General features: G+C 62.6%; 64 protein-coding genes (2 of these 64 only partly in view). 30 read left to right on the plus strand and 34 right to left on the minus strand.

Going from position 1 to position 54,003, the window contains the following annotated elements; all coding sequences use genetic code 11:
• The 3 genes from PYR64_RS03745 to PYR64_RS03755 form a co-directional block, all read left to right on the plus strand.
• Positions 1–172, plus strand: partial view of an adenosine deaminase gene (locus tag PYR64_RS03745; protein WP_064722035.1) — the 3' portion only. It extends 860 nt beyond the left edge of the window; the window shows 172 of its 1,032 coding nt (coding positions 861–1,032); its start codon lies beyond the left edge, outside the window; its stop codon occupies positions 170–172.
• A gap of 145 nt (positions 173–317) precedes the next feature.
• Positions 318–1,226, plus strand: a complete 909-nt coding sequence (locus PYR64_RS03750; protein ID WP_039240145.1) for a glycosidase — start codon at positions 318–320, stop codon at positions 1,224–1,226.
• Positions 1,227–1,318: 92 nt separating this feature from the next.
• Complete coding sequence (locus tag PYR64_RS03755) at positions 1,319–1,603, plus strand: acylphosphatase (RefSeq protein ID WP_055974464.1); 285 nt, start codon at positions 1,319–1,321, stop codon at positions 1,601–1,603.
• 6 nt (positions 1,604–1,609) lie between these two features.
• Here the strand turns inward: PYR64_RS03755 and PYR64_RS03760 are convergent, their stop codons facing one another.
• Entirely contained in the window at positions 1,610–2,002 is a 393-nt protein-coding gene (locus PYR64_RS03760) for a type II toxin-antitoxin system VapC family toxin (protein WP_018777139.1), read from the minus strand.
• Positions 1,999–2,265, minus strand: a complete 267-nt coding sequence (locus PYR64_RS03765) for a type II toxin-antitoxin system prevent-host-death family antitoxin (RefSeq protein ID WP_039240147.1) — start codon at positions 2,263–2,265, stop codon at positions 1,999–2,001. The genes PYR64_RS03760 and PYR64_RS03765 overlap by 4 nt, the downstream gene beginning before the upstream one ends.
• Before the next feature lie 78 nt (positions 2,266–2,343).
• Between PYR64_RS03765 and PYR64_RS03770 the strand changes: the two genes are divergently transcribed.
• Together PYR64_RS03770 and PYR64_RS03775 are read left to right on the plus strand one after the other, a co-directional pair.
• Positions 2,344–2,946 carry a TetR/AcrR family transcriptional regulator gene (locus PYR64_RS03770; RefSeq protein ID WP_055974467.1) on the plus strand — a complete coding sequence of 201 codons (603 nt, stop codon included), beginning with the start codon at positions 2,344–2,346 and terminating at the stop codon, positions 2,944–2,946.
• Positions 2,943–4,004 (plus strand): SDR family oxidoreductase, encoded by a 1,062-nt coding sequence (locus tag PYR64_RS03775; protein ID WP_275778439.1) that lies wholly within the window; start codon positions 2,943–2,945, stop codon positions 4,002–4,004. Before PYR64_RS03770 ends, PYR64_RS03775 begins: the two co-directional genes overlap by 4 nt.
• Here the strand turns inward: PYR64_RS03775 and PYR64_RS03780 are convergent.
• Both PYR64_RS03780 and PYR64_RS03785 read right to left on the minus strand, forming a co-directional pair.
• On the minus strand, positions 3,950–4,858 hold the full coding sequence (locus tag PYR64_RS03780) for a ribokinase (protein ID WP_275778441.1): 909 nt from the start codon (positions 4,856–4,858) through the stop codon (positions 3,950–3,952). The genes PYR64_RS03775 and PYR64_RS03780 overlap by 55 nt on opposite strands.
• 33 nt (positions 4,859–4,891) lie before the next feature.
• Positions 4,892–5,665 (minus strand): GntR family transcriptional regulator, encoded by a 774-nt coding sequence (locus PYR64_RS03785; protein ID WP_055974472.1) that lies wholly within the window; start codon positions 5,663–5,665, stop codon positions 4,892–4,894.
• 136 nt (positions 5,666–5,801) lie between these two features.
• Here PYR64_RS03785 and PYR64_RS03790 point away from each other — a divergent pair, with 136 nt between their 5' ends.
• Positions 5,802–7,262: an MFS transporter gene (locus tag PYR64_RS03790; protein ID WP_275778443.1), complete on the plus strand. Its 1,461-nt coding sequence runs from the start codon at positions 5,802–5,804 to the stop codon at positions 7,260–7,262.
• A gap of 78 nt (positions 7,263–7,340) precedes the next feature.
• Positions 7,341–8,333, plus strand: a complete 993-nt coding sequence (locus PYR64_RS03795; RefSeq protein ID WP_275778446.1) for a nucleoside hydrolase — start codon at positions 7,341–7,343, stop codon at positions 8,331–8,333.
• Between the two features lie 70 nt (positions 8,334–8,403).
• On the opposite strand, the gene PYR64_RS03800 is transcribed toward PYR64_RS03795, so the two are convergent.
• The 4 genes from PYR64_RS03800 to PYR64_RS03815 all read right to left on the minus strand — a co-directional run bounded on the left by PYR64_RS03800 (position 8,404) and on the right by PYR64_RS03815 (position 10,942).
• The gene (locus PYR64_RS03800) at positions 8,404–9,156 is read right to left on the minus strand and encodes a metalloregulator ArsR/SmtB family transcription factor (protein ID WP_275778448.1); all 753 of its coding nucleotides are present in this window, start codon (positions 9,154–9,156) and stop codon (positions 8,404–8,406) included.
• 69 nt (positions 9,157–9,225) lie between these two features.
• The gene (locus PYR64_RS03805) at positions 9,226–9,723 is read right to left on the minus strand and encodes a DinB family protein (RefSeq protein WP_110505839.1); all 498 of its coding nucleotides are present in this window, start codon (positions 9,721–9,723) and stop codon (positions 9,226–9,228) included.
• Positions 9,720–10,151 (minus strand): VOC family protein, encoded by a 432-nt coding sequence (locus PYR64_RS03810; RefSeq protein ID WP_275778450.1) that lies wholly within the window; start codon positions 10,149–10,151, stop codon positions 9,720–9,722. The genes PYR64_RS03805 and PYR64_RS03810 overlap by 4 nt, the downstream gene beginning before the upstream one ends.
• Positions 10,152–10,186: 35 nt before the next feature.
• Entirely contained in the window at positions 10,187–10,942 is a 756-nt protein-coding gene (locus tag PYR64_RS03815; RefSeq protein WP_275778452.1) for an SDR family oxidoreductase, read from the minus strand.
• A gap of 257 nt (positions 10,943–11,199) precedes the next feature.
• On the opposite strand from PYR64_RS03815, the gene PYR64_RS03820 reads away from it, so the two are divergent.
• Positions 11,200–11,889: a hypothetical protein gene (locus tag PYR64_RS03820; protein ID WP_275778454.1), complete on the plus strand. Its 690-nt coding sequence runs from the start codon at positions 11,200–11,202 to the stop codon at positions 11,887–11,889.
• Between the two features lie 14 nt (positions 11,890–11,903).
• Here PYR64_RS03820 and PYR64_RS03825 read toward each other — a convergent pair whose 3' ends face one another.
• A complete protein-coding gene (locus tag PYR64_RS03825) occupies positions 11,904–12,404 on the minus strand; it encodes a GNAT family N-acetyltransferase (protein ID WP_275778456.1) in 501 nt (166 codons plus the stop codon).
• Positions 12,405–12,591: 187 nt separating this feature from the next.
• Positions 12,592–13,470: a LysR family transcriptional regulator gene (locus PYR64_RS03830; RefSeq protein WP_275778457.1), complete on the minus strand. Its 879-nt coding sequence runs from the start codon at positions 13,468–13,470 to the stop codon at positions 12,592–12,594.
• A gap of 110 nt (positions 13,471–13,580) precedes the next feature.
• Here PYR64_RS03830 and PYR64_RS03835 point away from each other — a divergent pair, with 110 nt between their 5' ends.
• From PYR64_RS03835 to PYR64_RS03845, 3 genes are all read left to right on the plus strand, one after another.
• On the plus strand, positions 13,581–14,558 hold the full coding sequence (locus tag PYR64_RS03835) for a nitrilase family protein (RefSeq protein WP_275778458.1): 978 nt from the start codon (positions 13,581–13,583) through the stop codon (positions 14,556–14,558).
• Positions 14,559–14,781: 223 nt separating this feature from the next.
• Complete coding sequence (locus PYR64_RS03840) at positions 14,782–15,519, plus strand: GAF and ANTAR domain-containing protein (RefSeq protein ID WP_039240170.1); 738 nt, start codon at positions 14,782–14,784, stop codon at positions 15,517–15,519.
• A gap of 167 nt (positions 15,520–15,686) precedes the next feature.
• Positions 15,687–17,054 (plus strand): MFS transporter, encoded by a 1,368-nt coding sequence (locus tag PYR64_RS03845; RefSeq protein ID WP_275778461.1) that lies wholly within the window; start codon positions 15,687–15,689, stop codon positions 17,052–17,054.
• 135 nt (positions 17,055–17,189) lie between these two features.
• Here PYR64_RS03845 and PYR64_RS03850 read toward each other — a convergent pair whose 3' ends face one another.
• Entirely contained in the window at positions 17,190–18,377 is a 1,188-nt protein-coding gene (locus PYR64_RS03850) for a TerC/Alx family metal homeostasis membrane protein (protein ID WP_018777168.1), read from the minus strand.
• Between the two features lie 180 nt (positions 18,378–18,557).
• On the opposite strand from PYR64_RS03850, the gene PYR64_RS03855 reads away from it, so the two are divergent.
• The gene (locus PYR64_RS03855) at positions 18,558–19,001 is read left to right on the plus strand and encodes a hypothetical protein (RefSeq protein WP_018777169.1); all 444 of its coding nucleotides are present in this window, start codon (positions 18,558–18,560) and stop codon (positions 18,999–19,001) included.
• Entirely contained in the window at positions 18,998–19,303 is a 306-nt protein-coding gene (locus PYR64_RS03860; RefSeq protein WP_055974529.1) for a transcriptional regulator, read from the plus strand. The genes PYR64_RS03855 and PYR64_RS03860 overlap by 4 nt, the downstream gene beginning before the upstream one ends.
• 88 nt (positions 19,304–19,391) lie before the next feature.
• Here the strand turns inward: PYR64_RS03860 and PYR64_RS03865 are convergent, their stop codons facing one another.
• Genes PYR64_RS03865 through PYR64_RS03880 form a run of 4 tightly spaced genes read right to left on the minus strand, consistent with a single transcriptional unit; the run spans position 19,392 to position 21,025 of the window.
• Complete coding sequence (locus tag PYR64_RS03865) at positions 19,392–19,631, minus strand: PLD nuclease N-terminal domain-containing protein (protein ID WP_064722006.1); 240 nt, start codon at positions 19,629–19,631, stop codon at positions 19,392–19,394.
• 46 nt (positions 19,632–19,677) lie between these two features.
• Complete coding sequence (locus PYR64_RS03870) at positions 19,678–20,250, minus strand: hypothetical protein (RefSeq protein ID WP_179128331.1); 573 nt, start codon at positions 20,248–20,250, stop codon at positions 19,678–19,680.
• A gap of 57 nt (positions 20,251–20,307) precedes the next feature.
• On the minus strand, positions 20,308–20,715 hold the full coding sequence (locus PYR64_RS03875; protein WP_079581142.1) for an SRPBCC domain-containing protein: 408 nt from the start codon (positions 20,713–20,715) through the stop codon (positions 20,308–20,310).
• The gene (locus PYR64_RS03880) at positions 20,708–21,025 is read right to left on the minus strand and encodes a metalloregulator ArsR/SmtB family transcription factor (protein WP_018777176.1); all 318 of its coding nucleotides are present in this window, start codon (positions 21,023–21,025) and stop codon (positions 20,708–20,710) included. Before PYR64_RS03880 ends, PYR64_RS03875 begins: the two co-directional genes overlap by 8 nt.
• 120 nt (positions 21,026–21,145) lie before the next feature.
• Between PYR64_RS03880 and PYR64_RS03885 the strand changes: the two genes are divergently transcribed.
• On the plus strand, positions 21,146–21,340 hold the full coding sequence (locus PYR64_RS03885) for a hypothetical protein (protein ID WP_275778467.1): 195 nt from the start codon (positions 21,146–21,148) through the stop codon (positions 21,338–21,340).
• Between the two features lie 28 nt (positions 21,341–21,368).
• On the opposite strand, the gene PYR64_RS03890 is transcribed toward PYR64_RS03885, so the two are convergent.
• Positions 21,369–21,602, minus strand: coding sequence for a hypothetical protein (locus PYR64_RS03890; protein ID WP_275778469.1), 234 nt, complete (start codon positions 21,600–21,602; stop codon positions 21,369–21,371).
• Between the two features lie 386 nt (positions 21,603–21,988).
• Entirely contained in the window at positions 21,989–22,492 is a 504-nt protein-coding gene (locus PYR64_RS03895) for a MarR family transcriptional regulator (protein WP_275778471.1), read from the minus strand.
• A 96-nt stretch (positions 22,493–22,588) separates the two neighbouring features.
• On the opposite strand from PYR64_RS03895, the gene PYR64_RS03900 reads away from it, so the two are divergent.
• Complete coding sequence (locus PYR64_RS03900; RefSeq protein WP_275778473.1) at positions 22,589–23,479, plus strand: EamA family transporter; 891 nt, start codon at positions 22,589–22,591, stop codon at positions 23,477–23,479.
• A gap of 195 nt (positions 23,480–23,674) precedes the next feature.
• The gene (locus PYR64_RS03905) at positions 23,675–24,886 is read left to right on the plus strand and encodes a serine hydrolase domain-containing protein (RefSeq protein ID WP_275778475.1); all 1,212 of its coding nucleotides are present in this window, start codon (positions 23,675–23,677) and stop codon (positions 24,884–24,886) included.
• Positions 24,887–24,957: 71 nt separating this feature from the next.
• Here the strand turns inward: PYR64_RS03905 and PYR64_RS03910 are convergent, their stop codons facing one another.
• Complete coding sequence (locus PYR64_RS03910) at positions 24,958–26,079, minus strand: HNH endonuclease (protein ID WP_275778477.1); 1,122 nt, start codon at positions 26,077–26,079, stop codon at positions 24,958–24,960.
• 93 nt (positions 26,080–26,172) lie between these two features.
• On the opposite strand from PYR64_RS03910, the gene PYR64_RS03915 reads away from it, so the two are divergent.
• Complete coding sequence (locus tag PYR64_RS03915; protein ID WP_079581136.1) at positions 26,173–26,373, plus strand: hypothetical protein; 201 nt, start codon at positions 26,173–26,175, stop codon at positions 26,371–26,373.
• 167 nt (positions 26,374–26,540) lie between these two features.
• A complete protein-coding gene (locus PYR64_RS03920) occupies positions 26,541–27,161 on the plus strand; it encodes a dihydrofolate reductase family protein (RefSeq protein WP_275778479.1) in 621 nt (206 codons plus the stop codon).
• 37 nt (positions 27,162–27,198) lie between these two features.
• On the opposite strand, the gene PYR64_RS21725 is transcribed toward PYR64_RS03920, so the two are convergent.
• Genes PYR64_RS21725 through PYR64_RS03935 form a run of 3 tightly spaced genes read right to left on the minus strand, consistent with a single transcriptional unit; the run spans position 27,199 to position 29,431 of the window.
• Positions 27,199–27,792, minus strand: a complete 594-nt coding sequence (locus PYR64_RS21725; protein ID WP_345799341.1) for an HNH endonuclease signature motif containing protein — start codon at positions 27,790–27,792, stop codon at positions 27,199–27,201.
• 52 nt (positions 27,793–27,844) lie between these two features.
• On the minus strand, positions 27,845–29,089 hold the full coding sequence (locus tag PYR64_RS03930; RefSeq protein WP_275778481.1) for an NAD(P)/FAD-dependent oxidoreductase: 1,245 nt from the start codon (positions 29,087–29,089) through the stop codon (positions 27,845–27,847).
• 9 nt (positions 29,090–29,098) lie between these two features.
• On the minus strand, positions 29,099–29,431 hold the full coding sequence (locus PYR64_RS03935) for a hypothetical protein (RefSeq protein WP_275778483.1): 333 nt from the start codon (positions 29,429–29,431) through the stop codon (positions 29,099–29,101).
• Between the two features lie 176 nt (positions 29,432–29,607).
• Between PYR64_RS03935 and PYR64_RS03940 the strand changes: the two genes are divergently transcribed.
• Both PYR64_RS03940 and PYR64_RS03945 read left to right on the plus strand, forming a co-directional pair.
• Entirely contained in the window at positions 29,608–30,162 is a 555-nt protein-coding gene (locus tag PYR64_RS03940) for a hypothetical protein (RefSeq protein WP_275778485.1), read from the plus strand.
• Positions 30,163–30,395: 233 nt separating this feature from the next.
• Positions 30,396–30,599 carry a cold-shock protein gene (locus tag PYR64_RS03945; RefSeq protein ID WP_011773907.1) on the plus strand — a complete coding sequence of 68 codons (204 nt, stop codon included), beginning with the start codon at positions 30,396–30,398 and terminating at the stop codon, positions 30,597–30,599.
• A 70-nt stretch (positions 30,600–30,669) separates the two neighbouring features.
• On the opposite strand, the gene PYR64_RS03950 is transcribed toward PYR64_RS03945, so the two are convergent.
• Positions 30,670–31,611, minus strand: a complete 942-nt coding sequence (locus PYR64_RS03950; RefSeq protein WP_275778493.1) for a hypothetical protein — start codon at positions 31,609–31,611, stop codon at positions 30,670–30,672.
• A gap of 692 nt (positions 31,612–32,303) precedes the next feature.
• Positions 32,304–32,621, minus strand: a complete 318-nt coding sequence (locus PYR64_RS03955; protein ID WP_275778495.1) for a hypothetical protein — start codon at positions 32,619–32,621, stop codon at positions 32,304–32,306.
• A 794-nt stretch (positions 32,622–33,415) separates the two neighbouring features.
• Between PYR64_RS03955 and PYR64_RS03960 the strand changes: the two genes are divergently transcribed.
• Together PYR64_RS03960 and PYR64_RS03965 are read left to right on the plus strand one after the other, a co-directional pair.
• Positions 33,416–35,962 (plus strand): LuxR C-terminal-related transcriptional regulator, encoded by a 2,547-nt coding sequence (locus PYR64_RS03960; RefSeq protein WP_275778497.1) that lies wholly within the window; start codon positions 33,416–33,418, stop codon positions 35,960–35,962.
• A gap of 72 nt (positions 35,963–36,034) precedes the next feature.
• Positions 36,035–37,291, plus strand: coding sequence for an APC family permease (locus PYR64_RS03965; RefSeq protein ID WP_275779888.1), 1,257 nt, complete (start codon positions 36,035–36,037; stop codon positions 37,289–37,291).
• Between the two features lie 242 nt (positions 37,292–37,533).
• Here the strand turns inward: PYR64_RS03965 and PYR64_RS03970 are convergent, their stop codons facing one another.
• From PYR64_RS03970 to PYR64_RS03985, 4 genes are all read right to left on the minus strand, one after another.
• Positions 37,534–37,947, minus strand: a complete 414-nt coding sequence (locus tag PYR64_RS03970) for a hypothetical protein (protein ID WP_275778499.1) — start codon at positions 37,945–37,947, stop codon at positions 37,534–37,536.
• An 86-nt stretch (positions 37,948–38,033) separates the two neighbouring features.
• The gene (locus PYR64_RS03975; protein ID WP_275778501.1) at positions 38,034–38,462 is read right to left on the minus strand and encodes a MarR family winged helix-turn-helix transcriptional regulator; all 429 of its coding nucleotides are present in this window, start codon (positions 38,460–38,462) and stop codon (positions 38,034–38,036) included.
• Entirely contained in the window at positions 38,462–38,878 is a 417-nt protein-coding gene (locus tag PYR64_RS03980) for an SRPBCC family protein (protein ID WP_064721972.1), read from the minus strand. The genes PYR64_RS03975 and PYR64_RS03980 overlap by 1 nt, the downstream gene beginning before the upstream one ends.
• 75 nt (positions 38,879–38,953) lie before the next feature.
• On the minus strand, positions 38,954–39,523 hold the full coding sequence (locus PYR64_RS03985; protein ID WP_345799342.1) for a hypothetical protein: 570 nt from the start codon (positions 39,521–39,523) through the stop codon (positions 38,954–38,956).
• 270 nt (positions 39,524–39,793) lie between these two features.
• On the opposite strand from PYR64_RS03985, the gene PYR64_RS03990 reads away from it, so the two are divergent.
• Positions 39,794–40,489, plus strand: a complete 696-nt coding sequence (locus tag PYR64_RS03990; RefSeq protein WP_275778507.1) for a uridine kinase — start codon at positions 39,794–39,796, stop codon at positions 40,487–40,489.
• A gap of 8 nt (positions 40,490–40,497) precedes the next feature.
• Here PYR64_RS03990 and PYR64_RS03995 read toward each other — a convergent pair whose 3' ends face one another.
• The 3 genes from PYR64_RS03995 to PYR64_RS04005 form a co-directional block, all read right to left on the minus strand.
• Complete coding sequence (locus tag PYR64_RS03995) at positions 40,498–41,883, minus strand: UDP-glucose/GDP-mannose dehydrogenase family protein (protein WP_275778509.1); 1,386 nt, start codon at positions 41,881–41,883, stop codon at positions 40,498–40,500.
• Complete coding sequence (locus PYR64_RS04000) at positions 41,880–43,049, minus strand: glycosyltransferase family 1 protein (protein WP_275778511.1); 1,170 nt, start codon at positions 43,047–43,049, stop codon at positions 41,880–41,882. The genes PYR64_RS03995 and PYR64_RS04000 overlap by 4 nt, the downstream gene beginning before the upstream one ends.
• Before the next feature lie 162 nt (positions 43,050–43,211).
• Positions 43,212–43,655: a MerR family transcriptional regulator gene (locus PYR64_RS04005; RefSeq protein ID WP_209783727.1), complete on the minus strand. Its 444-nt coding sequence runs from the start codon at positions 43,653–43,655 to the stop codon at positions 43,212–43,214.
• A 141-nt stretch (positions 43,656–43,796) separates the two neighbouring features.
• Between PYR64_RS04005 and PYR64_RS04010 the strand changes: the two genes are divergently transcribed.
• The 4 genes from PYR64_RS04010 to PYR64_RS04025 all read left to right on the plus strand — a co-directional run bounded on the left by PYR64_RS04010 (position 43,797) and on the right by PYR64_RS04025 (position 47,513).
• Entirely contained in the window at positions 43,797–44,219 is a 423-nt protein-coding gene (locus PYR64_RS04010; protein ID WP_018777201.1) for an HSP20 family small heat-shock protein, read from the plus strand.
• Between the two features lie 227 nt (positions 44,220–44,446).
• Positions 44,447–44,845 carry a J domain-containing protein gene (locus PYR64_RS04015; protein WP_275778514.1) on the plus strand — a complete coding sequence of 133 codons (399 nt, stop codon included), beginning with the start codon at positions 44,447–44,449 and terminating at the stop codon, positions 44,843–44,845.
• Positions 44,842–45,219, plus strand: coding sequence for a hypothetical protein (locus PYR64_RS04020; RefSeq protein WP_018777203.1), 378 nt, complete (start codon positions 44,842–44,844; stop codon positions 45,217–45,219). The genes PYR64_RS04015 and PYR64_RS04020 overlap by 4 nt, the downstream gene beginning before the upstream one ends.
• Before the next feature lie 959 nt (positions 45,220–46,178).
• Entirely contained in the window at positions 46,179–47,513 is a 1,335-nt protein-coding gene (locus PYR64_RS04025; RefSeq protein WP_039240236.1) for a DUF6350 family protein, read from the plus strand.
• 24 nt (positions 47,514–47,537) lie between these two features.
• On the opposite strand, the gene PYR64_RS04030 is transcribed toward PYR64_RS04025, so the two are convergent.
• A complete protein-coding gene (locus PYR64_RS04030) occupies positions 47,538–47,987 on the minus strand; it encodes a hypothetical protein (protein WP_026267087.1) in 450 nt (149 codons plus the stop codon).
• Between the two features lie 11 nt (positions 47,988–47,998).
• Between PYR64_RS04030 and purN the strand changes: the two genes are divergently transcribed.
• The gene (gene purN / locus PYR64_RS04035) at positions 47,999–48,568 is read left to right on the plus strand and encodes a phosphoribosylglycinamide formyltransferase (RefSeq protein ID WP_189075936.1); all 570 of its coding nucleotides are present in this window, start codon (positions 47,999–48,001) and stop codon (positions 48,566–48,568) included.
• 55 nt (positions 48,569–48,623) lie between these two features.
• On the opposite strand, the gene PYR64_RS04040 is transcribed toward purN, so the two are convergent.
• The 3 genes from PYR64_RS04040 to PYR64_RS04050 are packed head-to-tail and all read right to left on the minus strand — an operon-like array spanning position 48,624 to position 51,889.
• A complete protein-coding gene (locus tag PYR64_RS04040) occupies positions 48,624–49,976 on the minus strand; it encodes an MFS transporter (RefSeq protein WP_275778518.1) in 1,353 nt (450 codons plus the stop codon).
• Between the two features lie 40 nt (positions 49,977–50,016).
• On the minus strand, positions 50,017–50,967 hold the full coding sequence (gene murQ / locus PYR64_RS04045; protein ID WP_018777208.1) for an N-acetylmuramic acid 6-phosphate etherase: 951 nt from the start codon (positions 50,965–50,967) through the stop codon (positions 50,017–50,019).
• On the minus strand, positions 50,942–51,889 hold the full coding sequence (locus PYR64_RS04050; protein WP_275778520.1) for a BadF/BadG/BcrA/BcrD ATPase family protein: 948 nt from the start codon (positions 51,887–51,889) through the stop codon (positions 50,942–50,944). The genes murQ and PYR64_RS04050 overlap by 26 nt, the downstream gene beginning before the upstream one ends.
• A gap of 172 nt (positions 51,890–52,061) precedes the next feature.
• On the opposite strand from PYR64_RS04050, the gene PYR64_RS04055 reads away from it, so the two are divergent.
• Positions 52,062–52,991, plus strand: coding sequence for a hypothetical protein (locus PYR64_RS04055; protein WP_275778522.1), 930 nt, complete (start codon positions 52,062–52,064; stop codon positions 52,989–52,991).
• Between the two features lie 247 nt (positions 52,992–53,238).
• A protein-coding gene (purH, locus tag PYR64_RS04060) for a bifunctional phosphoribosylaminoimidazolecarboxamide formyltransferase/IMP cyclohydrolase (protein ID WP_018777211.1) crosses the window boundary here: on the plus strand, positions 53,239–54,003 show its 5' end (the start). The gene runs 906 nt beyond the window's last position; 765 of the gene's 1,671 nt are visible here — the first part of the coding sequence; the start codon lies at positions 53,239–53,241; its stop codon lies beyond the right edge, outside the window.

The following is a 54,003-nucleotide window of genomic DNA, read 5'->3' on the forward strand; positions in this document are numbered from 1 at the left end:
GTACGTGGACGATAACTTCGGAAAGCTGGTTGAGGTCCTGAAGTTCTCGGTGCCCGAGCAGGCTACCTTGGCTGCCAATTCCATCCGGTCATCCTTCGCCAGCGAGGCGCGCAAAACAGAGCTCCTGGACGAGGTCACAGAGTGGGTCAAATCATCGGTGACGCGGGCCTGAACCGCTCCAGCCGAGACCCGTGGATCACTTGCGGCGATTGTGATGTCACACTCAGTCACGACACACGGTGTTTACCAACTGCAGTCGCGGGAATTAACAATTCATTGGCAAACTGCAAGGGAATAACCACCGTAGAAGGAGAAGCATGGGCGCGAACACCGCCGAGAACACCAACCTTCGTCTGAAGGCCGTCCTGGACATCCTCGCAGAGGGCGTATGGTCCGGGGCAACGCTGAACGCCGGCGAAGTGCTGGCCGAAGCGACTGCGCGCGTTCCTTTCAACGACCACGAGGCCGAACTGCTCAGTGGCGGAATTCCGCGCGGCCACAAGACGCTCACCTCCGCCTCGGCCAAGTTGGTCAAGGCCGGCTGGCTGGTCAAGGGACGTTCGGGCTGGACCATTCCCGAGGACGGCTTGCGTGCGACGGTCGCGTTCGGCGACGTTGCAGCTTTTGCAGCAGCGCTCGACGCCGGAACGCCGGTACCAGCCGACGTCCCGGTTCCCACCGCGCCGCCGGTGAAGCCCCAGGCGAAGAAAGCAGCGGCGACCAAGCGTGCTGCTGCGAAGAAAGTGACCGCACCCAAGGAAGCGGCCACCGACGTGGCCGAGCCGAAGGTTGCCGCCGCCAGGGTGTCGGCCCCGAAGGCCACTGCCACTAAAGCTGCCGCGGCGAAAGCCGCACCTGCGGCAAAGAAGGCCACCACGCGCAAGGCGCCGGCCAAGGGCAAGGCGGCCACCGCCGTCGAGACGTTGCCGCAGCCGGACGCCGTCGCGATTGCCGGGGACTTCAACAAGATCCTTGGTGCCCCCGAGGATTGGGCGCCGCAGTATGACGAAGCCCAGATGACGTTCAACCCGTTGGTCCAGGTATGGACGCTGACGGCTGAACTGCCCGCTGGTTTCTACACCTACAAAGTGGCCTTGAACCGCTCGTGGGACGAGAACTACGGTGCGTTCGGCGTCCGTGACGGCGCCAACCACGAGTTGAACCACGACGGCGGCACGGTCACCATCACCTACAGCCACGAAACGCGCGACATCGTGATCGGCTAGCTTGTTTGCTGCCGGATCCCGCCCTTGTCAGGCCCGCACGCCCTTATACGGTGAACGGGCCGGACAAGGGCGGATCTGGTTAAAGTGGAGCCATGACTGACGGGACCGTTCGGCTCACAGCCCGCATCACCGGCGTCGTCCAGGGGGTGGGCTTCCGTTACTGGACTGCCCGGAAGGCCGACGAACTCCTGTTGACAGGGACGGTCCGTAATGATCACGACGGTTCCGTCCGGTTGCTTGCCGAGGGTTCGGCAGCCGACGTTGACCGCCTCGTGAAGTGGCTCCAGTCCACGCAGGCGCCGGGCCACGTTGAGAAGGTGGCTTTCGAACTCTCCGACGGTACAGGGGAGTTCGACGACTTCCGGATCGTGGGGTAGGCCTGGCTAGGTTCCGGGCGACGTGGTCGTGAGCCCGGATTCCTTCGCGGCCAAGCACAGTTCCTGGTCATAGGCCACCACGGAGTCCACTTGAAGCCGGATGGCGGTTGCCAAGTGAATGGCGTCTGCGCTCCGAAGTTGCCTGGGCAGCGCTGAGGCATACATTAGATCCGAACGGGTGACATCAACAAGGTTGAGGCCGGCAAGGACGTCGTTGACTTGGTCAAAGGGAAGGCTGCGTCGGCGTGCAGCGCAGTGAAGCTCGGTGTAGAGGAGCATGGAAGCCACCAAGTGACCTCCAGCTAACCGGACTCCCTGGAGATGCGCGGCCAGAGCTTCAGATTCCTGCTCATCCACAACAAGCTTAAGAATCGCGGAGGTGTCCGCGTAAACGATCACCGGTCCCCGCGGAGGTCAGCCAGGATGTCGGCCGTGGTCATATCGCTGCTGACACGCGCCACAAGGCGGAAGTCCACGGGTGACTCGATCGCAGGCCGGATGCTTCCTGCTTGGAGTAATCGTTCAAAGGGCGAAGCGGATGGCGGAATGAGGGTGGCCGCGACCTGGCCGTTATTGGTGACGTCGATGACTTCGCCATTCTTGACGCGTTCCAGAATCTTGCTGCTCTGGTTGCGCAGTTCCCGGTGGGGAATAGTTGTCATGATGATCCTCCGTAGCAACTGTAGCACCTAACCCGGCTGTTTGTGGAAATAATATATAGACTGGTCTATTATCTAGATATGTCTTCTTCATACCCCAAGGGACTCGCAACCCGGCAGCGTTTGGTCGAGTCCATGCTTGATCTGGTCCAACTTCACGGCTATCACGGAACCGGACTCAACACTGTCCTGGCCCGGTCCGGTGCTCCCAAAGGCTCGCTCTATTTCCATTTCCCCGAAGGAAAGACGGGGCTCGGTGTTGCCGCCGTGGCGCTGGCCGGCGATCACTTCGGAGAACTGATTGGCAAGGCCACGACGACGGCTACCTCACCTGCGGCGGTAGTGGATGCACTCATTGCCGAACTCAAAAACATCCTGGAAACCAGCGATTATCAGGCAGGTTGTCCTGTTTCCTCCGTCGCCTTGGACGCGGCATCGGAGAATGAGCCGCTGAGGGAGGCGTGCAGCCGCGTCTACGACGGATGGATCCAGGCCGTATCCGGCTACTTGTCCACGTTCGGGGTGGAAGAGGGAAACGCCCATAGCCTGGCGACATCGATCATTTGCCTGGTGGAGGGCTCGCTCATCCTGTCCCGCGCTCACAAGTCCACCCAGCCAATGGACGCAGCCGCCGGGACGCTCAAGACATTGCTGGCAGCAACCCAGGCCGGAGCAGGCGCATGAGCCTCCGCCATGCCTTGGTGTTCGGAGCCACGGGCCACATCGGGCAGTGGCTGGTGCGGGAACTCCTGCACCAGGGGGTGACCGTCACAGCCGCGGTGCGCAGCGAAGATTCCTTCCACCGGCTGGCGGACTGGCTCGCGCGTCACGATGCCGACGGCACCGCAAAGCACGTGCTCGTGAACTTTAACGACGCCGGCTTGGGTGTTGATCCTGGGTCGGACGAATTCCGGACCGTGACTGAAGTCCACAATGTCGCCGGTGCGTTCGCGTTTGGCATGACGGCCGATGGTGCCTACTCCGCGAACGTGACCAGCGCAGAACGCGTGGTTCGTTTCGCCTCGCAGCTGCCGGCACTGACCAGGCTGGTCCATCTGTCCGGCTACCGGGTGGGCGGCCAAGACCCGAACGAGGTGCCGTGGGACGACTCGCGCCGCGCCAGGGAATACAAACACCTGGGCGCCTATGAAGGCTCCAAGGTGGAGTCCGACGCCGTGGTGCAAGCGACAGCGCGTTCCCTGGGCGTCCCTTTCACCGTGGTCAATCCGGCCTCCGTGATCGGAGATTCCGTCAACGGCGAGTCGCGGCAGGGCCTGGGCCTCGCGGCGAGCGTCATGGACCTCTCCCGTGGAAAGCTGCCCGCACTGCCCGGGAACAACCGCACGTTCGTCCCCGTGGTGACTGTGGACTACCTGGCGTCATTCATGGCGCTGGTCCCCGTCACATCCGAGGCGGAAAACTCCTCGTACTGGGTGCTCGACGACGCCACGCCGCCGTTGCCGGAACTGTTGCGTATGCTCGGCAAGCACCTGAAGGTCAGGGTCCCGTGGTTGAGAATCCCCAGTGCTCTTCTGAAGAGGCTCCCGCCCAAACTCACCGGCGCGGATCCGGAGACGTTGTCGTTCCTCTCGGAAGAGCGGTATCCCACCGCGGCAGCGCTCGCCTTGGCTGAGGCACACGGATTGCATCATCCGCCTGTGGAGACTGCCCTGAAGCGGTGGGCGGATTACTTGGTGGCGGCGGAACCCGCTGCATCAGGCAAGCGCGTCGCCTCAATGTAGTGTTCCAGGGACTGCAAGGCGGGCTGGGACGAGGCATCGCGGACGGCGTCAGCGCCCACGGCGTTGGCTACGGCCAAGGCATGGCTGTGGTCCAAGCCGGATTGCAGGGCCAGGACCAGGGCTGCGCAAAAGGCGTCGCCCGCGCCGATGGTGTTGGCGATGTCCGTGACTTTTACCGCCGGAGCCTCGGCGACGCGTTCGCCGTCGACGAAGATTGCCGAGCCCTCGCCGCCGTAGGTCACCGCGACCAGCGGCGCATTCTTGAGGGCGGGGATCAGCTCGTATTCGGTTTCGTTCACGATCACCAGATCGCAGCGCTCCAGGAGTTCCGGCAGGATCGGCGCTGCCGGTGCGGCGTTGAGTGCGAAGAATCCCGGTGCGCGGCGGGCAGCTTCCAGAACCACGTCCTGGTCCACTTCGAGCTGGCACAGCAGGGCTTCTTCTTCGCCGAATGACACCCCGTCCAAGGCCACTGAGCCGTTGGCGCCGGGGCACACCACAATTTGGTTTTCGCCGTCGCTGTCCACCAGCACCAAGGCAGTTCCCGTCGCCGCTTCCACGCGGGCAACGCTGTGGATGTCGACGCCGGCACCGGCCATTGCGTCCAGAAGTGTCCGGCCGGCGTCGTCCTGGCCAACGGCCCCCACCATGCGGGAGCGGCCGGAAAGCCGGGCCGCGGCGACGGCCTGGTTGGCGCCCTTCCCACCGGGCTGCTGGCGGAGGACTGCTCCGCCGACGGTTTCACCGGGGGAGGGCAGCCGGCTGGCCGTTGCCGTGATGTCGAGGTTGATGCTGCCCACCACCGTGAGCGAGGAGCTGGAAATGGGCGCGGAAGAGTGCAGGGGAGTGCTCATGGAAGGTCCTTTTTGGAAGAAATCAGCTGAATGTCAGGAGGACTGGATGACGGAGAGGTGGCCGGCTTTCGCGGCTACGAGGCATTTTGCGAGGTAGAACGGGGCGCCGTTCCGGCGCACGTACTGGGTGAGGACCAGCACCGGATCAGAGGGGCGCAGTCCCAGCAGCTTTGCACGGCTTGGCCCGGCCGTGCTGAGGCTGATCTCGCATTCGCCGGGTCCCAGGGAAGCGCCGGGTAGTCCGCTGAGCACCTCCAGGAGTGTGGACGCGGAAAGCGTGGGCGCCTCTGCGGCCTCGGCGAGCTGGTCGGCTTCGGGAATTCTCTGTGCGACGTTTTCCTGGAGGTGGGCCACGGGCTCGCCGTTGCGGATGAGTACGCTCTCCCAGAACCAGACGTCCTCATCAGGCTCCACTCCGATACCCGGCGCAACGAACTCCGACGCCGGTTGTTTGATGGCTGCCACGCGCTTGACCTGGATGTCCTGGTCCGGCCCGCCAAGGAGTTGATCGAACGGGCGGATGTGTTCAATGCCGATCCTGGGCAGTGAATCAGCCACGAACCGTCCGACTCCACGGCGTGCCCGGGTGAGGCCGTCTTCTTCCAGCAACATCAACGCTTCCCGGATCACGGTGCGGCTGACATCCATCATGGTGCCCAACTCGGTCTCGGTGGGGAGCAGCGAACCCGGCGGCAGGATCTTTGTCCGGATCGCCTCTGCGATGCGCGAGTACGCGGCAACACGAAGGGGCTGCCCGGGCTGGGTAGCTATGGGACGGGACAGGAACTGGACGGCTTTGTCGGTCAAGGAAGGCCTCACTTGGAATGGGTTACCGACACTGTACCGGATGAGTGTGACAGGTTGCACAAGCTCGTAATACATGCTTGTATAACAACTCACATCTTGTGGCGCCGCCCCGCGCCCCTGGACAAAGGAGTTTGATGTGAACATCCCCACCGCCACAGGCCAGCAGGCTGCAGATCCGCAGGCCGTAGACCCGCAGACCTCGGCCGGCGATCTTGACGCCCCCGATGAAGGCAGGGTGCACGGCAAAGCTGCCGCACTGCTGATCACCACGCTGGTCCTGGCCGTCCTGGCGTTCCAACTCAACGCCAGCATGATCACCCCCGCACTGCCGCATATCGGCTCCTTCTTCGGCGAGACCCCGGAAGCCGTCGCACAGGTTCAATCCATGTTCTTCCTCGCCGGCGCCATCTCCGGTCCTGTGATTGGCCGGTGGAGCGACTTCATAGGCCGCCGCAACGCATTGCTGCTGGTGCTGGCCATCATGGGCGCCGGAACCGTGTTGTGCATCTTCGCCCCGACCTTGCCGCTGCTGGTGACGGGCCGCTTCATGCAGGGCGTCTCCAGCGCGATCTTCGCCCTCTCCTACATCGTCCTGAACGAGTACCTGCCCGCCCGGCTCTTCGGCACCTCCATTGGGATCATTGCCGCCATCAACGGTGGAGTTGGTGGCGTGGACGGCTACTTCGGCGGGCTCATGGCCGAGACCCTGGGCTTCCAGTCGATCTTCGTCGCCGTGCTGGTGCTGGCAGCCATCGCCGTCGTCTGTGTCATCAAGGTAGTCGCGGGCGGTAGGTCCAGCGTGGCTCCGGGCCGGATGGACTGGTGGGGAGCGGGTTCCCTGTCCGTGTTCCTGGTGTTCATCACCTACTTCGTGTCCACGGGTTCCTCTGCCGGCTGGACTTCACCGGCGGCCCTCGGACTGCTGGCCGGCAGTATTGCATCGTTCACGGCCTTCTGGCTCATCGAGAAAAAGCGCGAAACCCCGTTGGTTGCAGTCCACCACCTCCGTTCCCGCCAGGTGTGGCCTGTCATCGCCACCACCGTGCTGACACTTGCGGGCATCTTCGCCATCATCAACTTCACCGTGGTATTGCTCAGCCAGGACAAGGACAACGGCTTCGGACTGTCCGCGTCGGTGGCAGCCCTGCTGTTCCTCACCCCTGCAGCACTGATTGGCGTGTTCGCCGCTCCGCTGGCCGGCTGGATCGCCGACCGCCGCGGTTGGATCAAGACCGTCCGTGTAGGCACCGCAACCAGCCTCGCCTGCGCGATCATCGCCGCCCTGTTCGCCCACAACCAGATCGCGGTCCTCATCGCCATCGCCGCGTTGGGCATTTTCTACAACGGATTCTTCCTCACTGCCATCAACGGCCTGTCCGTCCTGCTCTCGCCCAAGGAAGCACCCGCAGCTCTGCCGGGCATCAACGGCGCCTCCTTCGGGATCGGGGCGAGCCTCGGCGTCGTGGTTGTTGCGCCGTTCGCAGGCCAAGGCACCGCCGCCGGGTACTCTGCTGCCCTCTGGATTTCGGTATCGATCACCGCCCTGGCGTTCATTGTCAGCCTGTTCATCGCCGCGCCGAAGGGCGAAAAGATCTAACGCGCGACGCCGGTCCGCCGGTTCCGCGCGGACACCCAGCAGAACCCCCATCACCGTTACACCTGAAACGAGAGACCTGTGAACCAGCCTGCACCCTTCTTCCTTGACTGCGATACCGGCATCGACGACGCCCTCGCCCTCGCCTACCTCCTGGCCTCACCCAAGGCCGAGCTCGTAGGAATCGGGACCGTGAGCGGCAACGTCAGTGCAGCCGGCGGCGCCCGCAACACCCTGGACCTGCTGAACCTTGCGGGCCACCCGGACATCCCCGTGGCAGTCGGCGCGCACGATCCGCTGGTGGGCACCTTCCACGGCGGCGCGCCGCACGTCCATGGCGATAACGGCATCGGCGGAGTGGACTTGGCTCCGTCCGACCGCGAACCGGTGAAGGCCACGGCTGCCGAACTGTTGGTCCAGTTGGCTCACCAGTACGCCGGGGAGCTGCGGTTGGTGGCCATCGGCCCACTGACCAATATCGCCGAAGCCTTGCGGCTGGAACCGAAGCTGCCTGAGCTTATTGCCGAGGTGACCATCATGGGCGGCGCTGCGCTGGCACCGGGAAACATCTCTCCTGTGGCCGAAGCCAACATCGCCAACGACCCCGAGGCCGCAGCCGAGGTCCTGGCCGCGGACTGGAACGTGACGCTGGTTCCCCTGGATGTCACCATGACCAACGTCCTGGAGGAAAACCACCGCCAGGAGCTGCTGTCCACCGAACACCCGGTGTCCCAGGCCTTGGGGGAGATGCTGGGCTACTACTTCGGCTTCTACGTCGACATTTTCGGACGGGCCTGCTCGGCCATGCACGATCCCCTTGCCGCCGCCATCGCCGTCAGGGGAGTAGAACCCACCCTGGCCCCGACCGTCCGGGTCCAAGTGGACACCACCGACGGCCCGGGCCGGGGCCAGACGGTCTGCGATCTCCGAGGACAGTACGCCGGGTTCCCGGAGCAGCGCGGCGCGCGATGCCGCGTCGTCCTGGAGATCGGCGAGGATTTCGCTCCCCACCTGCTGGGCACCCTGCAGGCGGCTTGGCTCAGCGAAGAGCAGGTAGTACAGCCCGTCGCCTGACTGGCGGGAGATTGAGGTATCGACGACGACGGCGGCAGCGGCCCGCCGTCGTCGTCCTTCTTTAGGGGGCTTATGCGTACATCAGCGAACCGGGCGTGGTGAGCTTTTCCCCGGTTTCCAGCCAGGTCTTCAGGCCGGAGAGGATCATGGGCCAGCCGCCGTAGAGCTGGTCGTTCGCGCCTTCGCGGAGTTGATCGTGCGTGACCGTAAGGTGGCAGGAATCCCCGACAGGTTCGATTTCCCAGGTGATCCGCGACGTCCCCTCGGCCTTGACGTCCTCGCCCCACAGCGCCGTCATGGTCTGGACGAGCCTGCGTGGGGGATCGACCTCGATGTTCTCGCCTACACCCAGCGGCGCGTCCGCTTTGGGGTTGCGCATCTCGAAGCGGCTGCCCGGCGTCCAGTCCGACGCCAAGGTGTTCCCGAACTGGTATTTGCTGCGGATTTCGCTGTCGGTGATGGCCTCCCAAAGCTTTTCCGGCGTGGTCTTGATGTAAATCTCGAAGATCTTTTCCATGGGACTTTCCAATCTGGATTTGAGGTCGCTGAGGGCAGCGGCCCATGGTTCTGCGTATTTACTCACCCAGCGATCGTGGATGAGGCGGATGGGGACCGGATTCAGGAAGTGCAGCTTCTCGCGTCCTCGACGGCGGACAACCACCAACCCGGCATCCTCAAGGAGTCTGAGGTGCTTCGCGATGCCGAAACGGGTCATCTCGAACCGGGCTCCGAGGGCGGTGGCGGATTGGCCATCCGCGCGGAACAACTCGTCCAGGAGTTCCCTGCGGGTGGGGTCAGCCAAGGCCTTGAACACGGCGTCCATGGGATTAGAATAGGTGACCTTTTGGTCACGTGTCAACGGATTTTCGTTGGGAGGGGCGGGCTGCAAGGCCTATGCTTCGACGTCCGGAGGAGTCACCTGTTCCCGCAGGATATCCGCGTGCCCGCAGTGCTGGGCCAGTTCACGCAGCATATGCAGATACACCCAGCGCAAGGGGAGGGGGCCGCGGCGGTTGCCGGGGAGAAGGTCGTCCAGCCCCAGGTCCGACGTAGCCTTCCGCGAAGCCTCGCAGGCCGCCGAGTAAGCCGCTTGAATGCTGGCGATGGTGTCTTCTTCACCGAGGATAAAGGACTCATCCGGTGTGGCCGGAATGCCAATCTCGGCCCGCGACCTGCAGGTGATGGCTTCGTCGAACCACACCTTTTCCACGAAAGTCGCGTGCTTCACCAGGCCCAGAAGCGTCGTGCGCGACGGGACCAGCCGCCGTCGTGCCTGTTCTTCGGTGAGACCGTCCAGACTGGCGGTGAGCGCACGGCGGTGCTCGTCCAGAAACGCCTCGAACTGCGTCCGGATGTCCTCGTTGGTGACCTCTTGCGTAGATGCGCTCATTCAAAAACCACCTTTCCGTTATTGTCGATTCGCCAGCCGGGGTTGTACGCGATCTCCCAGACGATGCCGTTGGGATCCTTGACGTGCCCGTGGAAGATGCCGCCGAAAGCGCCTGCCTGTGCGGGTTTGATCAGCGTGGCGCCGGCGGCCACCAGCGTGTCGATGGTGCGGGAGACCTCCGCTGCGCTGCCGACGTTGTGGGAGAGCGTCACTCCACTCACACCAGGGGTTTGGATGCCGCTGGTCAGGTCCTGGTCGAACTTTTCGGCGTCGAACAGGCCGAGCATCAAACCCGGGGCAACCTGGAAGAAGAGGATTTCGCCGGGCACGTCCATGAGCGGCTCCCAACCGAGCCCGTCCTTGTAAAAGGCGCGGGTCCGGTCGAGATCAGGCGTGGCGAACGTGATGAAGTGCAGTCGCTGGTCCATACGGACATGCTAGCGACAGGGTACGACGCCGGGACTTAGGCAAGGTGCTGACGGGTACCGTTCAGGTGGGAAGCCGGGGCGTCAAAGAGCGCGGCGATGTGTTCGGCAAGTTCCTTGACGTGCGTGTAGCCGGGGAACTTGCGGTGCGGCGCGGCCTCCTTCATGGCGTCGTCCAAGAGGGCTTTCACAACGAAAACCACTGCGGCCGAGGTCTGTTCCTTGGGCTCAGTCTTGTGGCCGGACTGGGCTGCGTTGAAACCGTCCGCGACGCCGAGGACCCATGCTTCCGAAGCTGCCTTGATGGCCGAATAGCTGGCGCCCCCGGCGGTGGGGTTCGCTGCCGCCGTGGCGGAAACGATGGCGAGGCGGCCCCGCGGCGATGCCTCCAAATCCGGGTAGAGAGCGCGGGAGGTATTCCGGAGGGTTGTCATGATGCTGGTGTGCAGGACGTCCCAGTCGTCATCCCTCTGACCCGTGATTCCGTCGCCTCCGCGCCAACCGCCGACCAAGTGGATCAATCCGTCTACCTGACCAAGGTCGTTTCGAACGGAGGCCGCCAGCTTCTCTACCGACTCCATGTTCGCGAGGTTGCAGGTGTAGGGGACTACGCCGTCGTGGTTCCTGGCGAGTTCCTCCAAGCGGGCGGCGTCCAGATCGACGGCGGCAACCCGGGCTCCCGCAGCGAGCAGTGCCGCCACCACTGCCTGGCCGGCGGCACTGGTTGATCCTGCCACCACAATGTTGAGGGCCGGTGTGGATGCCACGTCGTTGTGGTCATTCGTAGTAGGCAAGGTGTGTCCTTCCAAGACGTAATCACGGTCGGAAGGAGCATATCCGGTGAACAAGGTTGGCTTATGCCTAGATTAGCTTAGGGATAGAGGATCTAATGCTCAGTGCTTATTGGGTCCTCTAAGCAAGCCAGTGAGTGTGGCTGCTTGACGTTGAAGTTCCGATCGGTGGCAGCGTCTGCGGGCCCAAAAATCCAGATGATTGAGCGACTCGCCATGGCCTGTTGAGGCACCGTCGGCAGCGGTGGGAGGATGGAGCGGTGGAACCCCTCTTCGACTTCCTTGGCAGTTACTGGTGGCTCATCTTCCCCATCGGCGGGATGGCTGGCGGTTGGGCGAGATCGTGGTCCAAAGCCAGCGAGGAGCGGCACCGCCGCAAGGTGGAACTGCTGAAGCTGCGAAACCAATTGGCGGTGCACGAGGAAGCAAACCAGGCTGAGGTGGTCTCACTGATGACCGCCCACGATTCGGTCAATCACAGATGGCTGGAGTACGAACTCGACGTCGGGAACCTCATCGATTTCCCTTTGATGTCCGATGTCCGTGAGCCACTGACCGTCGCTTTCCTGCGGGCAAAGAAGGAAGCCGATGGTTTGCGGCCGGGCGCGCCGGAGGAGATCTCGACGCCGGCCCGGCTTGCTGAATATCGGGCGGCCGTTCACAGCTACGAGTTGGCCTTCGACGTAGCCGAGCGCGAAGCCCGGAGAATCAAGGACGGTAACTTCAGCGGCCCGGAGCGGCAACGACTGGCTACGGCCCGGAAACTGCTGCGCATTGCCGAGGACACCGCAGCTACACCTGCGGAACGGCAAACTGCGTACAAGCGCGCACGCAAGGAACTCGACGGCCTGATCGTCCTTCCCGAAGCAACAGTTGCCGCGCTGGAAGGCAAGATCGCCGGAATGCTGGATACCCGGAAGGACCCGGACACGGACGTGAAGTTCGCGTGACGCCGGAGAGGCAGCTAACGGAGCTTGACACCCATCACGGTCCGAACCGTGGAGCCCGCAAGGTCGTCCTCAAGGTGCCGCATTCCGATCTGTTCGGCAACGCGCCTGGAGGCAATATTGTCGGGGTGGATGATGGCTACCAGGCGATCAACTTCCACCGCATCGCGGGCAAATTCGCGGCACGCCATGGCGGCCTCGGTGGCATACCCGCGGCCTTGGAGCTCTACGCGCACGTGGTAACCAACCTCAAGCTCGGACCGGCCATTGACGTTCTGCCACGTCAACCCGCAGTCGCCCACGAATCCGCCGTCGTGGGTTTCCACGATCCACAACCCGTACCCGTGGTGGGCATAGTTCGCCCGGTTCCAGTCGATCCAGGCGGCTGCTTCTTCCCGGGTTTTGGGCGCCGGGTAGTACGTCATGACGTGGGGGTCACCGAGCAGGCTGCTCATCTGGTCGATGTCAGCAGGCGTCATCTCGCGAAAGCGCAATCGTTTGGTTGGGGGGGGGAGCATCTCCGAAGCCTACCGGCCGCTGACCCCGCCGTGGGCCGTGCTTCCGCTACCTTCTTTGAACTCCGTTGGACGCTTATGCAACCGGAATCGGCTGAATTTGGGGCCACCGAATGCCAAAGTGGGTCGTGAACCTACAGGATCGAGCTGGGGACTGAGTTGGTGGTGAGGGGCTCGACGGCGGGGCCGGCTAAAGACTGAGGGCGTCGATGGATTGCAGGAACAATGGGATGAGTGGGTCGTTGTTTCCGCGCAGCCACGCGGTTCCAATGCTCCACACTGAGGACTCGAGGTCGATGGGCACCAATTGCACGCCTTCCGGAACGATGGCCGAGGTGCTGGCGGGAACCACGGCGGAGCCGGCTCCGGCTGCAACGAGCGCCAGCACAGTGAGAAGGTCCGAGGTCTCATAGAGGACGCCTGGCCGTGCGCGCAGATCCGAGAAGAGATTGCTGGTTTGGGCAGTGAGTCCTGGGCCGCGCGCCGGATTAAGGCGAATGAGAGGACGACCATCGATGAACCGATGCAGCGCATCCCGGGTTGATAGGGGAGCCGACTCACTCTTGGGAATCGCTAGGGCCAGACGATCGCGGCGAATCATCCGGGTGTCAATGTCCGGTGGGGCAGGCAGCCGAACAAATCCGATACTGAGCGTCCCGTTGCGCAGTGCCTCGAACTGCGCTGTGGATGACATGTCGTCCAATCCGATGTCGATGGCCGGATGTTCGGTCCTGAAGGCGGCCACAGCACGCGGAGCCACGTCGATCGCGGACATGCCGAATCCCACCTTCAACGCACCCTCAGCCCCCGCCGCGATACGTTCCATGCGCTGTGCGAGCCCGTCGGCGCGGCGCACGAGGTCGACCGCATCGGCAAGCAGCGCCTCTCCGGCACGGGTGAGTGCTGCCCCATGCCGACCCCGGGTGAACAGCCGGCTTCCGGCCTGACGCTCCAGGAGCTGAATCTGTTTGGTGAGGTTGGATTGCGTGGTGGAAAGCGCCTTGGCCGCCAACCCGAAGTTCCCGGTTTCGGCGACAGCAACGAAGGAGCGAAGCAGCCGTAGTTCCATTCTGGGATCCTAGTTTCATTCCTGAAGGGAATCAAAAGTCCTCAAAATTTCATTAGACGGAATGATAGGTGGCGGCGAGCATGGGAGGTGTCCCAACCAAGGAGAAACCAATGATCACCGCCCCCACCCTTCGCGCTTCGGTTGTCCAGTTCGAAGCCGCCCCGGATCGCCCGGACCTCAATCTAAAGACCATTCGCCGGCTGGCCATCAAGGCGGCGAGGGACGGCGCCCGGATTGTTGCGTTCCCGGAAATGTGCCTGATCGGTTACTGGCATCTACGCAAGAAGACCCCGGAACGCTTGTATGAATTAGCACAGTCCGAGGACGGTGAACACGTCCAAACCATCAGGAAGCTTGCCGCAGAGCTCGAACTGGGGATCGGTATCGGGTTCCTGGAAGTACAGGCCGACGGGAGGCTTTTCAATTCCTACTCCGTCTGCCTCCCGGACGGGACCGTTCACACCCACCGGAAACTCCACGCCTTCGAGCACGAGGCCATCAGTAGCGGCTCGGAGTTCACAGTGTTCGATACACCTTGGGGTGTCAAAGCAGGGATTCTGATTTGTTGGGACAACAACCTGGTGGAGAATGTGCGTGCCACGGCCCTCCTCGGGGCAACGGTGCTTATTGCTCCCCACCAGACGGGCGGGACCAACTCGGCCAGTCCCCGGGGGATGAAGCCTGTCCCGGCAGAGCTATGGGACAACCGTGCAGCGGATCCCGCGGCCATCGAGGGCGCGTTCCGGGGGGTCAACGGCCGTGGGTGGCTTATGCGGTGGCTGCCTGCCCGTGCCCACGACAACGGCATGTTTATCCTTTTCAGCAACGGTGTGGGCCGCGACGACGACGAGATCCGGACGGGGAATGCGATGATCATCGATCCCTACGGAACGATCGTGGCCGAGACCTGGGTGGCGGACGAAGCCGTGGTAACGGCAGATCTGGACTTTGATCTCGTGCCACTTTCAACCGGGCGCAGATGGATTCGTGGCCGCAGGCCAGAGCTGTACGGCATCCTCGGCCGCCAGCAGGGAAACGAGCTGGACGCTCGTGCAGCGCGCTTCTCCAAGGACCCTGTGGACGTCTGAATGGACTTTCCCTCGTGGCCAGCGGCTAGCGGGCCCGACTCAGGGTGGGGGGGTAAACCATCAGGGGGCGTTTCAGCATAGCCGCAGGTCAACGACGTCTTGCGCCGCACTTTGTACCGTCGATCGTTGGGCGATAAGGTATTGCCAGACCGTTTTGCAGAGGGCGGCCCTTTTCGCTCCTTTGCTGTCTGCTGGGGACGCATTTCAGTCAGTAGGAACGTGCATGGTCAACCCCCTCCCCGAGCATGAAGCTCTCCAGAACGGATACTTTTTGGATCTCGTCCTGGGAAGCGAGGACGTTGAGGCTTTTCTCAGCGACCTCGCGGCTTTCTCAGCCGAGAGCCTCTCTCACCCGGAGAGCCCGGTATACAGCGGCATCACAGTGTTACGTCGCAAGAAGTCGGCAACTGCCGCAAGCAGTGACGAGCGCGCCCGCGTCATGGATCAGCTCCAAAGCACCTTCGAAGGCCCCTGCCTCACGGCCATGGACAAGCTCACCCCCGTACTGGTCCCGGACCTCCTGAGCGACCAGCGTTGGCCGGCCTATATCCAGGCCGCCTCCGACCAAGGGCTTCGCTCCATCCTGAGCGTTCCGCTCCTGGTCGAGGGCGATACGCGCGCTGCCCTGAACCTGTACTCCGAGAAACCGGATGCGTTCCAAGCCGAGGACATGGAACGGGCCGAGGTCTTCGCCTCCCACGCCTCCAAGTCGCTGCGTCTCGCCTTGAAAATCGCACAACTCAGCGATGCCCGGAACGACCTGGCAACAGCGATGCAGTCGCGCACCGTCATCGACCTCGCGGTCGGGGCGATCATGGCGCAAAACCATTGCAGCCAGGAGGAAGCTTTCACTATCCTGCGGACGGCCTCCAGCAACCGGAACATCAAGCTGCGGCATCTGGCCAAGTCCATCATCGCGGCTGTGTCTTCCGGGAAGATCACCACGCACTTCGAGGAGTGAGTACATTCTGCTGGATCATCGTCGCCCGCACATCGGTGCACCCGCGGAATTCCAGGGTTGGGTGCCGGTGCCACTCCGGATGATCCAGCAAAATTTGCCCGAACCAGTAAGTCCGCCCACCGAACCCGTTTCGTAACCCGAGGCAACCATGGAGCAGACTGGGTTGGGTGACCGCCAAGAAACCCCGTCCTGGGCTCGCGATTGCTGCGCTGAGCCTCGGAACTGCACTGAACCCGCTGAACTCGTCCATGATCGCTGTGGCACTGGTGGTCCTTCGGGAGCATTTTGAGCTCGACGTCGCAACAGTCACCTGGGTGATCACCTCGTTCTATCTGGCGTCCGCGGCAGGGCAACCCCTCATGGGCAGGCTGGCTGACCGCTTCGGGCCCCGGCGGCTGTTCATGTTCGGCATGGCCTTGGTCGCTGTTACTTGTGCGATCGCACCGTTCCTGCCCAACTTTGCGCTGGTTTGCGTGGCCCGCGCGCTCATGGCTGTAGGGACCGCGACGGCGTACCCGTCCGCCGTCGTGATGGTCACCGAACTAAGCCGGCTGGCGAACTTGCCGTCCACCCGGCCGCTGGGCCGGATCCAGATGGCCAACACCTCGGCCGCTGCTGTGGGTCCCGTGGTGGGCGGCCTGTTGGTGAGCCTGGTGGGGTGGCAGGCGCTGTTCGCGATCAACGTGCCCATCGCGTTGCTCGCGTTGTTTGTTGTCCGGCAAACTGCACCTGCCGATTCCGGGAGGGAGACCGGTTCGCTGGGAACGCTGATACGGGATTCCGACATCCCCGGCATCCTCGCGTTCGTCACCTCCCTCATGCTCGCCATGATGGCGCTGCTCAACGTGATGCCGGGCTACCGCTGGTACCTTCTGGGAGCGGCTACCGTGATTGGCGCACTTTTTGCCTGGCGCGAGCTGCGGTTCAGGCCGCCGTTCCTGGACCTCCGGCTGCTGGGCCGCAACCGCCCGCTGTTGCTGGTCTATGTGCTGTTCATTGTTTTCAGCGGCGTGTATTACTTTGCGTTCTTCGGCCTGCCGCAGCTTCTGCAGGAAGCAGGCCATTACGACGCCGGTGTGGTAGGCCTGCTGATGCTTCCCCTTGCGGCGTTGTCGGTTGTGGTGACGCCACTGACGGTGCGGTTCATTGAGCGGTTCGGTGTGCGTTCGGTGCTGATCGCCGGCGTCGGGATCCTGACACTCGCGGCAGGAACACTTGGCGTCCTGACGATGACGTTGTGGGCTCCGGTGGTGTTCGTGCTGACTGCCTTGATGGGTGTTCCGTATGGCGTGGTCAGTACGGCGTCGAACCAAGGCCTGTATGTTTCGGCCCGTCCCGAGGAGAGGGGTGTGGCGGCTGGCATCTTCCAGACGTGCCGCTACCTTGGCGCGATCACCGCAACCGTGCTGATCGGCGTGCTGTATGGACCGGGTGTGAACCAGGCGAACTGGGGCATCATGGTCCTGGTGATGCTCGGGCTTAGTGCCTTGGTGCTGGTGCTCGCGGTGATGTGGCGGAAACCGGCGGCCGTTTAGCGGATCGGTTGGGCCCGATTCGATGGCCCGCTGCACATTCGACGTTGCCCGTCATCGAATGTGCAGGTGAACATCGAAACGGGACCCTGGCAGTGGTGCCAGAGTCCCGTTTTCATGCTGAACCGAGGGCTGTGCTTAGCGGTTGAGGAACGCCTCGTGCTGGCGGTGGGCTTCTGCCACCTGTTCGCGGATCTTCTCCACGTCCTTGGCCTTGTTCCGATATTTCAGGGGCATCTGGACGATCTGGGCTTCCTCCGCGGTCAATGCCCGGTAGATACGCTCGCGCTCATTGGCGTCGGCGGTGTAGTCGAGGTCCAAGTAGTCCACGGCGTGGCGGCGGGCGTTGTTGATGGCAGTTTGGGCCTTGCCTGCCGGGCTAATCAGGGAGAGCACCACTGTGATGACCAGGACGCCGATGATGACGCTCAGCGAGAGGCCTGTGGTGATCTCGATGACGTTGACATGTTCGCCGCCATTGATGAACGGAAGGTTGTTCTCGTGCAGCGCGTGGAGGATCAGTTTGACGCCGATGAACGCGAGGATGGCCGCCAGGCCGTAGGAGAGGTAGATGAGGCGGTCCAGCAGTCCGTCGATCAGGAAGTAGAGCTGGCGCAGGCCCATCAGCGAGAACGCCGTCGCCGTGAACACGATGAAGACGTTCTGCGTCAGGCCGAAGATAGCGGGGATGGAGTCGAGGGCGAAGAGGATGTCCGTGCCGCCGATGGCCACCATCACCAGGAGCATGGGAGTCAGGGCACGCTTGCCGTTGACCATGGTGAAGAGCTTGTCGCCGTCGTATTTATCCGTGGTGTGGAAGAGCTTTTTGGCGAGCCGGATGATGAAGTTGTTCGCTTGGTCGTCGCCGTGGTCGCCGGGTTTGAGGAGGTTGCCGGCCGTAAGGAGCAGGATGAGGCCGAAGATGTAGAAGACCCAGGCGAACGAGTTGATGAGCGCGGCGCCGAGGAAAATGAAGCCGGTGCGGGCGATCAGTGAGAACACGATGCCGAACAACAGGACCTTCTGCTGGTCTTCACGCGGCACCCGGAAGCTCGCCATGATGATCAGGAAGACGAACAGGTTGTCGACCGAGAGGGCCTTCTCCGTAATGTATCCGGCGAAGTACTCCGAACCCATCTGTGCTCCGCCAAAGACCAGTACCAGGATGCCGAAGACGACGGCCAGGCCTACGTAGATGGACGACCAGATGGCTGCTTCCTTCAGGGAAGGAACGTGGGCCTTGCGGATGTGGAAGAAGTAGTCAAAGGCCAGGAGCGCCAGAATGACGACGATGGTGATGCCCCAGATGAGGGGAGAGACGGTCATATGATCCTGCTTTCGTGAGGCGCGCGAGTGGTGTTGCTCACCGAGGGTCAAACTCGTGGAATCAAATTTACCGGGTCTGGTGGGGCTGGTGGTAACGGGAGGGCAGTGGAAAGTACTTGACAGAGTGGAAAGTACTTTCTTAGGGTTGCTCTATCAAGTAAACGCATCTTTGGGGGAACCATGAACGACACCACAGGCGGCCCTTCCGCTGCAGAAGCACGCGAGCTCCTTGCCAAGGCAGAGGCCATCAGTGCCACCTCAACCAACGCAGCGGCCTGGCCGGTTGCCGTCACGTTTACCAGCCTCGCGATCATTGGATCGCTGCTCATGATCGGTATGCACATCGTGCTCGTGACCGGTTACGGCGCAGCCCTGTTAGCCATTTCGGTGGGTGCCTGGGCTGCCGTCACAGCCTCCGTCTGGCCCATGTTCCAGCGGTCCACCAAGGCCGGCTACACCAGGCGCTTCCTCACGTCCCTGTTTGCGTACTTTGCCCTTTACATCGTGGCGCTCGTGGTGGGCGCCTCGTTCTTCCGGGACGGCAACCTGTGGTTCTACCTCCCGGCGGCCATTGCTCTCGGTGCAGTGGGCCTGGCAGCGGCTTTCCGCGAGTTGCGCGCATGACCACTCCCGCAGAACACCCGCGCCACAAGCTCAACGAACTGGTCCATTCACCCGTCCGGTTCTCCATCATGGCTGCGCTCGCCGGCGCGGAATCGATGGACTTTAAGGACATCCGCGATGCCATCCAGGTGAGCGATTCCGTCTTGAGCAAGCAACTGGCCATCCTGGAGAAGGCCGAGTACGTGAAGATCAAGAAGAGCTTCGCGGGGAAAATGCCGCGGACGTCGGCCAGCCTGACGGCATTGGGCCGGGACGTATGGGCTGCGCACCTGCAGACGCTGCGGGAGATTGCGGGCGGGTGACGGCAAGCCGTCGGAAGCCGTACGACGGCGGGGCGCGGCTTGCGGGGGCCGGGCGCCCGGCGGGTAAGCGCCCGGCGGCTAAGTGCCCCTAAAGGGTTTTTTTCAGGCGGACGTGGTCACTGCCGCCGGCGATCTGGGGTTTGGTGTAAAGCCATGCCAAGATGCCAATGAGCGGCAGGGCGAAGATCAGTAGCGCCCATACAGTTCGCGTTGCTTGGTCAAGGCGCTTGTCACCAAGAACGTCGAACAAGCCCCAAATGATTGATCCCATGACAAAGAGTGCCGCGGCTCCCGCCAAGATCGCTGGTATCCATTGCAAAGCTTCCATGCCGTTCCCCCTTGAACATGCGGTTCCCTGCAATGTAGCAGCCGGTCTAGGTGCCGAGCAGTGCCCGCACATATGAGCCCAGGTCTTTCGTGACCAAGAGCTTGGGAGCTGATGAGACTCGCGTGGCGAGCCACATGAACACCCGACCATGGGAACCGGCGACTAACCCCCGGACTTCAGCAAGTTCAAGACTCCACCCGACGGTTGCGACGCCGTTGATGGTTATGGACGTCGGCTGGGCGCTGGCGCTGGCGAGTGCCCGGAGCAGTTCCGTGGGATTCGTGGCAACCATTTGACCAAGACCAAATCGAACAAGTTCCTTGGCTAGAAGGTCAATAAGCTGCCCGGCACCCAGTGGATGGTTGAGAACGGGCTTGAGGGTGATCAGCCATTCTGTCGGTGGGCTGGTTTCACCTTCAATAGGCGGATGGTCGAAGCGTGCATCGACCACGAGCCCTGTCTCGACTTCCGATGGACCCGAGATCGAGAGCGGGCTCGGCGCGGTAGCAGAGAATCCGTAGGCGAACTGGCCGAATTCCTCCGCGCGGGAGCTGCGAGCTCGGCGGGCATCCTCCGATACTGAATAGTCGTTTGCCGCTTGATACATAGATCCACCCATACGAGTGATTCTCCACCTACTTCGAGCCATAGGCGGGAACCCGTCACCGCGGCGATCCTAGCCCACGCTCACCAACACCTGCTCGATCCGCCCCAGCAGGCCCGGCCAGCCGTTGCCCATGCCCTCGATGGCCTGCCGTCCCATGGGTGAGTCCAGGTTGAAGCGGGCGTGTTCGAAGTGAAGTGTTGTCCCGGCGTCGACCGTTTCCAGCGTCCAGGTGATGGTCGTATCCAAGGTGCCTTCGGCGAAGACGAAAGTGATCGACTCGCCGGGCTCGACGGCGGTGACTTCGCACTGCTGCTGGCCCCAAGCGCCCATGTCCATGGTGAAGCGGTGTCCGACGACGGGCGCGATGTCCCCGGGTGCCCACCAACGGGCCAGGAACTCGGGCGTCGTGAGGGCGGCCCACACTGATTCTTTGGGGAGGGGGAAGGTGCGCTCGAGGCGGATGGCGTTTTCAGTCATGGGTATTCTCCTCATCCAGAAGACCGGCCAGGGCATCGAGCCTCTGGTTCCAGTAATGCTCGTAGTGCTGCAGCCAACCGCTGACTTCACGCAGTCCTTGCGGCTGGAGGTGGTAGATCCTGTGCCGGCCTTGCCGTTCCTCGCGGATCAGGCCTGCCTCCTTGAGGACGGCCAGGTGTTCCGACGCCGATGAGCGGCTGAGCTCCAGTCGACCCGTCAGTTCGCCTGCGGTCAGGGGACCGGCAAGGAGGGTGTCGAGGATGGTCCGCCGCGAAGGGTTCGCGAGGGCGCCGAAGACGTCGGAGGGCACGGGTTGATGATATGTCGGAAATTTCCGAAATGAAAAGTTAGTCCTCTTACGCTGTGACATTCGGGTTGTTTCGTAGACTCACAGTTCAAGGAAGATGTCGCCAGTTCGGGGGGAAGACCTGTGAAGAACGCACCGAGCCCATTGCAAGTAGTGATGTTCTTTGCCTTGGCGATCATCTTTGCGATGTGGCCACCGCTGGTCTGGTGGCGGGCCGCGGGAGCCGTGCTCATGCTGGGATTCGGGTGCTACGGAGTTTATGTCCTGCGGAAAGCCAAGCGGAATGCTGCACCCCGGGAGGGCGGCGAGTCTGAGTGATCCGATAGTGATGGACTGGATGCCAGCTCTAGGTCTGCGTAGATTTCGTGGGATACTGCATCCCTGGTGGCAGGCTCTCCCCAATGCCCGCTACGAAGCCGAAGTCTATTCCGCCGTCGTCCGGTTTTGACTCGCGCTCCAGCTTCCGTACCTCGCTGGGCGTGAAGTAGCTTTTCGCGATTCCGCTTTCCGTTTCGAACGTGAAGGATCCAAAGATTGTTGGGTCGGAGCGGTGCCTTAGCAGCAGTGGTGTCTGTGCCATTTATCTCCACGGCCGCCGGATGGTAGCTGTCCATGCTCCGGCCCCATATGGGGAGGGAGAGTGGGAAGGCCAACTGAACGGATTCAGGAAAGGCGCGGGGGACGCGCTCTATGGAGAGGGAATGCTGGGCTGCGCCGTCAACCTGAACAGTCATGGTGTGAGAGTCAAAGCTCTGGGTGGTTCCGTCCAATAGCCGCGTCGCGGACCATATGAAGCCTCTTGGAAGCACTGAGATGGCGTACCGCTCAGTGTGCCCACCAGCTTGGCATAGTGGGATTGCATCGTAGGAAGTGCCGTCACCACCCACCATGGCCTTGCCGATTGCGATCGCCAGCTGCTCAGAGGAAGTGTCCACGCCTCATCCTTGCATGGGTGAGGCTGGCTGCTTAGGCGGGGCCGCCGTCGTTGTTTGCCAGGAGGAACTTCCGCAGGAGGTTCGCCAGCTGTTCGCGTTCGGTCTTGGAGAGGCCGTCGAGCATCTTCTGCTGATTCTCCACGTGATGTTCCACCACCTCGTCAACCAGGGCAAGTCCCTCGGGCGTCAGGCTGACCAGTAGCTGACGGCGGTTCCCGGGGTTGGTTTCGCGGTGGATCAGGCCGCGGTTCACCAGGCGGTCGACGCGGTTGGTCATGGCTGCGGAGCCGATCATGGTCAGACTGGCGAGCTGCCCGGGCGTGAGCGGCGCCTCGGCCGCGGACCGGCGCAAGGTTGCCAGGACGTCGAACTCCCAAGGCTCCAGCCCGAACTGGTTCATGAATCTCTGCACATCGAGTGACGCCAAACGGTTCGCCCTTGCGAGCCGGCCCAAAATGCCCATGGAGCTGACATCCAGATCGGGGCGCTCCCGGTTCCATTGGTCAAGAATCGTGTCCACTGCGTCGCGGTCCATTGCCCTCCCATGCTTGACCTCAAACAGTACAACACCTACATTGTCATACATCAAATAGTTCGACATCGAAATGTATGGAAGTGAATAATGGCTCGGATGTCTCCCCGCGACCTTTTCATCACAGCGCTCGCGCCGATGGTCTGGGGTTCCACCTATCTGGTGACCACGCAATTCCTCCCCGCCGACAGGCCGCTCCTTGCCGCAACCGTGCGGGCCCTGCCTGCCGGAATCGTGCTGATGCTCGTCACCCGGACGTGGCCGCGGGGAACCTGGTGGTTCAAAGCAGCGGCACTGGGCGCACTGAACATCGGGCTGTTCTTCTTCCTGCTGTTCTTCACCGCGTACCAGTTGCCGGGTGGGTTGGCGGCGTTGGTCGGGTCGATCCAGCCCCTGTTCGTGCTCTTCCTAGGTGCGTTGCTGCTGGGGGAGAGGATCCGCCTCGCGCACATCGTGGCGTGCGCCGTGGGAGCTGCCGGGGTCGGTTTGCTGGTCCTGCGCTCCGACGCGTCGCTGACGGTCATTGGTGTGCTTGCCGGGATGGCGGGTGCGCTCAGCATGGCGGCCGGCATTGTCCTGACGAAACGTTGGGGAAGGCCCGACGGCGTGGGGCTGCTTGGGTTTACCGGCCTTCAGTTGGCGATGGGTGGGGTCATGCTCCTGCCGGTGACGCTGGTGGTTGAGGGACTGCCGACGTCGGTTACCTTGCCCAATGTTGCGGGCTTTGCCTACCTCAGCGTCATTGGTGCGTTGGTGGCTTACGCCGCGTGGTTCCGGGGGATCCAGCGGCTGCCCACGATGATGGTCTCGTTCCTGGGATTCCTGAGCCCGCTCGTGGCGACCGTGCTGGGGTTCGCGTTCCTGGGGGAAGCGTTGTCGGGCTGGCAGATTGTGGGCGCGGTGTTGGTGCTGGGGTCGGTGTATTTGGTGCAGCGGGCTGGGGCGGCGGCGGGTCAGCCCGTGCCGGCGAAGGTGAAAGTGCTTAGCTGACGGGAGTGGAGTTCTGATGCTTGTCCCGCAGGGGTGGCGGGAGGACGATCAATTTAGCCCTAGCGCTGGAATGCGCTCGCGGTGTTGTGTCGTCGCGGCCCCGAGCCGTATCCAGGAGGCAGTGCTCATCGGCTGGACGTAAGCCGGACTGGCGCTGGCCCCGAGGTCTTACTTCGCGTTCAAGTTGGTGCGTTGATGAACCGCCATGGCTGGCTCGTTCGACTGACTGCAGGGTTGGTCGCGTCGATGCTGGCCGGATCGGTGCTTGCCGGGTGCACATCACTGGGCCCGCCGCCTTCGCCGTCTCCATCTCCTTCGGCCTCGCCGTCGCCGTCGTTCAGCGACGCTGAGGCCATCAGCTCCCTGGAGTACGCGATGCAGACCTTCATGGACCAAGACGCTGTGGCTGTCCTCGCCCAGCTGCGGTGGCCAGGTGGTGAATGGTCGAAGGCTTACGGAGTCCGCGATCTAGACACGAGGCAACCGGCCCGGCCGCAGGATCGAGTCCCCGTTTCAAGCGTTACCAAGACCATGACGGCGGTTTCTGTGTTGAAACTCGTTGACGACGGACTGATCGCTCTGGATGATCCCGTCAACGGGCTTTTGGAGAGCTTTGGGGTTGGCCTCAAGCCTCCCGTCCAGATCACTCTGAGGCAATTGCTCTCCCAGGCGTCGGGAATGCCAGATTACCGAGACGTGATGATCCGGAGCTTGGAGGACTTTGTGTCTGCTTCCTCCCAGGGCCTGACAACTCCGCAGGCTCTTCGGCTCGCCGGTACGTTGCCTTGGGAAGCGCGAACTGTCGGGCTATTCCAGTACTCCGACTCGAACAACCTGGCATTGGGACTGATCCTGGAAAAGTTCCGTGGCAAGTCATACCCTCAGATTCTTCGCGACGACATCATCAGCCCGCTCGGGCTGACCCATACGACTATCGACGAGGACGCGCCGGACGCCCCTGACCTGATCAAGGGCTACGTCAGCGTCCGAGGCAAGCGCGTCACCGGTGGCCCGGTCCTGGAACAGCTGGGTTCCCCGCTGCCAGTCGTGGTCTCGACCATGGCCGACGTCAATGACTTTATGGCTGCCCTGTTTGGTGGTCGGGTCTTGTCCGCCAATTCGTTGACGGAGATGAAGAAGGTGGTGATCGGACCCTTTGCGTTGGGGCTGGTCAAGTGGTCCCCGGACTGCGGCGGCGCACCGCGTTTCTTCACGAAAGGCGGTTTCCTCGACTTCCGGACCGTCGCGCTCAGTTCCGACGACGGGCGGTACCAAGCGTCGATGGCGGTGTCTCCTGCTCCGGAGCCGTCATTGCGGGCGGGTGAGGACTTGGTGGACGAACGCGATTTGATGAGCAGTCAGATGCTGTCGGCTCTTATGGAGGTGCAGGATCGGTTGTGTGGGTAGGGGCGCTGGGCGGGTAAGGCACGACTATCCGACGCTAATGCGGTCGATGCGTTCCGTACGCGGACTGCCGTCTAGCGTGTTCGTGTAGCCGCCGTCCAGTTGCCCCACACCCGATTTACAGCATCCAAATGAGGGGCTCGGGGAAGGTGCAGAAGATCCTTCCGCGTGATGGCAAGCTCGTCGAGTGCTGGGCCGGTTGGGCTGGCATGCAACATCAAGTCTGTATCCATGCACCAGTAGCCGCGGTCGAAGGCTAAATGATGATTCGCGCAAAGCGGGAGGCCGTTGCGTGGGTCATCGCTTCCTTTGCGCTTCTTCGCGAGCAAGTGTGCTGCCTGCAGAAGGCCTTGGATGCTCAACCCACAAACGGCGCACTCGTGGCCGTAGCGCTTGTAAACGTCGTAGGCGAAACGTACTTGATTCGGTCTGTTCCTCCGAGCGCTGTAGCTCGACGCGTCGTCCTCAATTGTTAGCCTGAAAGCCTCATCATGTTCCGTCGGCAGCGGTGGCGGTGGAGGGAGTTCCGACCGCGTGAAGGTTATGAGCATCACCCTGTTCCGGTCGTCCAGGTCTTCGATGTAACCGCGGTACACGGTTCTTGTCGTTGATTTGCGGCCCGGTCCTATGACGAAAACTGGAAGGCTGGCTCTGTACGCAGCCTTGGAAGCTTCAATTTCGGACGCATCGTGTCCGGATCTGCCCGTCGTCGGATAGTGATAGATGACGCCCGTATCTGTTAGCTCGTCATCGTAGTGGCGACCTGTATTGAGGAACGAGAGGGCAATGCCCCTGGGAGTTTCCAGCGTTCTGGTTTCCGCGTTTGGGACGAATATGCCGGCTTGGTTGCCGTAAATCCCAAGTGCCCTTGGCAGAGCCCGTGGAACGTCGGTGGGCCCACCCGCCGCGAGAAGCGACGCCCATAGTGCCTCTCGTCGGACTCTCTCCGCCATGATGGCGGCTGAAAGCTGTACCCGCGCCGTGCTTTCGCCATCTTCCGGGTTCTTCAGTACGTGCTCAACCACGGCGATCTGCTCGATTCCTGTCCCTTTTGTGCCAGCTACGATCTGGGGGCATCGAAGCGGCGGATCGTCTGAGTCTGGCAGTGCTGCCAACGATCCTTCCTCCAAAATATACGAAAACCGCGTCACATTCGGTTCCTGGATTGCACATAAATAGGGGATGTCTATCTCCATTCAGGGTGATGCCATCGTCCCAGGACTGGATGCACCACGAGGACAGATCTCCTTAGGCTTCTTGGACGACATCGTAGGGGGACGATTCCGAAAATGACTACGGCACGTAAGCTCCGCATTTTGAACATTGCATCCACAGTCCTGCTGTTAGCCGTTTTGACTTTGCAGTTCACCAAAGTGATCGATGGGTTCTGGAGCATGACACTCCTGGTGCTGGTCGGGGCCCCGACGACGGTGGCTTGGGTGATTCTTGAGCGGCGCCAGGGCGCCGAGAAGATGCGGGACTCGGCTTAGCCTGTCTTCTCATCTACCAAGGCCAAGACGGTGGGCCTGTGCCAGCGCAAGATGCTGTCGGCGTCGTCGTATCTGTCCGGTGACCATTGCCTAGTCGCCTCACCTGTGGAACTCTCGACTTGATCCTGCCGCCGGGGTGACGGCAGGCAGCAGGGAAGGAACCCGACATGGGACTGATCCACATTGACCTGTTCACCACCCTCGATGGGGTCGCGCAGGCACCGGGCGGGCCGGAAGAGGACACTGCCAACGACTTTGCGTTCGGCGGCTGGCAGGCGCCGCTCATCGACGAGGTTGTCGGCGAGCAGATCGATTCCGGAATGGCGGGGATGGACGCGCTGTTGTTGGGCCGGCGGACCTATGACATCTTCGCTTCGTATTGGCCGCACCAGGATGGCAAAATCGCGGAGCTGTTCAACCGAATTCCGAAGTACGTAGCCTCGCGTCAGTCGCCGGAGCTTGAGTGGGAGGGATCCACACTCCTAGGCCCAGACACAGTGGCTGAATTGCGGGAGCTACGCGAGAAGCACCAGAACATTCATGTCATCGGCAGCCTCGATTTCGTCCAGACTCTTTTCGCTGAGCGCATGTTCGATCAGCTCAACCTTTGGGTTTATCCAATCCTCCTGGGCCGAGGGAAGAAGGTGTTCGCCGATGGGGTGGTGCCAACGAACCTTCGGCTTATCGAGCCCGTGGTTGCCTCCCCGAAAGGCGCTGTGATGCAACGCTACGCACTGGTTGAGGGGACGCCGGCAGTGGGAAGTATGGCGGAGATCGATCAGGCGTAGGGGCCACGAAAGCGGACAGCCAGACGTGGTGCGCAAGTCACGCCGATCGAAGCCTTCGTCTTTCGCCGACAGGAACCGCCATGCCAGTCCCTGACGCCCGCCGTCGCTCGAGGCGCATCAATAGCCCAGGGCTTGGAATACTGGCGCCTTTATGCCGATTGCAGTGACTGCAGGCAGCCACGAAGTTCCGGAGCGAGGTGGCTCCGCCTTTGGACCATGGATAGAAATGATCTCCGTGTTCCGCAGCTCGGCTGCAGCGCCTCCCGTAACCCGATTCCAGTTCACATATCCCGCCAGCCCGCAGCATTCCTTCGCGACGCTGGTGCCGCGTGAACCGACGTTGCGGATCTCGACGCCGAACGTCGCTCGTCCGCAGGGCGATAGCTAGGACCAGCAACATCACAATGAATGCTGCGGGCGGCCCGATGGCGATCCAGAGGCCGCCAAAGACTTCCCGTATGACGTTTTCGAATGAGTCAATACCGAAGTCGCCGAGGGCCCGCGGTCTTGCAAAGAACAGGTAAGCGGCCACGAACAGCCAGACGGCCGAGACAACGACAAGTAGACGAAGGCACTGGCGCGTCCAATAGATACGCCGCAATTCAAATCGAAATGACTGGCCCTCTGTCATGACGTGACATTAGCAGCAACGCACTCCGTTTACGGGCAGGCCGGGGCGAATGTCAGTCCGCCGCAACCCGCCCCGCCACGTACTCCGCGTCCAGCCCCACGCCTCCAACAATGGAGGAGTAGTGCCGGGTCAGCCACGGCAACCCGACCACATACAGCCCAGGAATCTCCGTCACCCCGCGCGAATGCTTCGGGTAGCCCCATTCATCCACCAGAGGCAGGTCCACAAACCCAAAGTCCAACTTGTATCCGGAAGCCCACAACACGGAAGTGATGCCCGCCTCCGCAAGGCTCACCCGTGAAAGCTCCGCAGGCAACCAGTCATCCGCTTCCGCAGCCGCCTGCTCCGGTGCATCGATCCCCGCTGCCGCAATATACGCATCAATCGCCTTGCGTGAACGCTGTCCAAACGCGGACTCAACGGCTGCGAGGCGTTCGGGGAGGTCGTCGCTGAAGGTGATGACGCCGTCGTCGACTGATTCAAGGTGACCGTGCAGGTGCATGCCGCGGCGGCCGAGTTCGCGCAGGTGGATGCTGTGGCCGCCGTCGGTGCCCGAGAGCAGGGGATTGGGCGCAAACCGCAACGCGGGGGAGGGCAGTGCCTCACGGGTGAGGGCGTTGACGCCGTAGTCAGGTCCGTGTTTGCCGGTCTCGAGCATCCAGTAGATGAGGTCCTGGCCACGGTAGCGGCGAGGGGCTTCGGGAACGACGGAGATGGCTAGGTGGACGTCGCGGCCGGCGTCGTGCAGCTCCTCGGCGACCTGCCCGCCCGACTGGCCGGTCCCTACGATCAACACGGCGCCATCGGGCAGCTGCTCCGGATTGCGGTAATCGTGGGTGTGCAGCTGGGTCACGCCGGCGGGGAGTTTGACGGCCGGGGCAGGAACCTTGGGCACCTGATACGCGCCCGTGGCCAGGACGACGTTCCGGGCTCTCAGGCTCCCTTGGGAGGACTCGATCAGGAACCCGCCCTCCGGAGAAGCGGACAACTGGGTCACGTCAACGCCCGTGTGGACCGGCGCCGCAATCAGCTCAGCGTATCGCCTGAAAAGGTTCACGGCGGCGTCGCGGGGGATGAAGGCGTCACGGTCGCCGTCGTCGAACGGCATCCCGGGAAGGTCCAACGAAAGGTTGGGCGTGTTCATGTAGAAGCCGTCCCAACGATCCTGGAAAGCGCCGCCCAAAGTGTCGCGCCGCTCCAGGAGCTGATGCTCCACGCCGAATTGCGTGAGCCAATAACTCGTCGTGAGGCCGGCTTGGCCTGCGCCGATAACGACGGTTTCCGGGATGCGTCCCATGGGTGGACTTTACGCCCGGCCACCCCTTGGGAACAGTGCGTTGGGGAGAACTTTGCGGAGCACATCCTCCACACCGGGAGCAACGGACGGCGCCTTGCCGCCCAGCTCGAACAGGGGCAGGTAGCCCATGTGCCCGGCGGCATGATTCGCCATGGCGAGAGGTCCGACGTCGACTCCGGACAACGGCTCCCCGCGCAGCAGGCGTGAGGCGCTGCGCTCGCATCCAGAGATCTCAATGATGACCTTCAGGTCGAAGTTCCGCAGCAAATGACTGCTCCAAGGACTCTTGGGATGCGCGGGATCGGACAACGATCCGCCAGGCGGGATCTCGGTGGTACTCAATGTGACTGGCCCCCTGGGCGCTCGCAGTGTTCCTTTAGGAGAAGTGCGGGCTGAGGCCGGGTCGTGACGCGAACGCCGTCATATCCGGCCGGCTCGGATCACATACAAGAGGTGCCTTGTATCAGAGGAAGGGCACGCGAAGGCGGATCTCGGAAAGGCTGGGCATGGATTTTTGGGTGGATATAGCGCAGATTATGGGGGCGCTGGCTACAGCTACGGCGCTGTTCTTCGTCGCCAAGGCAGCACGCCATTCGCGGCAGACGGTGGAGGAGTCCCAGCGGATGCGCCGCTTGGAGGCAGAACGGGACGAAAGAGCAATAACGACGGCGGAGCGGCGCCAGGCCGGGCGGATTGCCTTCTGGCCCGTCAGCAAGAAGTACCAGGGCAAAGAGCAGTGGGGGATTGAGCTGGTCAACTCCAGTGAGGCACCGATCTTCCGGCTGACCCTTGAGCGGCCCGAAGGCGTCACCCGGAAAGGCGTCCCGATCCCGGCGATCAAGGCGACCGCCAAGATTCTCCCTCCGGGTCGCTACTTCTTCAGCCATCAGGATCGCTGGCCAACGTACATCGACGCGAGCCATGTCTGCGAACCCCTTCCGGGGAATGTCGACTACATGGGCAACGTGACGTTCATGGACAGCGACGGACGTCACTGGGCCCGGGGCACCGACGGGAAACTTCAGCAGGAAGCTCCGGAATCCGCCGCTGCACAGGCACCTCAGGGACCATAAATCAGCCGATTCCAGGCCAATCCGGCACATCCGATGGATAAAACATTTCCCAGCACTAGCTATCTGCTCAGAACTCTGTAGACTTGATGGTGTTGTTGTGTTTGGCATTTGGTAGTTCAGGCAGTCCCCATGATCCATCTGGATCGTGACCTTCTGAAGTAACGGTGGAGAACACCCCACACCGGAGACCCGAAAGTCGGGAGAATCTCCACCTTCAGTAAGGACTGAAAAAAATGGCTACAGGTACCGTGAAATGGTTCAACTCCGAAAAGGGCTTCGGCTTCATCTCTCCTGAAGATGGCAGCCAGGACGTTTTCGCTCACTACTCTGCGATCAACTCCTCGGGTTACCGCTCCCTCGAAGAGAACCAGAAGGTTTCCTTCGACGTCGAGCAGGGCCCCAAGGGTCCCCAGGCAGTAAACATCCAGGCTATCTAGTCTTCGGATAACGCAAAAAGCAGGGCCGGTCACTGACCGGCCCTGCTTTTTTGTCGCCCTCAACCCATCGTTAGACAAACTTCGTCATGCGCGACCAGATAACTATGGACATCAGGCCAGCCAAAACCAAGCCCCCCGCCATGAAGGCCAATCCGACTTCTACCTGAACAGGGAATGGCGGACGTGGACTGAATCCACCCCAATAGTTGAAGATGCCCTCTCCGGCGGCCGTAAGGATATTTCGCGGATCGTAGGGCCCTGCGAAGGGCGCCACCATAAGCAGCCCGCCGGCGGCCAAGCATGGTATCAGCATGCTTCTGGTCACCAACCCGACAAATAGACCAAGTAGCCCGAACAGGATCGCCGTTGACGCGCTGAATGCAATCTGGACTGCAGGGCTTCCAGCTGAGGCTTCAGCTACAGGGTAAGGAAAGCTCCCACCGGCCGAGGGCAGAAACGCAGCCCTGAGGACAGGCGCCGCAACCAGACTCAACGTGGCTGCAATCAACACGGCAGCCGGGGAAACGATTACGACAGTAAACGCCTTCGCCACGACGTATGGCCTGGCGCCTTGCATCACCACCCTATCCTTCAGGATCCGACGACGAGCGTCACCAGCCGCCACTCCGCATCCGTATACGAAGAAAAGTAGTGGGATGACCAAGAACGTGATCATCTCAAGCCCGGTACCGACTGCGTTCGTCCCTTCAAGAGCTTGGAAAGCGAAATAGGCTCGTTCATAGTCGTAACGTAGCGGATTGTCCACCAGCTTCTGACCGTCCTGGACCGCCAACCTTACGGGTTGCTCCATTGCCTGTGGCAGGGAAACCCCATTAGCGGATGCCTGGGCCTCCGTCGCCTGGAGACGAGTCATGCTGGCATCTACGTTGCTGACACTCCCAGTGAACGCGAACACTAGAGACAGCGATAGTCCGGCTATGGGCAGCAGCAGCATTCTGCCCCAGTACTGATACCTCAGTTCGGTTCGTATGGAACGGAGAAGGTTACTCATCAAAGTCGTCGACCTGGATTGGTGGTTCGCCTGCATTTCGCTGAATCTTTCCGCATCGTATTGAGAACTCAGAGGAGGCGACGTCCCGATAGAAGGAGGATTCATGATCAGAGATGAGCACACAGCTCCTATCTGAAGCGTGCTCCAATAGCTCTAGTAAGGCGGTGCGGCCCGTGTTATCCAGGCCGGATAGCGGTTCGTCCAGCAAGATACAAGGTCTCCCTGATGCAAAAGCGGCCGCTAGTTTAATCTTTTTCTTTTGACCGAGGGAGTAGGTTGCCGATCGCTTTGCAAGTAGATCATGGTTGAAAAATGCCTTCACCGAAGGCTCCTCCAGAACCGCCCTAGGCGATGCGTCCAGTAAGGCTCCCAAGTTCTGTGCACCTGTGAGACTCCCATGTACTGTGGAGTCATCGAAAGCTGCGGCAACGTTATTCGCCAATGAACCATTATGCCAAAGAATGCTTCCCTGGTACCTCTCCAGTCCAGCCAAGCACTTTAGGAGAGTGGTCTTACCGTTTCCATTATCTCCGCGAAGTAGATGTATTCCTATCGAAGGAAGAGTCAATGATACATTGAGCAATACGTCCTTACGCCCATAGCGTTTGGAAAGATCTAATATGCGTAGCATGAGTCCTCATCATTGGAGGGCCGGCCGTTGACGGCCGGCCCCAAGACTGCGGGTTATTTGCCTAGTCCTGCCACGCGTACCAAGCGCCATCGCCGTAAACATTTGCACTCTGGACGACGGTTGTGTGATAAATGTTGACGTTGCCCCACGGGGTAGGAGTGCCTATCCCCGCGTCGGTCAGTGCAGTGGTTGAGTAAGTTGGTTCTCCCTTCTTGAGGGTTGGCTGCATCGTGTTGCCATTGTTTGATGCAGATCTAGGGGTGGTCATGTCTTTGAGCGTCTGTGTGCTGTCAGGATCGTTGGCGGCATGAGCGGGAACCGCCGTCGTGGCAATGATTGCGGATAGAAATACGGCGGCAATGCTGGAGCGTGGTTTCATGATCGGGTTTCCCCCAATGGAAATGGGAATTGTGCGCAGAGCTGTGTTGCATTTGCTCGCAGATGCATGAGAAATCACTCTCGCTGTTGGCGGCTCGTTGCGCCGCAGACTGCACGGGTGATTGTCAATACTCTCAGCCGGGAGCGGCAGTTTGTCAAGCATTTTTATTTGAGGGTTATGAGGTAAGAGTTTCCCAATTGTCGGCACCACTTAGGTGACAACATTCAGCACCTAAATTTGCTCTTTTCGCCACCTAGAAAGCCGCATATGAGTCTGTGCATGACGGTTTTGCCACCTAGTCCGCGTTTCTCGGTGTAGCCCGCCTAGGTTCGTAGGTCGGTCGACTCCGCCCCCTACTCCGCGATCACACCAGCGGCCTGCGGCTCCCTCCATGAGGCGTCACGTAGGCATTGAGCCCTGCCGGTCAGGGATGTATCCTCCTTTTGTCGCTCCCCGGGTAGAAGATGTCTACTATCGATGGAGAGTGGATTCGAATACATATCCACATAGCGAATTACACCAATGTAATTCGTCCAACGCAGACCGTAGCGTCGGTAGCAAGAGACCACGACGCAAGGGGTACCGATGATCTGCCCGAACACCAAACACCAGCGCGAACTCCGCCGCCACCACCTAGTTGATGCCGCTCACCACCCGAATCGACCCAAATCATCACCTAGATTTGGCAGATCTCGCCTGTGCAAGCCATTTTCAACACCTAGTCCGCTGTTCAAGATCTAACCTGCGAGGTGAGCCGAATGTCGGTCATGCACAGAAGCAGAAGGTTGGATCGGGTGTTCGATGTAGAGGTCCAGCGTGTCCTGGACTATGTAGCGCACGGCATTGGTGTGCGCATCGTTGGGGTACCCGGCAGCGGCAAAAGCACGGTGGTGCGCAACGTCATCGCAAGCCTGGAGAAATCCGGAGCGATGGTCCATGTCATCGAAGGTCTCCGTACACACAGGAACATCCCCTTCTCGGCCATCAAGAGCCTTGGACTCGATCTGCGGCCAGGCCGCAGCGGGGTGTTGGATCTGGCTGATGTCCTTTCAAGTCACCTGGCCATGAGTGGCAAACATGTCCTGATCCTGGATGACATCCATTTCGTTGACGACGAATCCTTGGCTGTTCTTGAAGCTGTCCGCGGCCGTTCGAGCAGCCCGTTGATTGCCACGGCACCCGAGAACGTCACCTTCTCCGAGAGCCAACTGGCTGTCCTCAACCACGGGCGGGAAGCCGTCCTCCAGCTGGACCCTCTTCACTACGAGCAAGTCCACACCCTGCTCTCCCAAGTGCTGGGCGGATCAGCCGATGCTGACACGACAGCGCGGATTCTGACCAAGGCGGCCGGCAACCCTCGCCTCATCGTGAAGATCGCAGAGACCGCCTCACTGAGCGATCTGTTGGCCAGGCGTGGTGGGTTGTGGCGCATGACAGGTGAGACGCTTTGGAGCGATCATCTCCGCGGAACCATCGAGGGGTTGTTGGCGGAGCTCACCGCGGACGAGTTTACGGGGTTGAACACCATGGCCATTCTGGGTACGGCCCGTATCGATGTCCTTCAGAAGATCGTGCACCCCGACGTGCTGGATGCGCTCGAGCGCAAGGGCCTGCTGTCCGTCATGGACGATCACCACAACGGCGCCACGGCGGCGGTCAGCCCGCCTGTGGTCGCAGACTACTTCAACGGGCAGAAGTCCCTACGGGACAGGCACCTGCTGCGGAGCAGAATCGCTGGTGTGCTGGAGTCAACGCCAGCGGCTGCCGACACCTTCACCACCGCAGACTGCCTCTCCCGTGTGCTCGCCTCACTCCGCCGAGAGCGCAGCAGCGACGACGCCGTTACGGCCAGGCACTTTCATGAACACAGCACGGTCCGTGAGCGCGCCCGCTTTGAACGGTGGGAAGCCGAAAAGTCTGTCGCCAATGCGGCTGCGCTGTTGCGCATCTATTGGGGCGCACCCGTGGATGTGAAGCGCGCCCAGCGCGTCTGCACGGAAACATCAACCCACGACGCCGACCCTTCGGACCTGCTGCTGTTCACCATCTCCAAGGCCCTCCTCGCCATCAACACGGGCAGGGGATTGAACTCGGCCGTTGGGATTCTGAAGAACTTGGGTGAAACACATCCAGGACTAAAATTTGGTGCGGACGCCGCCATTCTATTTTTCAGCGGATCCCACAGCCGCGTCCCCATGGCCCGGCTTGAGTCGGGAACAGGCCAGGTGCCGGGGATCGGCAAGCTGATCGAGGGCCTTATGCATCTCTACCGCCTCAATCCGACCATGGCCCTGGAAGTCATCAAGGACACAAAGGACGACGAGACCTTCCCGCACCTACGGCCATTCATCACCGGCTTCTCCCTCTTTGCCAGTGGCAAGATCGACGAATCGCTGGTGTTCGCACTGGACTGGCGTGCCGAAGCCCGTAAGAACCTCGACCAGTTCGGAGTGGTCAGCAGCAGTTACATCGCGGTCCACGGGCTGCTCTACCGCGGCTACTTCGAGGAAGCCGAATACCTGATGAGCAGCGTGTTTGCGATGGGCCGGCCGGGCTTTGTGGTGGACGTACTTTACGACGCCATGCTGCGCCTTGCGGGCCTGCGGCACGCCACGTCTTCGGCGGCGCCGGAACTATCCATCGCCACTCAGGCGCGGACGGAAGTGCCCGACGTCGGTCCGTTGCCTGGTGTGGGTAAGGGGACTTACGCACTGGTCGCCGGCAGCAACACTCGGCCGGCGGGATTTGACCGCCGCGCCTTACAACTGATCAACCGGCAGCTGAAGAGCGGTTACGTACTGGAAGGAATGATGACGGCGCTGCTGTGCACCTGCCTGAGTCCGGCTCGCCCGGTGCTGGACCTGCTGAAAAGGATCCTCAGGGAAAGCAACATCACCGTTCATGAACAGTTCCTGGCCATCGCAACTGCTGTGGTGGAGGGAGACCACAAGACGCTCAGCAGTTTGTTGAAGCACTACGAACCGGACATCGACCTCTACCAGGTTGGCATGTTGCTCCAGGGCGGCCTCAAACGTCATGTTCTGGACGGCGACTCAGACACTGCGGAAGTCCTCGCGGGGGAGTCATCACTGTTCGCGGCCCGATTCCCGGCAGCCTTCGAACCGGTCTCCTTCATTGCGGTGAAGTCAATGCTCCTCACGGACAGGGAAACCGAAATAGCCTTGCTGGCCGGGTACCGCTCGAATGTGGAGATTGCTGAACAACTTGGAATCAGTGCCAGGACCGTGGAGAACCACATTTCCAACGCTCTGCGAAAGACCGGCGCAACTTCGCGCAATCGTCTCTTCATCCTGGCCAGAAATTCACTGCCGCCCGAGTGACACTGGATATGCTGTCAGCGTCCCTCCCATGGCACTTACATAAGTGCCGTGGCAGATGCTGAAAGGGCTCTTGTGAACCAGCCACCCACGTTGGCCCGACGCCTAGGTACCTTCGACGCTTCCCTTATCGGCTTGGGATCCATGATCGGAGCCGGCGTCTTCGCGGCCTTCACCCCCGCAGCCGCAGCAGCCGGATCAGGCTTGTTGATCGGGCTGGTGATGGCGGCATTCGTGGCCTTCTGCAACGCCACCTCCTCTGCGCAGCTCGCGGCGAGGTACCCCACTTCCGGGGGCACCTACATTTACGGTCGTGAACGGCTCGGCCAATGGCCCGGGTTCCTTGCCGGATGGGGGTTCGTCATCGGCAAAACGGCCAGTGCCGCCGCGATGGCAATGACCTTCGCCGCCTACGCCGCACCGCAGGGCTGGGAGCGGCCGGTGGCGATCGCCGCCGTCGTACTTCTGACCGCCGTGAACTATCACGGCGTGACCCGAACCGCGGGCCTTACCCGGGTGCTCGTGGTTGCCGTGCTGGGTGCCTTGGCGATCGCTATTGCAGCAGTCTGGGGTGGTTCCGGCCCGGACTTCGGGAACATTGTGGGCGAGGGGCTCCTCGCACACGGCTGGTACGGCGTCCTCCAATCGGCCGGCCTGCTGTTCTTTGCGTTTGCCGGCTACGCCAGAATCGCAACCATGGGCGAGGAAGTACGTGACCCCCGGCGGACCATCCCCAGGGCAATTACCATCGCGCTGGGAATCACCATTGTCATCTACGCCGTCATCGCGATTACCTTGCTCGGAGTGCTCGGTCCGCAGGGGGTAGCGGAGACACCGACGCCACTGGCCGACGCCGTAGCGACAGGCTCGATGGCGTGGGCGGCTCCGGTGGTTCGAGTCGGCGCGGCCGTGGCCTCGTTGGGGGCGCTGCTGGCCTTGATTGCGGGCCTCGGACGCACCAGCCTGGCGATGGCCCGGGAACGTGACCTACCACCATGGCTGGCTGCCGTGCACCCCAAGTACAAGGTCCCGCATCGGGCAGAAACGGCCTTGGCCGTTGTGGTGTGCCTCGTGATCGCAGTGGCGGACCTCCGGGGCGCTATTGGCTTCTCGTCCTTCGGTGTGCTGCTCTACTACCTGGTGGCCAACGTGGCCGCGTACACCCAACCGCAGGAAGACCGCCGATATCCCAAGTTCCTTCAGGTGGCTGGCGCTGTGGCCTGCGTGGGTCTGGTGATGACGTTGCCGCCGCTCTCCGTGGGGCTTGGTGTGCTGATGTTCGCGGCGGGGATCACCTACCGCCTTTTGCGGCTCCGCCGAAACCGGACCTAAGCGTAACGAGGTCCGGCTGGGCACGACTCCACCGGGGGTAGTGGGGTGGAGCCGTGCCGTAGTGCCGCCTACGTCTGGAGCAGGTGGGGTTACCCGCCGGACACCGGGATCCCTGCTCCGGAGGCACAAAAGAACCATATGGCCGGATTTCCGGCCCTAGGTATCGAAACCCCGAAACTAGGTGGTCCTGGGCGCGGTTTAGTTCGCAAAGAGCATGAAATTAGGTGTTGGGTGGGGCCGCTCTAGGTGTTGGCACGTCGTCGGGCATTCCTGCGCTCAACGGATTCCATGAACGCGACAATGCTGGCGAGGGTCATGGCAAGGGAACACATCACCGCCAGCACTGCGGGAGTCTCCTGGAAGGGAACAACCAGCAACGGACTGAGCATCATGGCGTTGCCGAATCCGGACGCCGCAAACACTCCCGCTTTCAGCAGCAAACACCTCAACGGGTCCATTACCAAGGCGGCTACCGGCGCCACCACACCCAATGCCATGGTGAGCACAACCGCGGTAGCCCGCAGGTCCGCGGGATCAAGTACCTTCAGGCCTTCCGGGGGTGGAGCCATTCCCAGGAGGGTAGCCGACACCGCAGAACAGACAGCAACGATGCTCGTGAGTATTCGAAGGGCTGCAGGGTAGAAGTGCGTAATCACTGGAAAATCCTTGTCGTTCGTCGGCACTACCCCCGGCATAGGGGTAGTGCGACGAACCGCGGACCCATGACGCGAAATACCGCCGGCTAATCCTCCGGATGCGCCAACCGCTTCAACAGGGGGACTAGGTCACCGGCGGAAGCAGGTCCGAAGAAGTGGGCATCGGCGAGTTCAACGGCGGCAATGGCAAGCGGGGCCAGCTCTGCCCCCGCCGCTGTGACTCGCAGCCGCTTGGACCGTGTGTCCGCAGGGTCCACTTCGCGCTCGATGAGGCCCTTCTGTCCCAATGTGCGCAGAACCTGCGACGCCATCTTCACATCGGTGCCGGCCTGACGGGCTACGGCCAGCTGATTGGGATGGCCGCCCTCTTTGTTGAGCCACCAGGTGCACGCCAACAGGACGAACTGCACGTGGGTGATGCCGTGCGGGGCCAGGGCCGCCGCGACCTCACGTTGCCAGCGAAGAGTCGCGTGCCACAGCAGGAATCCTGGACTTTCGCCGGGGCTGAGCGGCATCAGAGCTGTGCGTGTTCGACGAGGGAAGCCATGGTCTCGGGCCAATCTGCCGTGATACCAGGTCCAATGCCGGGCCCGATATCGTCTGCCCCGGCGCCGGAGATCTCCATCCGGTAGGTAACCCGGACGCGACCGCCGTCGAGCTTTTCGATGCGGTGGGTGGTCCGCAGCAGCAAACCGTCGAATCGCGCTTCGTCAACGAAAAGCTCACCCGGCACTACCTCGGCGAGCTGCAGCGCGATGGGGTCCTCGCCCGGAGGTGTCATCAGGATGGTCGCGCCCTCAGCGAAGGGGCCGTCGATCTCGATCCGCTCGATCTCGGCGTTCCAGTCGCCCCAACTTTCGACGTCGGCCCACAGGCGCCAGATGTCCTGTTGTGCCGCGCCGGTCTCAACGCTGTGTTCGTAGTCCCACATGGCTGCCTCCTCTGGAAGATGATCTATGCACAGACTATCTGTGCATAGATCATCTTGTCCATGGAGCGCGAGGATTTACTTTTCGCAGCCGATGCCATCGTGGTCGTTGTCCAGGCCGTAGATGTCCGAACCGATCACAGTCACAGGGCCTCGGACGTATGAGGGACCGTTGCCTTTGCCGCCAGCGCAGTCGACGTCGGAGTCAATCGGCACGCAGACACCGGCATAGTTCGGGTCGCATTGGCTTTGTGCCGGCGCGACGGGAACCGCCTTGGGTGCCGCGTTCGCGGCTGCTTGGTCGGCTGCAGCTTTGTCGGCCGCGGCCTTCGCTGCAGCTGCCTGGTCGGCAGCCGCCTTGTCCGCTGCTGCCTTTGCCGCTGCGGCTTGGTCAGCTGCCGCCTTGTCTGCAGCTGCCTTATCCGCCACTGCCTTGGCCGACGCGGCACGCTGGTCATTCAGTGCCTGTGCTGTGGCTGAATCCAACCACGTCAGTTTCCCTGTCTGATCCACGGCGCACACGTAGGTCTCGCCCGCCAGAACCTGGGTCTTTTTCTCCGCAGAACAGGACGTTCCCGAGATCTTGCTGGGTGTTGGCGTGGGCTTTGGTGATGAGGTGGTGGCCGGCGACCCGCTGGAGCTGCTCACTGAGCTGGCAGTTCCAATCGGTGCGCAGGCCGTCAACAGAATGAACAGTGATCCCATGGCCGCGATGCCAAGTGGTTTGGGCCGAGTACTCCGGCTGGATGCTGACTGTTTTTCGGCGCGCGAAAATTGTTTTTGCAACGTAATGCCCCCTTTTAGTGCGCCGATGCGATGGCGCGTGCTGCGACCATAACACCCGCCTTAAGGGCGAGAGCGAAAAAGTCGCATATTACGTGCCACATGGCTGAGCCTGCCCTGTGTAACCATGGGTGGATGCTTGGGGAGAACGAGACCATGGGAAAGGCTGGGCTTTTCCGTCTCTTGGCAGCGGATTTGCAGGCACTCGGGGCTGGACGGCAGCTCGTTGGCATCGACGGCGTGGATGGCAGTGGCAAATCAACCTTCGCCGAGGGGTTGTCGGAAGCGCTTACGTTGTCCCAGGCCCGCCCCGTCCTGGTCATTCACGTCGACGATTTCCTCAATCTTCAGGAGGTCCGACACCGCCGGGGCCGGGCATCGCCCGAGGGATTCTGGCTGGACACATATGACTACGACGCGCTCGAAAAGTACGTCCTCACCCCGCTCGGGAAGGGCGGCGACGGAGTGTATCGTCCGGCAGCTGCGGATGTCCGAAGGGATGTGCCGCTACACCCCGAACCCCGGAAGGCGCCGTCCGATGCGATCATCCTGGTGGAGGGAATGTTCCTCCACCGCGACCGGATGGCCGGCCACTGGGACTACTCCGTTTTCCTCGATGTTCCCTTCGCGGAAACGGCCAGGCGCATGTCCGTCAGGGATGGCAGTAACCCGGACCCTGAACACCCCTCTATGCGCCGCTACGTTGGCGGGCAGCGGCTCTACTTTGAAGAGAGCCGGCCATGGAGGAGTGCCACACGAGTTGTCGACAACACTCTTCCCGAACAGCCAAGGCTGCTGTCTGCAACAGAGGCCGCACAGCGGCAGCGCTGATCAGCCGGCTACGCCCGCGCGTGCCGCTTCCGGTCGGCACCGCCGGTGGTGCCTTCCTCGTCGACAACCACTGACGCGCCCGTACCCAAGCCGCGCACCGTCCACCCGGCGCCCCGCCAGGCCTCTGCGTCCAGTACGTTTCGAGCGTCCAGCACCATCCGGCGTCGTACCAGTGAACCGGCAACAGAGGGCGACAACGCGACGTACTCGTCCCATTCGGTGAGCAGCAACACCAGTTCGGCGCCTTCGAGGGCACGTTTGGTGGAGGCCTCGAAACGGATCTGCGGGTAGCGGATCCACGCGTTGTTGATGGCTTTGGGGTCGGTGACGGTGACGTGGGCGCCGGCGTCGGCGAGTTGCTGGGCGACGTCCAGTGCGGGGGAGTCGCGGATGTCGTCTGTGTCCGGTTTGAAGGCCGCGCCGAGGATCGTGACGGTGCGGCCGGAGAGGAAGCCGCGGCACATTTCGCGGGCCACCTCCACCGCGCGGGAACGCTGGTCCAGGTTCACTGAATCCACCAACGCCATCCACTCATCCACGGACGGTACGTCCAATTCACGCGCCTGGGCCCGGAAGGAGCGGATGTCCTTGGGCAGGCAGCCGCCACCGAAGCCGAGCCCAGCGTGCAGGTAGCGGTTGCCGATACGAGGATCCAGGCCCATCGCCTCACTCAACTCACTCACGTCCGCGCCCGACGCGTCGCACAGCTGGGCCATCGCGTTGATGAAGCTGACCTTCGTGGCCAGGAACGCGTTCGACGCCGACTTGATCAGCTCCGCAGTCGCGAAGTTGCAGACCAGCCGCGGGATGCCGGCGCAGATCAGAGGTTCGTATACCGCATCCAGCACGGCGGTGACGGGCGCGCCCGCAGCGGCGCCCTTGCCACCCGGAACCCCATACACCAGCCGATCGGGCACCAGCGAGTCCTTCACCGCGGTGCCTTGCCGCAGGAACTCCGGGTTCCAGCCGAGCAGCACGTCCGAGCGTCGGGCCAGCACCGCGCGAAGCGTTTCGACCGTGCCTACCGGCACAGTCGATTTACCGACGACGGCGGCGCCCTTCGCCAAGTGCGGCAGGAGGCTCTTCGTGGCGCCCATCAGGTACGAGAGGTCCGCGGTGTCCGAGGTCTTGGACTGCGGGGTACCCACGCAGAGAAAGTGCACCTGCGCGTCCGCTGCAGCCGCGAAATTCGTGGTGAACACGAGCCGGCCCGTGGTGCGGCCGTCCTTCAGGAGCTCATCCAGCCCCGGTTCATGGAACGGGGCCAGCGCCTTGTTGAGCTGCTCCACCTTGGCGGCATCAACGTCGATGCCCACCACGGTGTGGCCCATGGACGCCAGAGTTGCAGCGTGGACTGCCCCGAGGTAGCCGCAGCCGATCACGGAGATCTTCATGAAGAGGGTCCTTTGCTTGAGGTGAGTTCCGAGGGGCCGGTTGTTTCGCTGGGCACGCCGGAGATGACTTCGTTGTAATGACGGACCAGCTCGGCGCTGAGCACCGGCCACGTCCGGCCCTGGACCGAAGCGGCAGCTGCCGTTGCGAACGCGCGGCGCTTGGCGTCGTCGCCCATCAGGTCCTGGACGTAGGCGCGGAGCTGGGTGAGGTTTCCCGGCTCGTACAGCCAGCCGGTGCGGGAGTTTTCCACCAGGTCCAAGGGGCCGCCGCGCCCCGTGGCCACCACCGGAACGCCCGACGCCATGGCTTCCTGGATGGTTTGGCAGAACGTCTCGAACTCGCCGGGGTGGACGAAGAGGTCGAAACCGGCGACGGCCTCCGCCAGGGCTTCGCCGCCGAGGAAACCGGCGAAATGGGCGTTGGGAAGCGCGGCTTGGAGAGCTTCGCGCTGCGGGCCATCGCCGACGACGACCAGCTTGGTGTTCGGCACGTCCGCCAGCACGGCGAGATCCTCCACCTGCTTCTCGACGGCGAGCCGGCCGACGTAGCCGATGATGCGCTGACCGTCAGGCGCTACTTTGTTGCGCCACGCCGGCGAACGTTTCGCGGGATTGAAGCGCGCGGTATCCACACCGCGCCGCCACATGTCCACGCGAAGGATGCCGCGTCCGCGCAACTGGTTCAGCGCGAAAGTGGACGGCACCAGGGTCCGGGTGGCCAGGAGGTGGATGTTGTCCACGCGGTTCCAGGCCCAGTTCTCCAGGAACGGCACGCCATAGCGGCCCGCGTAGCTGGGAACTTCGGTTTGGTAGATCGCGACCGTAGGGATGCCGAGTTGGTGGGCGGCCTGCACGGCGCGCCAGCCGAGGACGAAAGGGGAGGCGAGGTGAACGACGTCCGGCGCGAAATCGGCAAGGATTCGCTTGACCCGATTCACACCACCCAACGCCACCCGCACATTCGTGTAACCGGCCAGCGGCACGGAGGGAAGCCGGTGCACATACGCGCCCTTCTCGACGCTCGAAACATCAGTGTCCGAGGTCGACGGCGCGATCACCATCACCTCATCCCCGCGCTCCTGCAGATGCTCCAGCACCCGCAGTATCGAGTGGGTAACCCCATTCATCAGTGGCAGGAATGATTCGGCGACGATTGCGATCCTCACGCCTCCCACGGTGGTCGCGGCGGGTGGCTTACTGGGTGCGCGGGGGTGGCCTGTGCGGGAAGAGTGGGTTAACAGGTGGGTTGGGCTGGTCTCCGACTCGCAGCAAGCAGGGGGAATCTTGAAGAAAACACTCGCACTGGGAGTAGGAAAGCCGGAAGCGACTTACTGATGTTCGGTTGGTCGCCCACCCTGTGCCCTCTTCAAATCCTTCCGCAGCCCCCGGTTGTCCGCGCGGAGTTCCTCGTTGTGCTCACTCAGCCCACGGTTGTCCTCGCTCAGCCCGCGGTTCTCCTCCTCGAGCTCCAGTACCCGCTTCACACCGGCCAGGTTCAACCCTTCATCCAGGAGCACCCCGATCCGGCGCAGCGTGGTCAGGTCGTTTTCGCTGTAGCGGCGCGTGCCGCCGTCGGTCCTCTCGGGGGTGAGCAGACCCTTGCGCTCGTACTGCCGGATGTTCTGCTGCCCGGTTCCCACCAGTTCCGCGGCAACTGAGATCGCATAGACCCCTTGCGTGTCCCGGCCACCATCAGTGCCGCCGTCGGACGCTGGGGTGGGCAGGCCGCCGTCGTGCTCCTGGGCAGCATTCGCGCGATCCGAAACCGCCATTAGAACCTCCGAAAATCCTCCAAAAAGCTACTTGCACCACTCTCTCACCAGTGCTATAAAAAATCTATACCAGCCAACACAGATCGAACAGGCTGGAACCTACAACAGAATCAGCATCAAAACCAAAGGAGTGAGAACCCAATGCTGATGCGCACTGACCCGTTCCGCGAATTCGACAGGCTCGCCCAACAGGTTTTTGGCACAACAGCACGCCCGGCCGGAATGCCGATGGATGCATGGCAGGAGGACGGACAATTCGTTGTTGCCTTCGATCTGCCTGGCGTAAGCCCTGATTCGGTGGAGTTGGATGTCGAACGGAACGTCCTGACGGTAAAGGCAGAACGGAAGTCGCCCGCGGGCGAGAACACGGAGATGATTGCCGCCGAGCGCCCGCAGGGTGTCTTCAGCCGGCAACTCATCCTGGGTGACACTTTGGACACCGATGGCGTCCAGGCCAGCTACGACGCCGGGGTACTCACACTCCGCATCCCCGTCGCCGAGAAGGCCAAGCCACGGCGCATTGAAATCACATCCAATGGGCAGAGGCAGGAGATCAACGCATAATCCAGTCCGTCCTGCCGGAAGGCTCACCCGGGGGTGGCCGACCGGCAGGGCAGCGACCGGGAACGACGGAGGCGGCCGCATCGGAAAAGTCGGGCGCAGGCTTCGTGCCACGTCACAGCGTTTCTTAGCGCACATGAAAGCGACCCCCGCCCGTCGTCTCCCGATTGATGGCCCCCGGCCCAGGCCGGGGGCCATCGCCTGATCCGCAGCATGAACCGGAACCCGCAGTGAGTACGCAACCCGACTACTACGCCACCCTCCAGGTGCAGCCGGACGCGACGGCGCGTGAAATCACCCGCGCCTACCGCGCACTGCTGCGAACCCACCACCCGGACACCCGCCAAAAGGTCGACGACGGCGACACCACCTCCGCGGCCGACCTCCAGGAACTGCACGCCATCATGCAGGCGTACGTCGTGTTGTCGGACCCAGGAAAGCGGGAGGCATACGATCGGGCGCGGCGGAGTGGATCCATTGTTGGTGCCGGCGGAACACCCGTGAAGGTCCGGGTGCACAGGCGCGAACCACGGCCTGGGACGAGCGGCGAGCAGTCACCGCTCACCTTTGGGCCCACCCGTTGGGAACCTTCTTCCAGAAACCTGAGAACACCAAGGAGTAATCCATGAGTGCTTGGCGTCCGTATGACGGCCACATCATCCCCGCGTTCTACGAGCGGTTCGAACAACGCTGGGGCAGGGGGACAGCGCCGTTCCTGGACCCGGAAGTCCACGAACAACCCCTTCCCCGGGCGCAGTGGATCAACCCGGACACCGGTGCCGCGGTCGCCGTCGTCCCCATCTGGACCGACGATCCAGAGCATCGCTCCTTCGGGGTGTTCTATCTGCCGCCGGCAGGTGACATCTGGATGCTGCGCCCCGGACCCACCACGTTCGTGGAACCAAAAGGAGGCGCCAACCAGGAGCAGGTGACACTTCGCAACGACGCCTTCAAGAAGGCTGTCAATCATGCCAAGGAGTTCATCTACGGCCCGCAGTTGTGAGTGAGCGTTCGAGCATCTTGTGGGTTGCCGCGAGGGGTGAGGTCTCGACCCAAAGGTGTGCTTGCAAAGTGCCGAGAGCCAACCCCTCGGCGAGGTGGGTGCCGACGCCTCGGCCGGCGTCGAGCGTTTATGACGCGCAAACCGATGGCCGCCATGGATACGCATTGACGACACCCAAATTTGGGTGGCATCAATCCGTTTGCGTGGCACAGGTCGGGAAGGTTGGCGCAGGGCAGGAGGTGTGGCCGCCCCAACCCGGCGGACCGCCGTCGTGGTTTCCGCGAGGGGCGAGGTTTCGACCGAAAGGTGCGCCCCCAAAGTCCCGAGAGCCAACCCCTCGGCGAAAGGTGCGCCCCCAAAGTGCCGAGAGCCAACCCCTCGGCGAAAGGGCGCCCCCAAAGTGCCGAGAGCCAACCCCTCGGCGAAAGGGCGCCCCCAAAGTGTCGAGAGCCAACCCCTCGGCGAAAGGCACCCCCCCAATGTGCCGGGAGCCAACCCCTCGGCGAAAGGTGCGCCCCCAATGTGCCGGGAGCCAACCCCTCGGCGAAAGGTGCGCCCCCAATGTGCCGAGAGCCAACCCCTCGGCGAAAGGTGCGCCCCCAAAGTGCCGAGAGCCAACCCCTCGGCGCAGGAGCGCCCCCAAAGTGCCGAGAACCAACCCCTCGGCGAAAGGGCGCGTGGGCAAAAGAAGGCTGGTGCAGCCTGGGAAAGAATTCCAAGGCGGCTGCACCAGCTGCTAGTACGACTTTCTGTTAAAAGTTGTGACACCTATCCATTGGCCGCTCCTAGTTCCCGGCTTCGGTTTGTTTCCGGGCTTCAATGTCAGTCAGGGGGTGGTGGTCTGCCCCGGGAGAACACCTCCCATCTTACGGCGACCAGCAGGAAAAAGCGCTGAAATTCGCGGTATTTCAGGGGCGCCTGACGGGGGAGAGCGGCTCGTCGTGGCACGATTGAACACGATGAAACTGCGCGCTGATCAGACCGGAAACCGTGGCCTCCCTATGCCCCTTTGGCTGCAGGGCGGGTTGGAAGCGGCCCAGGCAGCGTTCATTTCGGCCATTGTTGTGGTGCTTCCGCTCGTCGGAGTGTGGGCTACAGACGGTTTCCAGGACCGCGCCGTCGACACCCTCGCACGGCTGGGTGGGCAGGCCTGGTTGCTGATCCACGGGGTGCCGCTGGAACTGGCTCACGTGAACGTGGGCGCCGCGGCTGCGCAGCCGGGGTCGGGACTGTTGTCTTTGATTCCGCTGGGTTTGACCCTCATCCCGTTCCTGCTGGCATGGCGTGCCGGTCGTCGCTTGGCCCGTGCCTCCTACACCGATCAGCTGTGGCAGGCGTTCCTGGGCGCTTTCGTTGTGTACGCGGCGTTCGGCGCAGCCACCGGATTTGTGTGCCGCACACCCGAAGTAGTCATCAATCTGTGGTTGGCCATGTCCATCCCCTTGATCTCGTTCGGCCTGGGCATGATCGTCGGCGCCCGACGCGAGGCCGGTTCCTGGAGCCGCCTGATCGGTGTCGACGCCGTCGCCTGGCTCTCCAAGACCAGTCAGCATTCACGATGGGCAGGCTCGTATGTCGGCTCAGCACTGAAGGCCGGTTTCGTGGCCGCGATGGCCGCCGTGTGCCTGGCAGCCGTGCTGTTGGCTGTGACCATTGTGTGGCACTGGACGGACATCATCGCAGTCTACGAAGGCCTGCAGGCCGGCGCCTTGGGCGGCGCTGTGCTCACGATCGCCCAACTCGGCTTCCTGCCCAACCTGGTGATCTTCGCTTTGTCATGGTCCTCGGGAGCCGGCTTCTCACTGGGCATCGGCTCCACCGCGGGTCCGCTGGGCACTTCCGTGGGACCACTTCCGGCGGTCCCGATCCTGGGCAGCCTGCCGGCTGGGCAATTGGATTTCGGAGCCATGGCGCTCGCGTTGCCGGTAGTGGCAGGCATCCTGGCCGGCTGGTGGTTCCTCCGAGAAGGCGAAAACCACTTCGACGAGTGGCTTTCCATCAAGATCAAGGCCCGCTGGTTCACGGCCACCGTGTCCACGCTGTTCCTGGGCGCTTTTATTGGTTCCGTCGCGGGCCTGCTTGGTGGCGCACTGGCGTGGGTCGCGCGCGGTTCTGCCGGCATAGGGCGGCTCACGGAAATTGGGCCCCACCCGCTGTGGACGGCAGTCTGGCTGGCTGCGGAAGTGGGTATCGGCGTCGTGATTGGCTACGCAGTCGGGCCCTGGCTGGAACGCCGCCAGAAGCTGCGTGAGGCCAACCTGGACGAGGCAGCGTACGACGACGAGCACGCCTGAGCGCGCAGGTCCGGTGTTGCTGGGCTACCTGAGCGAGCCCGGCATGGACTTCTCAAGTTGCGTAAGGCACTGCGTCTTCGCGGACTCCGTCAGTGCTGACCGGGCGCAATCCTGGTACGTGCTGACCTGCTTGAAGAAAAGGGCCGACGTCAGGATGAGCAGGCACATAACGCCGGTCACCACCAGGCCTGAAATGGTCCCGAAGAGAATCAACCGCGGGTGCTTGTACTTGACGGTCCGCACCAGAACCGCGATGCCCAACACCAACGCGGCCAGCGTCAGAATGGCACTCAACCACACGTAATTCACGTTCAGGGAGAACACAAAGAACGCGCCCAAAGCCGACAAAAGGAAAGCGCGGAAGAGGTTCTGGGTCACGCCGAGGGCGGACTTTTCGGCCTCGGAGCGAGGTTGCTGGCTCGGCCGGGGGCCGACGTCGGGATTCATGTTTTCCAGCCTACGCGAGCCGCCCATAAGCTAGTGCAATGCGCATTGTTGTCCTTGTCTCCGGTACCGGTTCCAATCTCCAGGCTGTCATCGACGCCGTGAAGTCGGGTGAACTGGATGTCGAGATCGCCGCTGTGGGCGCTGACCGTCCCGATACCTACGGTGTGGAGCGCTCTGACGAAGCCGGCATTGAGACGTTCGTGGTGAACTTCAACTCGTTCGAAACCCGCGCGGAGTGGGATGCTGCCTTGCGGGACAAGGTCCTGTCCTACAGCCCGGATGTTGTGGTCTCCTCGGGATTCATGCGGATTGTCAGCGCGGAGTTCATCGACGCTTTCGGCGGCAAGTACGTCAACACGCACCCGGCCCTGCTGCCGGCATTCCCCGGCGCCCACGGTGTCCGCGACGCCATGGCCTACGGCGTGAAGGTCACCGGGTGCACGGTCCACTGGGCCGACGCCGGTGTGGACACGGGGCCCATCATCGCGCAGGAAGCTGTATCAGTGCTTCCGGACGACACTGAGGAAACCCTGCACGAACGCATCAAGGTAGTGGAGCGCCGCCTCCTGGTCCAGACCCTCGCCGAGCTCGCCGCCGCAGCCAACTGAGCCGGCCCACGCACGGGAACCCCAAGGGCCCCCGTCCCCTCGCTGGCTAAACGGGCTAGTCGAGGATCTGCTGTTTGGTCTCCGGGGCGAAGAACGCCATCCAGAGCACGGAGAGCAGCACCAGCCCACCCGCCAGCGCGAACGACGTCGCCAACCCGAACTCCGGCCAGAAGAAGGAAGCAAACACCAACGGGCCGAATCCGGCGCCGATGCGGGAAAACGTAGAAGCCCAGCCGAAGCCGGAGCCACGCAGCTCCGTCGGATACAGCTCGGAAACATAGGCGTACAGGACCGGGATGGCCACCTGCACCACAAAGCCGAACACCAGTAGCCAGAACACGGCCGCGGAGGGCACATCCACCACGAACGCCACAATCACCAGCGTCAACGCGGACAGCGGACCGGTGATGGCGAGGATCCACTTGCGTCCCACACGCTCCACCAGGACTGCGGCCACCACGACGCCCAACAGCCCGACGGCGGCCATTCCCGCCGTAGTCACGAACGCCTTGTACTCCTCAAACCCCGCGCCGATGAGAATGCGCGGCATCCAAGTCAGCGACAAGTAGTAGACCAGCAGAATGCTGAAGAACAAAGCCCACGCAGCCGTCGTGATCTTCCAGTTGAACTGCCAGATCCGCTGCAACTGGGTCCACGCGGAACCCGCCGAGAGCCTGGGAGCGGCTTGGGGTTCGGGCAGGCTGTAAGCCCGCGGCTCAGCCTCGGTCGCGTCCACCAGCCCATCGATGACGGCCGCTGCCTCGGCCCGCCGGCCCTTTCGGATCAAGAACAGAGGAGACTCCGGAACACTGCGCCGGATCCAGAAAACCAGCAACGCGGGGAGCACCATGATCAGCATGGTGAGCCGCCAGTCGCCGTAAGCCGCAACCAGCCAGGCCGATACGAACCCGCACAGGGCAGCGCCCACCGGCCACCAACCGTCCATGGCTGTCAGTACCCGGCCACGTTGCTTGCGCGGCGTGAACTCACCCACCAACGCATAGTCCACGGGAATGCAGCCGCCAAGGCCGAAGCCGGCCATGAAGCGGAAGATGCAGAACCATACGATGTCCGGCGAGAACGCACCCAGAACGGTGAAGATGCTGAAGATCATGAGGGTGGCGGTGAAAGCCTTCTTCCGCCCAATGGTGTCGGCGATGGTACCCCAGGCAAACGCACCCACTGCCATACCGATCAGGTTGGCGGTACCGATCCACGCAGCGTCGGCCGGCTGCAGCGACCAGTGCTTGGACAGCAGGGGGATGAGGATGCCGTTGAGCGTGACGTCCCAGGCATCGAACATGAACCCGAGGCCACCGATCAGGAAAATCCTGCCTTGAACCTTCCACCGCCACGGCAGTTCCTGCACTACTTGTTCGCCGCTGGGCACGGCTGTGTATGTATTCATTGGGCCTCCTGCATGCAACTTTATGCGCTGCCGGGCAACGTTACTTCTGGTTCTCGATGGCCCTGCGCAGGAAACCGCCGGCTTCCTCCAGCGCACCCTTGGCCTGACCAGCATCGATGCCCGTCAGGAGCACCAGAATCGCGGCTTTCACCGAGCCGCCCACGGAGTCCAATGCGGCGGCGGCTTCCTGGGCGGAAACCCCGGTGGCGTGCTGGACGGTCCTCTGCGAACGGGCCTGCAGCTTCTCGTTCGTCGCACGCAGATCCACCATGAGGTTTCCGTAGGTCTTGCCCAGCTTCACCATCACCAGCGTGCTGATCATGTTGAGGACAAGTTTCTGCGCCGTGCCGGAGTTCAACCGGGTGGAGCCGGCGATGAACTCCGGACCCACCACCACCTCGATCGCCGCATCCGCCACATGGCTCACGGCCGAGCCCTTGTTGCACGCCAGCGACGCCGTGAACGCACCGCGCTTCCGGGCTTCCTCCAGCGCGCCGATCACGTACGGGGTCCGCCCGGAGGCAGTGATACCGACGACGGCGTCCGCCTCGGTCACGTTGATATCGTGCAGGTCGCGTGCGCCGGCCGTTGCGTTGTCCTCGGCGTATTCCACAGGGTGCTGGATCGCTTTGGGTCCGCCTGCGATCAGCCCGACGACGAGTCCCGGCGGGGTGCCGAATGTCGGTGGGCACTCACTGGCGTCGAGCACACCCAAACGTCCGGCCGTCCCGGCTCCCACATACAAAAGGCGGCCTCCGCGCTGGAGCCGCTCCGCAACGGCGTCGACGGTGTGCACAATGGCCGGGCTGGCCGCTGCGACGGCGGCGTGTACTCCCGCGCTGTGGGCGAGCATGGCCGCCACGAGTTCTTCGGTGCCCAGGATGTCCAGGTTGTCCAGGCCTTCGGCGGCGGCTTCGGTCTGCAATCCGGCTAGTTCCGAGCGCAGGCCTGCGAGTTTGTCCGCGTCAGTCGGGCCAGTTTGTTCCGTCACGGTGGATGTACCTTTCCTGGATGAGCCCGCGGCGCGTCGCAGCGAGGGCAGCACCGTCCAAGCCATCGCCGAGCGGCGCCACCACCTCAATCCCAGCCGAAGCGAGGGACTTCCGCAAGAGCGCGGCAAAGAAGTCCGATCCCACCACTCCGCCCAGCAATGCCACGCGCCGTGACGTGCCGTCCCCGCCGGAGGCGAGCTCCACGGTGCGGGTCAGGATGCGGCATGCCTCACCGACGATGCCATTCGCGACGGCGTCACCCGCCTCCGCTGCCTGCAGAACCAGCGGCGCGAACCGGGCCATCGCCCGGTAGGGGTTCTCCTGTTCGGCCAACCATCCCGGAAGGAGTTCCGGCGACTCGACCAGCGCCCCTGCCGCGGCCGACAACGACGTGGAGGGACCGCCGTCGTGCGCTTCGAGGACTGCCTGCAGACCCCGCTGGCCGATCCAGCGGCCGCTGCCGCGGTCACCCAGGTACGGTCCCCAACCGTCTGCCCGGTGCAGGACCCCGGCTTCATCAAAGCGGAAGGCAACGGCGCCCGTGCCGACAATCAACGTAGTGCCCGGGGCGCCCTGGAGTGCGCCGAGCTGGGCGGCCGTGGCATCGGACAGGACAGCTGCGGGGACGCTGAAGCGCTGCGACAACAGGGTGGCCAGTTCCTGGGCCTTCGTCTCGGAAGCTGCCACGCCCGCTACGGCCGCCCCGACGCTGGTGACCGCACCTAGGGGAAGAGCGGGCGGAAGCAAGGCGACAGTTTCAAGGAGCAGCTCGAACGCCAGTGTGGGGCCATTCTCCACGTGGACGCCGGGGAAACCGTGTTGGTCTGCGGCGCCCAGCAGCTCAGTTCCGCGGCGCAATTCCACGCGGCAGCGGCTCTTTCCTACATCGGCAACAAGAACGACATCGTTGGGCGCTTCCATGGCTCAACCCTATGTTGCACGTCGTTGTGGGGCCGGCTTTGCGTGCCAGTGTTCGGATATCGGGCGCAGACCGGGCCTCACAACGCCCTGTGGAGGAGGGGTCGCCCCGGCTCCAAGGGACGAATCTGTGGATAACTGAATGTTGGATATCGTTTTTCGGGAGCATGGTTGAATGCGAAATCCGACACCCTTGCCAGCCTCCCTCGATCCCGGTGGCTTCCTCGTGAAAGACGCCTACGCCGAGGGAGTCCCGCGATGGCGCCTTCAGACCGGCGACCTCATCACCCCCAGCAGGGGCATACGAGTGCCAAGAACCGGGGAGCCCGACCTTGAGTTGCTGGGCCGGTTGCACTCCGCAGTGACGCCACGGAGCGCCGTGAGCCATGTGACCGCCGCGCTTCTGTGGTCCATTCCGCTGCCCCTTTATCTGGAAGAGGAAGGCCGCAGCGGCCTGATCCATGTCACTCGACGCCAGGAGATAGGCCGCGTAAAACGTCGGGGAGTGGTTGGGCATCGGGCTCCACTCCTGGCCAGGGATGTCCGGGTCTTCAAGGGCATCAACCTGACATCTCCGGAGTGGACGTGGGTGGATCTCGCGCGACACATGGGCCGGGCTTCCCTCGTAGCCTCCGGCGACTACTTGCTGGCGCGGACGAACCCGCTTTCTTCGATCGATGCCATCCAGGAAGTCATTGACCGGCGCCCCAAGGTTAAGGGAATCCGGATGGCTCGAGAGGTCCTGCCGCTGTTGCGCCCAGGAGTGGACTCACCGCAGGAGTCCCGCTTGCGCGTGATGATCGACGACGCCGGTCTGCCGGAGCCGGCGGTTACCCAGCCGATCTTCGACGGGCGTGGAATCTACATTTCTACGCCCGACCTGCAGTACGAGGAGTACAAGATCGCTCTCGAATATGAGGGTGACCATCATCGGAGTGACCCGGTGCAATGGGGTAAGGACATTGAACGTGATGATCGGCTCCGGGCCATGGGGTGGATCGTGCTGAGGTTCTCGCAGGTCCAGATGAATGCTGGCTGGGCACATTCCGAGCGGAAGATCAGGGATGCCCTGAGTTCGCGCGGGTGGCTGCGACTGCCGTCGTGAATTGTGGGGCCTGGTGTGCGTCCCATGTGGGAACAATGCCGCGCAGAGCGGGCCCCGCAACGGGGTGGCCGAGTTTGTGGGGCCTGGTGTGCGTTCCATGTGGGAAGGATGGCGCGCAGAGCGGGCCCCGCAACGGGGTGCCGCAATCCAGGAGCGAAGACGCAAAAGCGGGGTGCCAACGAAACACGATAAACTCTCCGTATCCCCACCACCCGCGACATCTACGCGAACTAAGACGGAGACTTTTGTGAGCTTGACGCAGCTTGACCGTGTTCCCATCCGCCGTGCACTGATCTCGGTTTACGACAAGACGGGACTGGAGGAGCTCGCGAAGGGCCTGCACGCAGCAGGCGTCGCCATTGTTTCCACCGGCTCCACCGCCAAGAAGATTGCCGCCGCAGGCATCCCGGTCAAGGAAGTCGAAGAAGTCACCGGCTCCCCGGAAATGCTGGACGGCCGGGTCAAGACCCTGCACCCCCGCGTGCACGGCGGCATCCTGGCCGACCGTCGCGTTCCGGCGCACATGGACACCCTTGCCGGCATGGAGATCGAAACCTTCGACCTCGTGGTGGTGAACCTGTACCCGTTCGTCGAGACTGTGAAGTCCGGCGCGGCGCAGGATGACGTCGTGGAGCAGATCGACATCGGAGGCCCCGCCATGGTGCGTTCGGCCGCGAAGAACCACGCCGCCGTCGCCATCGTCACGGACCCGAACTTCTACGGTGCCGTTGTCGACGCCGCTGCGCACGGCGGTTTCGACCTGAACACCCGTCGCCGCCTGGCTGCCAAGGCCTTCGCGCACACGGCCAGCTACGACAACGCTGTTGCCTCCTGGACCGCCAGCCAGTTCCTGGACGAAGACGGCGACGGCGTCATTGACTGGCCCGCCTACGCCGGCTTGGCCTTGGAGCGCTCCGAGGTCCTCCGCTACGGCGAAAACCCGCACCAGCAGGCTGCCCTCTACGTGGACAAGGCCGCTCCGGCGGGCATCGCCCAGGCCGACCAGCTGCAC

The organism is Paenarthrobacter sp. Y-19 (assembly GCF_029223985.1).
Classification (GTDB): Bacteria; Actinomycetota; Actinomycetes; order Actinomycetales; family Micrococcaceae; genus Arthrobacter; species Arthrobacter nicotinovorans.

Excerpts from the sequence above, each read along its gene's own strand:
- PYR64_RS03980 (WP_064721972.1), bottom strand. The coding sequence starts at position 38,878 with ATGTGGGACTACGAACACAGCGTTGAGACCGGCGCGGCACAACAGGAC.
- PYR64_RS03875 (WP_079581142.1), bottom strand. The coding sequence starts at position 20,715 with ATGACTGAAAACGCCATCCGCCTCGAGCGCACCTTCCCCCTCCCCAAA.
- PYR64_RS03765 (WP_039240147.1), bottom strand. The coding sequence starts at position 2,265 with ATGACAACTATTCCCCACCGGGAACTGCGCAACCAGAGCAGCAAGATT.
- PYR64_RS03865 (WP_064722006.1), bottom strand. The coding sequence starts at position 19,631 with ATGGAAGCTTTGCAATGGATACCAGCGATCTTGGCGGGAGCCGCGGCA.
- PYR64_RS04020 (WP_018777203.1), top strand. The coding sequence starts at position 44,842 with ATGAGTGCTTGGCGTCCGTATGACGGCCACATCATCCCCGCGTTCTAC.
- purN (WP_189075936.1), top strand. The coding sequence starts at position 47,999 with ATGCGCATTGTTGTCCTTGTCTCCGGTACCGGTTCCAATCTCCAGGCT.
- PYR64_RS03890 (WP_275778469.1), bottom strand. The coding sequence starts at position 21,602 with ATGGCACAGACACCACTGCTGCTAAGGCACCGCTCCGACCCAACAATC.
- PYR64_RS03870 (WP_179128331.1), bottom strand. The coding sequence starts at position 20,250 with ATGGGTGGATCTATGTATCAAGCGGCAAACGACTATTCAGTATCGGAG.
- PYR64_RS03810 (WP_275778450.1), bottom strand. The coding sequence starts at position 10,151 with ATGGACCAGCGACTGCACTTCATCACGTTCGCCACGCCTGATCTCGAC.
- PYR64_RS21725 (WP_345799341.1), bottom strand. The coding sequence starts at position 27,792 with ATGACAGAGGGCCAGTCATTTCGATTTGAATTGCGGCGTATCTATTGG.
- PYR64_RS03755 (WP_055974464.1), top strand. The coding sequence starts at position 1,319 with ATGACTGACGGGACCGTTCGGCTCACAGCCCGCATCACCGGCGTCGTC.
- PYR64_RS03945 (WP_011773907.1), top strand. The coding sequence starts at position 30,396 with ATGGCTACAGGTACCGTGAAATGGTTCAACTCCGAAAAGGGCTTCGGC.
- PYR64_RS03950 (WP_275778493.1), bottom strand. The coding sequence starts at position 31,611 with ATGAGTAACCTTCTCCGTTCCATACGAACCGAACTGAGGTATCAGTAC.
- PYR64_RS03915 (WP_079581136.1), top strand. The coding sequence starts at position 26,173 with ATGACTACGGCACGTAAGCTCCGCATTTTGAACATTGCATCCACAGTC.
- PYR64_RS03850 (WP_018777168.1), bottom strand. The coding sequence starts at position 18,377 with ATGACCGTCTCTCCCCTCATCTGGGGCATCACCATCGTCGTCATTCTG.
- PYR64_RS03990 (WP_275778507.1), top strand. The coding sequence starts at position 39,794 with ATGCTTGGGGAGAACGAGACCATGGGAAAGGCTGGGCTTTTCCGTCTC.
- PYR64_RS03825 (WP_275778456.1), bottom strand. The coding sequence starts at position 12,404 with ATGCTCCCCCCCCCAACCAAACGATTGCGCTTTCGCGAGATGACGCCT.
- PYR64_RS03770 (WP_055974467.1), top strand. The coding sequence starts at position 2,344 with ATGTCTTCTTCATACCCCAAGGGACTCGCAACCCGGCAGCGTTTGGTC.
- PYR64_RS03835 (WP_275778458.1), top strand. The coding sequence starts at position 13,581 with ATGATCACCGCCCCCACCCTTCGCGCTTCGGTTGTCCAGTTCGAAGCC.
- PYR64_RS03955 (WP_275778495.1), bottom strand. The coding sequence starts at position 32,621 with ATGAAACCACGCTCCAGCATTGCCGCCGTATTTCTATCCGCAATCATT.
- PYR64_RS03995 (WP_275778509.1), bottom strand. The coding sequence starts at position 41,883 with ATGAAGATCTCCGTGATCGGCTGCGGCTACCTCGGGGCAGTCCACGCT.
- PYR64_RS04055 (WP_275778522.1), top strand. The coding sequence starts at position 52,062 with ATGCGAAATCCGACACCCTTGCCAGCCTCCCTCGATCCCGGTGGCTTC.
- PYR64_RS03900 (WP_275778473.1), top strand. The coding sequence starts at position 22,589 with ATGTCTCCCCGCGACCTTTTCATCACAGCGCTCGCGCCGATGGTCTGG.
- PYR64_RS04005 (WP_209783727.1), bottom strand. The coding sequence starts at position 43,655 with ATGGCGGTTTCGGATCGCGCGAATGCTGCCCAGGAGCACGACGGCGGC.
- PYR64_RS03750 (WP_039240145.1), top strand. The coding sequence starts at position 318 with ATGGGCGCGAACACCGCCGAGAACACCAACCTTCGTCTGAAGGCCGTC.
- PYR64_RS04040 (WP_275778518.1), bottom strand. The coding sequence starts at position 49,976 with ATGAATACATACACAGCCGTGCCCAGCGGCGAACAAGTAGTGCAGGAA.
- PYR64_RS03905 (WP_275778475.1), top strand. The coding sequence starts at position 23,675 with ATGAACCGCCATGGCTGGCTCGTTCGACTGACTGCAGGGTTGGTCGCG.
- PYR64_RS03800 (WP_275778448.1), bottom strand. The coding sequence starts at position 9,156 with ATGGACGCCGTGTTCAAGGCCTTGGCTGACCCCACCCGCAGGGAACTC.
- PYR64_RS03805 (WP_110505839.1), bottom strand. The coding sequence starts at position 9,723 with ATGAGCGCATCTACGCAAGAGGTCACCAACGAGGACATCCGGACGCAG.
- PYR64_RS03855 (WP_018777169.1), top strand. The coding sequence starts at position 18,558 with ATGAACGACACCACAGGCGGCCCTTCCGCTGCAGAAGCACGCGAGCTC.
- PYR64_RS03780 (WP_275778441.1), bottom strand. The coding sequence starts at position 4,858 with ATGAGCACTCCCCTGCACTCTTCCGCGCCCATTTCCAGCTCCTCGCTC.
- PYR64_RS03830 (WP_275778457.1), bottom strand. The coding sequence starts at position 13,470 with ATGGAACTACGGCTGCTTCGCTCCTTCGTTGCTGTCGCCGAAACCGGG.
- PYR64_RS04050 (WP_275778520.1), bottom strand. The coding sequence starts at position 51,889 with ATGGAAGCGCCCAACGATGTCGTTCTTGTTGCCGATGTAGGAAAGAGC.
- PYR64_RS03895 (WP_275778471.1), bottom strand. The coding sequence starts at position 22,492 with ATGGACCGCGACGCAGTGGACACGATTCTTGACCAATGGAACCGGGAG.
- PYR64_RS04025 (WP_039240236.1), top strand. The coding sequence starts at position 46,179 with ATGAAACTGCGCGCTGATCAGACCGGAAACCGTGGCCTCCCTATGCCC.
- PYR64_RS03860 (WP_055974529.1), top strand. The coding sequence starts at position 18,998 with ATGACCACTCCCGCAGAACACCCGCGCCACAAGCTCAACGAACTGGTC.
- PYR64_RS03930 (WP_275778481.1), bottom strand. The coding sequence starts at position 29,089 with ATGGGACGCATCCCGGAAACCGTCGTTATCGGCGCAGGCCAAGCCGGC.
- PYR64_RS04010 (WP_018777201.1), top strand. The coding sequence starts at position 43,797 with ATGCTGATGCGCACTGACCCGTTCCGCGAATTCGACAGGCTCGCCCAA.
- PYR64_RS03975 (WP_275778501.1), bottom strand. The coding sequence starts at position 38,462 with ATGCCGCTCAGCCCCGGCGAAAGTCCAGGATTCCTGCTGTGGCACGCG.
- PYR64_RS03920 (WP_275778479.1), top strand. The coding sequence starts at position 26,541 with ATGGGACTGATCCACATTGACCTGTTCACCACCCTCGATGGGGTCGCG.
- PYR64_RS04030 (WP_026267087.1), bottom strand. The coding sequence starts at position 47,987 with ATGGGCGGCTCGCGTAGGCTGGAAAACATGAATCCCGACGTCGGCCCC.
- PYR64_RS03910 (WP_275778477.1), bottom strand. The coding sequence starts at position 26,079 with ATGGAGATAGACATCCCCTATTTATGTGCAATCCAGGAACCGAATGTG.
- PYR64_RS03840 (WP_039240170.1), top strand. The coding sequence starts at position 14,782 with ATGGTCAACCCCCTCCCCGAGCATGAAGCTCTCCAGAACGGATACTTT.
- PYR64_RS03775 (WP_275778439.1), top strand. The coding sequence starts at position 2,943 with ATGAGCCTCCGCCATGCCTTGGTGTTCGGAGCCACGGGCCACATCGGG.